The organism is Streptomyces sp. OR43 (genome assembly GCF_008042275.1).
Lineage (GTDB): Bacteria > Actinomycetota > Actinomycetes > Streptomycetales > Streptomycetaceae > Streptomyces.
The window spans coordinates 27,851-79,856 of sequence record NZ_RDBK01000008.1; the positions used below are offsets into that span (position 1 = coordinate 27,851).

Annotated in this window: 46 protein-coding genes, 1 tRNA gene and 1 pseudogene; 28 read left to right on the top strand and 20 right to left on the bottom strand. The window is 71.9% G+C overall.

Annotated elements, in window-relative coordinates; genetic code table 11:
- Positions 1-1,792, bottom strand: a 1,792-nt coding sequence (locus EAO72_RS04080; RefSeq protein ID WP_148016408.1) for an FdhF/YdeP family oxidoreductase, incomplete at its 3' end; no start/stop codon positions are given.
- A gap of 167 nt (positions 1,793-1,959) precedes the next feature.
- On the opposite strand from EAO72_RS04080, the gene polA reads away from it, so the two are divergent.
- A complete protein-coding gene (gene polA, locus EAO72_RS04085) occupies positions 1,960-4,671 on the top strand; it encodes a DNA polymerase I (protein ID WP_148015830.1) in 2,712 nt (903 codons plus the stop codon).
- A 24-nt stretch (positions 4,672-4,695) separates the two neighbouring features.
- Here polA and EAO72_RS04090 read toward each other — a convergent pair whose 3' ends face one another.
- The gene (locus EAO72_RS04090; protein WP_148015831.1) at positions 4,696-5,559 is read right to left on the bottom strand and encodes a DUF4184 family protein; all 864 of its coding nucleotides are present in this window, start codon (positions 5,557-5,559) and stop codon (positions 4,696-4,698) included.
- A gap of 186 nt (positions 5,560-5,745) precedes the next feature.
- Between EAO72_RS04090 and EAO72_RS04095 the strand changes: the two genes are divergently transcribed.
- The 3 genes from EAO72_RS04095 to EAO72_RS04105 all read left to right on the top strand — a co-directional run bounded on the left by EAO72_RS04095 (position 5,746) and on the right by EAO72_RS04105 (position 8,790).
- Positions 5,746-7,461, top strand: coding sequence for a lytic transglycosylase domain-containing protein (locus EAO72_RS04095; protein ID WP_148015832.1), 1,716 nt, complete (start codon positions 5,746-5,748; stop codon positions 7,459-7,461).
- Positions 7,462-7,614: 153 nt separating this feature from the next.
- Positions 7,615-7,752, top strand: a complete 138-nt coding sequence (locus EAO72_RS04100; protein ID WP_148015833.1) for an SPW_0924 family protein — start codon at positions 7,615-7,617, stop codon at positions 7,750-7,752.
- 36 nt (positions 7,753-7,788) lie between these two features.
- Entirely contained in the window at positions 7,789-8,790 is a 1,002-nt protein-coding gene (locus EAO72_RS04105; RefSeq protein ID WP_148015834.1) for a PorA family protein, read from the top strand.
- Here EAO72_RS04105 and hrpB read toward each other — a convergent pair.
- The gene (gene hrpB, locus EAO72_RS04110) at positions 8,777-11,278 is read right to left on the bottom strand and encodes an ATP-dependent helicase HrpB (RefSeq protein WP_148015835.1); all 2,502 of its coding nucleotides are present in this window, start codon (positions 11,276-11,278) and stop codon (positions 8,777-8,779) included. The two genes, EAO72_RS04105 and hrpB, sit on opposite strands and share 14 nt — an antisense overlap.
- Before the next feature lie 163 nt (positions 11,279-11,441).
- On the bottom strand, positions 11,442-12,254 hold the full coding sequence (locus EAO72_RS04115) for a class I SAM-dependent methyltransferase (RefSeq protein WP_148015836.1): 813 nt from the start codon (positions 12,252-12,254) through the stop codon (positions 11,442-11,444).
- Positions 12,255-12,654: 400 nt separating this feature from the next.
- On the opposite strand from EAO72_RS04115, the gene rpsA reads away from it, so the two are divergent.
- Positions 12,655-14,169 carry a 30S ribosomal protein S1 gene (rpsA, locus tag EAO72_RS04120; RefSeq protein WP_136330605.1) on the top strand — a complete coding sequence of 505 codons (1,515 nt, stop codon included), beginning with the start codon at positions 12,655-12,657 and terminating at the stop codon, positions 14,167-14,169.
- Positions 14,170-14,287: 118 nt separating this feature from the next.
- Here the strand turns inward: rpsA and EAO72_RS04125 are convergent, their stop codons facing one another.
- Positions 14,288-15,250, bottom strand: a complete 963-nt coding sequence (locus tag EAO72_RS04125; protein ID WP_148015837.1) for a right-handed parallel beta-helix repeat-containing protein — start codon at positions 15,248-15,250, stop codon at positions 14,288-14,290.
- Positions 15,251-15,584: 334 nt separating this feature from the next.
- Here EAO72_RS04125 and EAO72_RS04130 point away from each other — a divergent pair, with 334 nt between their 5' ends.
- The 4 genes from EAO72_RS04130 to EAO72_RS04145 all read left to right on the top strand — a co-directional run bounded on the left by EAO72_RS04130 (position 15,585) and on the right by EAO72_RS04145 (position 19,333).
- Positions 15,585-17,108, top strand: coding sequence for a flavin monoamine oxidase family protein (locus EAO72_RS04130; RefSeq protein ID WP_187284952.1), 1,524 nt, complete (start codon positions 15,585-15,587; stop codon positions 17,106-17,108).
- A gap of 82 nt (positions 17,109-17,190) precedes the next feature.
- Complete coding sequence (locus EAO72_RS04135; protein ID WP_187284927.1) at positions 17,191-18,129, top strand: PAC2 family protein; 939 nt, start codon at positions 17,191-17,193, stop codon at positions 18,127-18,129.
- 84 nt (positions 18,130-18,213) lie between these two features.
- Positions 18,214-18,816 (top strand): dephospho-CoA kinase, encoded by a 603-nt coding sequence (gene coaE, locus EAO72_RS04140; protein WP_148015839.1) that lies wholly within the window; start codon positions 18,214-18,216, stop codon positions 18,814-18,816.
- 148 nt (positions 18,817-18,964) lie between these two features.
- The gene (locus tag EAO72_RS04145; RefSeq protein ID WP_148015840.1) at positions 18,965-19,333 is read left to right on the top strand and encodes a tetratricopeptide repeat protein; all 369 of its coding nucleotides are present in this window, start codon (positions 18,965-18,967) and stop codon (positions 19,331-19,333) included.
- Between the two features lie 11 nt (positions 19,334-19,344).
- Here EAO72_RS04145 and EAO72_RS04150 read toward each other — a convergent pair whose 3' ends face one another.
- Positions 19,345-19,623, bottom strand: coding sequence for a DUF6343 family protein (locus tag EAO72_RS04150; RefSeq protein WP_148015841.1), 279 nt, complete (start codon positions 19,621-19,623; stop codon positions 19,345-19,347).
- Between the two features lie 78 nt (positions 19,624-19,701).
- On the opposite strand from EAO72_RS04150, the gene EAO72_RS04155 reads away from it, so the two are divergent.
- The gene (locus tag EAO72_RS04155; protein ID WP_148015842.1) at positions 19,702-20,820 is read left to right on the top strand and encodes an ADP-ribosylglycohydrolase family protein; all 1,119 of its coding nucleotides are present in this window, start codon (positions 19,702-19,704) and stop codon (positions 20,818-20,820) included.
- A 13-nt stretch (positions 20,821-20,833) separates the two neighbouring features.
- Here the strand turns inward: EAO72_RS04155 and EAO72_RS04160 are convergent, their stop codons facing one another.
- The 3 genes from EAO72_RS04160 to EAO72_RS04170 are packed head-to-tail and all read right to left on the bottom strand — an operon-like array spanning position 20,834 to position 24,851.
- Positions 20,834-21,910 (bottom strand): tyrosine-protein phosphatase, encoded by a 1,077-nt coding sequence (locus EAO72_RS04160; protein ID WP_148015843.1) that lies wholly within the window; start codon positions 21,908-21,910, stop codon positions 20,834-20,836.
- 46 nt (positions 21,911-21,956) lie between these two features.
- Positions 21,957-23,948: a hypothetical protein gene (locus EAO72_RS04165; protein ID WP_148015844.1), complete on the bottom strand. Its 1,992-nt coding sequence runs from the start codon at positions 23,946-23,948 to the stop codon at positions 21,957-21,959.
- A 3-nt stretch (positions 23,949-23,951) separates the two neighbouring features.
- On the bottom strand, positions 23,952-24,851 hold the full coding sequence (locus EAO72_RS04170; protein ID WP_148015845.1) for an SGNH/GDSL hydrolase family protein: 900 nt from the start codon (positions 24,849-24,851) through the stop codon (positions 23,952-23,954).
- Between the two features lie 182 nt (positions 24,852-25,033).
- Here EAO72_RS04170 and EAO72_RS04175 point away from each other — a divergent pair, with 182 nt between their 5' ends.
- The 3 genes from EAO72_RS04175 (at position 25,034) to EAO72_RS04185 (ending at position 27,606) form a co-directional block, all read left to right on the top strand.
- Complete coding sequence (locus EAO72_RS04175; protein WP_148016410.1) at positions 25,034-26,245, top strand: PucR family transcriptional regulator; 1,212 nt, start codon at positions 25,034-25,036, stop codon at positions 26,243-26,245.
- Positions 26,246-26,320: 75 nt separating this feature from the next.
- Positions 26,321-27,016, top strand: a complete 696-nt coding sequence (locus EAO72_RS04180; protein ID WP_148015846.1) for a class I SAM-dependent methyltransferase — start codon at positions 26,321-26,323, stop codon at positions 27,014-27,016.
- A 107-nt stretch (positions 27,017-27,123) separates the two neighbouring features.
- Positions 27,124-27,606, top strand: a complete 483-nt coding sequence (locus EAO72_RS04185; protein WP_148015847.1) for a DoxX family protein — start codon at positions 27,124-27,126, stop codon at positions 27,604-27,606.
- Between the two features lie 91 nt (positions 27,607-27,697).
- On the opposite strand, the gene EAO72_RS04190 is transcribed toward EAO72_RS04185, so the two are convergent.
- A complete protein-coding gene (locus EAO72_RS04190; protein ID WP_148015848.1) occupies positions 27,698-28,045 on the bottom strand; it encodes a hypothetical protein in 348 nt (115 codons plus the stop codon).
- A 258-nt stretch (positions 28,046-28,303) separates the two neighbouring features.
- Here EAO72_RS04190 and EAO72_RS04195 point away from each other — a divergent pair, with 258 nt between their 5' ends.
- From EAO72_RS04195 to EAO72_RS04205, 4 genes and pseudogenes are all read left to right on the top strand, one after another.
- The gene (locus EAO72_RS04195; protein ID WP_261991312.1) at positions 28,304-29,254 is read left to right on the top strand and encodes a slipin family protein; all 951 of its coding nucleotides are present in this window, start codon (positions 28,304-28,306) and stop codon (positions 29,252-29,254) included.
- A gap of 242 nt (positions 29,255-29,496) precedes the next feature.
- Positions 29,497-30,003, top strand: a pseudogene (locus EAO72_RS43980) (ATP-dependent helicase); the annotation flags it as partial.
- Between the two features lie 267 nt (positions 30,004-30,270).
- Positions 30,271-32,616, top strand: a complete 2,346-nt coding sequence (locus tag EAO72_RS04200) for a DEAD/DEAH box helicase (RefSeq protein ID WP_261991313.1) — start codon at positions 30,271-30,273, stop codon at positions 32,614-32,616.
- Positions 32,613-33,914 (top strand): SWIM zinc finger family protein, encoded by a 1,302-nt coding sequence (locus EAO72_RS04205; protein WP_148015849.1) that lies wholly within the window; start codon positions 32,613-32,615, stop codon positions 33,912-33,914. Before EAO72_RS04200 ends, EAO72_RS04205 begins: the two co-directional genes overlap by 4 nt.
- 45 nt (positions 33,915-33,959) lie before the next feature.
- Here the strand turns inward: EAO72_RS04205 and EAO72_RS04210 are convergent, their stop codons facing one another.
- Together EAO72_RS04210 and EAO72_RS04215 are read right to left on the bottom strand one after the other, a co-directional pair.
- Positions 33,960-34,268, bottom strand: a complete 309-nt coding sequence (locus EAO72_RS04210; RefSeq protein WP_148015850.1) for a hypothetical protein — start codon at positions 34,266-34,268, stop codon at positions 33,960-33,962.
- 202 nt (positions 34,269-34,470) lie between these two features.
- Positions 34,471-35,007, bottom strand: coding sequence for a DUF3574 domain-containing protein (locus EAO72_RS04215; RefSeq protein ID WP_148015851.1), 537 nt, complete (start codon positions 35,005-35,007; stop codon positions 34,471-34,473).
- Positions 35,008-35,205: 198 nt separating this feature from the next.
- On the opposite strand from EAO72_RS04215, the gene EAO72_RS04220 reads away from it, so the two are divergent.
- Both EAO72_RS04220 and EAO72_RS04225 read left to right on the top strand, forming a co-directional pair.
- Positions 35,206-35,937 (top strand): DUF7873 family protein, encoded by a 732-nt coding sequence (locus tag EAO72_RS04220; RefSeq protein ID WP_148015852.1) that lies wholly within the window; start codon positions 35,206-35,208, stop codon positions 35,935-35,937.
- 38 nt (positions 35,938-35,975) lie between these two features.
- Positions 35,976-36,062, top strand: a tRNA-OTHER gene (locus EAO72_RS04225).
- Between the two features lie 323 nt (positions 36,063-36,385).
- On the opposite strand, the gene EAO72_RS04230 is transcribed toward EAO72_RS04225, so the two are convergent.
- Both EAO72_RS04230 and EAO72_RS04235 read right to left on the bottom strand, forming a co-directional pair.
- Positions 36,386-37,003, bottom strand: a complete 618-nt coding sequence (locus tag EAO72_RS04230) for a cysteine peptidase family C39 domain-containing protein (RefSeq protein ID WP_148015853.1) — start codon at positions 37,001-37,003, stop codon at positions 36,386-36,388.
- A gap of 30 nt (positions 37,004-37,033) precedes the next feature.
- Positions 37,034-38,245: a pyridoxal phosphate-dependent aminotransferase gene (locus tag EAO72_RS04235; RefSeq protein ID WP_148015854.1), complete on the bottom strand. Its 1,212-nt coding sequence runs from the start codon at positions 38,243-38,245 to the stop codon at positions 37,034-37,036.
- A gap of 88 nt (positions 38,246-38,333) precedes the next feature.
- Between EAO72_RS04235 and EAO72_RS04240 the strand changes: the two genes are divergently transcribed.
- A complete protein-coding gene (locus tag EAO72_RS04240) occupies positions 38,334-39,011 on the top strand; it encodes a winged helix-turn-helix transcriptional regulator (protein WP_148015855.1) in 678 nt (225 codons plus the stop codon).
- Positions 39,012-39,106: 95 nt separating this feature from the next.
- Positions 39,107-39,595, top strand: coding sequence for a cupin domain-containing protein (locus tag EAO72_RS04245; protein WP_410090114.1), 489 nt, complete (start codon positions 39,107-39,109; stop codon positions 39,593-39,595).
- A gap of 61 nt (positions 39,596-39,656) precedes the next feature.
- Here EAO72_RS04245 and EAO72_RS04250 read toward each other — a convergent pair whose 3' ends face one another.
- Positions 39,657-40,022 (bottom strand): nuclear transport factor 2 family protein, encoded by a 366-nt coding sequence (locus tag EAO72_RS04250; protein WP_148015857.1) that lies wholly within the window; start codon positions 40,020-40,022, stop codon positions 39,657-39,659.
- Between the two features lie 67 nt (positions 40,023-40,089).
- Between EAO72_RS04250 and EAO72_RS04255 the strand changes: the two genes are divergently transcribed.
- Positions 40,090-40,737 (top strand): nucleoside/nucleotide kinase family protein, encoded by a 648-nt coding sequence (locus EAO72_RS04255; protein WP_148015858.1) that lies wholly within the window; start codon positions 40,090-40,092, stop codon positions 40,735-40,737.
- Between the two features lie 9 nt (positions 40,738-40,746).
- Here EAO72_RS04255 and EAO72_RS04260 read toward each other — a convergent pair whose 3' ends face one another.
- Both EAO72_RS04260 and EAO72_RS04265 read right to left on the bottom strand, forming a co-directional pair.
- Positions 40,747-41,649 (bottom strand): carbohydrate kinase family protein, encoded by a 903-nt coding sequence (locus tag EAO72_RS04260; RefSeq protein WP_148015859.1) that lies wholly within the window; start codon positions 41,647-41,649, stop codon positions 40,747-40,749.
- Complete coding sequence (locus tag EAO72_RS04265) at positions 41,646-42,587, bottom strand: pseudouridine-5'-phosphate glycosidase (RefSeq protein ID WP_148015860.1); 942 nt, start codon at positions 42,585-42,587, stop codon at positions 41,646-41,648. The genes EAO72_RS04260 and EAO72_RS04265 overlap by 4 nt, the downstream gene beginning before the upstream one ends.
- Before the next feature lie 88 nt (positions 42,588-42,675).
- On the opposite strand from EAO72_RS04265, the gene EAO72_RS04270 reads away from it, so the two are divergent.
- Together EAO72_RS04270 and EAO72_RS04275 are read left to right on the top strand one after the other, a co-directional pair.
- Positions 42,676-43,545 (top strand): class I SAM-dependent methyltransferase, encoded by an 870-nt coding sequence (locus EAO72_RS04270; RefSeq protein ID WP_148015861.1) that lies wholly within the window; start codon positions 42,676-42,678, stop codon positions 43,543-43,545.
- Positions 43,532-43,894 (top strand): cupin domain-containing protein, encoded by a 363-nt coding sequence (locus tag EAO72_RS04275; RefSeq protein WP_148015862.1) that lies wholly within the window; start codon positions 43,532-43,534, stop codon positions 43,892-43,894. The genes EAO72_RS04270 and EAO72_RS04275 overlap by 14 nt, the downstream gene beginning before the upstream one ends.
- Positions 43,895-43,948: 54 nt before the next feature.
- Here the strand turns inward: EAO72_RS04275 and EAO72_RS04280 are convergent, their stop codons facing one another.
- The 3 genes from EAO72_RS04280 to EAO72_RS04290 all read right to left on the bottom strand — a co-directional run bounded on the left by EAO72_RS04280 (position 43,949) and on the right by EAO72_RS04290 (position 47,100).
- Positions 43,949-45,247, bottom strand: a complete 1,299-nt coding sequence (locus EAO72_RS04280; protein ID WP_148015863.1) for an MFS transporter — start codon at positions 45,245-45,247, stop codon at positions 43,949-43,951.
- Between the two features lie 264 nt (positions 45,248-45,511).
- Positions 45,512-46,054 (bottom strand): methylated-DNA--[protein]-cysteine S-methyltransferase, encoded by a 543-nt coding sequence (locus tag EAO72_RS04285; RefSeq protein ID WP_148015864.1) that lies wholly within the window; start codon positions 46,052-46,054, stop codon positions 45,512-45,514.
- A gap of 59 nt (positions 46,055-46,113) precedes the next feature.
- Complete coding sequence (locus tag EAO72_RS04290; RefSeq protein WP_148015865.1) at positions 46,114-47,100, bottom strand: glycerophosphodiester phosphodiesterase; 987 nt, start codon at positions 47,098-47,100, stop codon at positions 46,114-46,116.
- A 212-nt stretch (positions 47,101-47,312) separates the two neighbouring features.
- On the opposite strand from EAO72_RS04290, the gene EAO72_RS04295 reads away from it, so the two are divergent.
- From EAO72_RS04295 to EAO72_RS42765, 4 genes are all read left to right on the top strand, one after another.
- On the top strand, positions 47,313-48,209 hold the full coding sequence (locus EAO72_RS04295; RefSeq protein WP_148015866.1) for an MHYT domain-containing protein: 897 nt from the start codon (positions 47,313-47,315) through the stop codon (positions 48,207-48,209).
- 63 nt (positions 48,210-48,272) lie between these two features.
- The gene (uvrB, locus tag EAO72_RS04300; RefSeq protein ID WP_148015867.1) at positions 48,273-50,396 is read left to right on the top strand and encodes an excinuclease ABC subunit UvrB; all 2,124 of its coding nucleotides are present in this window, start codon (positions 48,273-48,275) and stop codon (positions 50,394-50,396) included.
- Between the two features lie 131 nt (positions 50,397-50,527).
- Positions 50,528-51,106: a TerD family protein gene (locus tag EAO72_RS04305; RefSeq protein WP_123526718.1), complete on the top strand. Its 579-nt coding sequence runs from the start codon at positions 50,528-50,530 to the stop codon at positions 51,104-51,106.
- Positions 51,107-51,354: 248 nt separating this feature from the next.
- Positions 51,355-52,006: TerD family protein (locus EAO72_RS42765; protein ID WP_261991314.1), on the top strand; the 652-nt coding region annotated here is incomplete at its 3' end.

Consider the following 52,006-nt stretch of genomic DNA (forward strand, 5'->3'; position numbering starts at 1 on the left):
GGTTGAAGTTCTCGAAGCCGGGGACGACGCGGGAGATGCGGTCGCGGATCGTGGCGTAGTCCTTCTCGAACTCTTCCCAGGGGGTGGTGGAGGAGGGGCCGAGTACGGCGCGGGCGAGGCGGGCGACGATGGCGGGCTCGGAGAGCAGGTGGGGGCTTGCGGGGGTGAGGTTGCCGCGGGAGGCGTGCACCATGCTCATCGAGTCCTCGACGGTGACGAACTGCTTGCCGCCGGCCTGGATGTCCTTGTCGGTGCGGCCGAGGGTGGGCAGGATCAGGGCCCGGGTGCCGGTGACGGTGTGGGAGCGGTTGAGTTTGGTGGAGACGTGGACGGTGAGGCGTGCGGTGCGCATCGCGGCCTCGGTGACGTCGGTGTCGGGGGAGGCGGAGACGAAGTTGCCGCCCATGGCGAAGAAGACCTTGGCGTCGCCGTCGCGCAGGGCGCGGATGGAGCGGACGACGTCGTAGCCGTGGTGGCGCGGTGAGGTGATGGAGAATTCCTTGTCGAGGGCGTCGAGGAACGCTGTCGACGGACGCTCGAAGATGCCCATGGTGCGGTCGCCCTGGACGTTGGAGTGGCCGCGTACGGGGCAGACTCCGGCGCCGGGCCGGCCGATGTTGCCGCGCAGCAGAAGGAAGTTGACGACTTCGCGGATGGTCGGCACGGAGTGCTTGTGCTGGGTGAGGCCCATGGCCCAGCACACGATGGTGCGCTGGGACGCGAGGACCATGGCGAGGGCCTCTTCGATGGCGGAGCGCTCCAGGCCGGTGGCGGCGAGGGTCTGTTCCCAGTCGGCTTCCGCGGCCGCGGCGGCGAACTCCTCGTAGCCGTGGGTGTGTGCGGCCACGAAGGTCTCGTCGACGGCGCCCTCGGTCGCGAGGATCATCTTGTTGAGGAGCCGGAAGAGGGCCTGGTCGCCGCCGATGCGGATCTGGAGGAAGAGGTCGTTGAGGGCCGCGCCCTTGATCATGCCGAGCGGGGTCTGCGGGTTCTTGAAGCGTTCGAGTCCGGCCTCGGGGAGCGGGTTCACCGAAATGATCTTCGCTCCGGCGGACTTGGCCTTCTCCAGGGCGGAGAGCATCCGGGGGTGGTTGGTGCCGGGGTTCTGTCCGGCGACGATGATCAGGTCGGCGTGGTGGAGGTCCTCCAGGGAGACGGATCCCTTGCCGACGCCGATCGTCTCGGTGAGGGCCGAGCCGGAGGACTCGTGGCACATGTTGGAGCAGTCCGGCAGGTTGTTGGTGCCGAACTCGCGGGCGAACAGCTGGAGGAGGAACGCGGCCTCGTTGCTGGTGCGTCCGGAGGTGTAGAAGAGCGCTTCGTCGGGGGAGGCGAGTGCGCCGAGCTCCTCGGCGATGACGGCGAAGGCGCGTTCCCAGGTCACGGCCTCGTACCGGTCGGCGCCCTCGGGCAGATACATAGGTTGCGTGATGCGTCCCTGCTGGCCGAGCCAGTAGCCGCTGCGGGTGGCGAGGTCGGCGAGGGGGTGGGCGGCGAAGAAGTCCGGGGTGACGCGGCGCAGGGTCGCTTCCTCGGCGACGGCTTTGGCGCCGTTCTCGCAGAATTCGGCGGTGTGCCGCTTGTCGCCCTCGGGCCAGGCGCATCCCGGGCAGTCGAAGCCGTCCTTCTGGTTGACCTTGAGGAGGGTCTGCGCGGTGCGGCGGACGCCCATCTGCTGCTGGGCGATGCGCAGGCTGTGGGCGACGGCGGGCAGCCCGGCGGCGGCGTGCGGGGCCGGTTCGATCCGGGGTGCGTCCTGGACCGGGTCTCCTGCGGGCGGCTTGGTGGCCATCGTGCTCCCCTTCGAGCCTGCCGCGGACCTCGCGTGGTCCGCGGCGCGTGTTTCCGTCTCCTCCGATCCTGGCACGCGGGGCGGGCGGGCCGCCCGGTGAGCGGCCGCCGGGCACCGGCGGGCGGTGGCCGGTCCGGATTGTCAGTGGTACGTGGCAGGATCGGGGTGTGGCTGAGACGGCATCGAAGAAGACGGCAGACAACCGACCGCGCCTGCTCCTGATGGACGGGCACTCCCTGGCGTACCGGGCGTTCTTTGCGCTGCCTGCGGAGAATTTCACGACGGGGGCGGGGCAGCCGACGAACGCGGTGTACGGCTTCGCGTCGATGCTCGCGAACACGTTGCGTGACGAGGCGCCGACGCATTTCGCGGTGGCGTTCGACGTGTCGCGCAAGACGTGGCGCTCGCAGGAGTTCCCCGAGTACAAGGCGAACCGTTCGAAGACGCCGGACGAGTTCAAGGGTCAGGTCGAGCTGATCGGTGAGCTGCTGGACGCGATGCACGCGGACCGTTTCGCGATCGACGGCTTCGAGGCGGACGATGTCATCGCCACGCTGGCCACGCAGGCGGAGGCGGCCGGGTTCGAGGTGCTGATCGTCACCGGTGACCGTGACTCCTTCCAGCTGATCACGGACAACGTGACGGTGCTGTACCCGACCAAGGGCGTGTCGGAGCTGACGCGGTTCACGCCGGAGAAGGTCGAGGAGAAGTACGGGCTCACCCCGCAGCAGTACCCGGACTTCGCGGCGCTGCGCGGTGACCCGTCGGACAACCTTCCGGGTATCCCTGGGGTGGGTGAGAAGACGGCCGCGAAGTGGATCAACCAGTTCGGTTCGTTCGACGAGCTGGTGGCGCGGGCCGAGGAGGTCAAGGGGAAGGCCGGGCAGAATTTCCGCGACCACCTGGACGCGGTGCGGCTGAACCGTCGGCTGACCGAGATGGTCCGCGATGTGGAGCTGCCGAAGACCCCGTCCGATCTGGAGCGTGCTCCGTACGACCGCACGGCGGTCACCGGGGTGCTCGACGTGCTGGAGATCCGTAACCCGAGCCTGCGTGAGCGGCTGCTGGCGGTGGACCCGGGCAAGGCCGAGGACGAGGCTCCGGCGCCGGCCGCGGGCGTCGAGCTGGACGGTGCGGTGCTGGGCGCGGGCGAGCTCGCTCCGTGGCTGGCGGAGCACGGTGCGCAGCCGCTCGGTGTCGCCACGGTCGACACCTGGGCGCTCGGCAGTGGCACGGTCACCGAGATCGCGCTCGCCGCGGCGGGCGGGGCGGCGGCCTGGTTCGACCCGGCGCTGCTCGACGCGGCCGACGAGCAGGCGTTCGCGGCGTGGATCGCGGACGCGGACCGGCCGAAGGTCATGCACAACGCGAAGAGCGTGATGCGGGTCTTCCCGGAGCACGGCTGGCGGACCGAGGGCGTCTCGATGGACACGGCGCTCGCCGCGTACCTGGTCAAGCCGGGCCGTCGCTCGTTCGCGCTGGACGCGCTGGCCGTGGAGTACCTGGGCCGCGAGCTCGCTCCGGCGGCGGCGTCGGACGGGCAGCTGGCGTTCGGTGCGGACGACCGGGCCGAGGCGGACGCGCTGATGGCCCAGGCCCGTGCGGTCCTGGACCTCGGTGACGCGTTCACGGCACGGCTGAAGGAGGTCGGCGCGGCCGGGCTGCTGCACGACATGGAGCTGCCGACGTCGATCCTGCTGGCCCGTCTGGAGCGGCACGGCATCGCGGCGGACCGGGCTCATCTGGAGGGCATGGAGCAGCAGTTCGCGGGCGCCGTGCAGCAGGCGGTGAAGGAGGCGCACGCGGCGGTGGGCCGTGAGTTCAACCTCGGTTCGCCCAAGCAGCTCCAGGAGGTCCTCTTCGGCGAGCTGGGCCTGCCGAAGACGAAGAAGACGAAGACCGGGTTCACGACGGACGCGGACGCGCTGGCGTGGCTGGCCGCGCAGACCGAGCACGAGCTGCCGGTCATCATGCTGCGCCACCGTGAGCAGGCGAAGCTGCGGGTGACGGTCGAGGGCCTGGTGAAGACGATCGCGGCGGACGGCCGTATCCACACCACGTTCAATCAGACCGTGGCGGCGACCGGCCGGCTGTCGTCCACCGACCCCAATCTGCAGAACATCCCCGTCCGGACGGACGAGGGCCGGGCCATTCGGCGCGGCTTCGTCGTCGGCGAGGGTTTCGAGACGCTGATGACGGCGGACTACAGCCAGATCGAACTGCGCGTGATGGCGCACCTGTCCGAGGACGCGGGCCTGATCGAGGCGTTCACGTCGGGTGAGGACCTGCACACGACGGTCGCCTCGCAGGTCTTCGGCGTCGACAAGTCCGCGGTCGACCCGGAGATGCGGCGCAAGATCAAGGCCATGAGCTACGGACTGGCGTACGGGCTGTCCGCGTTCGGCCTGTCCCAGCAGCTGAACATCGAGGCGGGCGAGGCCCGGGGCCTGATGGACACCTACTTCGAGCGGTTCGGCGGGGTCCGCGACTATCTGCACCGGGTGGTGGAGGAGGCGCGGGCCACCGGCTACACGGAGACGATTTTCGGCCGCCGCCGCTATTTGCCGGACCTCAACAGCGACAACCGCCAGCGCCGCGAGACGGCCGAGCGGATGGCGCTCAACGCACCGATCCAGGGCACGGCCGCGGACATCGTCAAGGTCGCCATGCTCCACGTCGACCGGGCGCTGACCGAGGCGAAGCTGACGTCACGGATGCTGCTCCAGGTCCATGACGAAATCGTGCTGGAGATCGCCACGGGCGAGCGGGAGCAGGTGGAGAAGATCCTGCGCCACGAGATGGCGACGGCGGTCCAACTGCGGGCGCCGCTGGACGTGTCGGTCGGGGTCGGCACCGACTGGGAGTCCGCCGCGCACTGACGCGGGCCCCGGGGCGGGGCGTTCTCAGTCGCCGGTCCGGCTCGTGTCCCGGGCCGGACCGGCGACGAGGCCCGCCGGGGTGCCCCGGGCCCGGAGCCGCATCCACACGCCGTACAGCACGAGCCCGACGGCGAGCCCGGCGCCCGCGCCGAAGCAGGCGGTCGGAATGATGTCGAGCGGTGTGTCGACGTGCCCGAAGTGTGCGTACCAGCGCGCGCAGCGGTGCACGGTGCCCAGCAGTACGCACAGTCCGAGCAACGACGCTGCCCGCATCCGTGCCCGGTGGTCGAGGACCGGTACGGACGCCGGCGCCGGCCGGGCCCCGGCCCGGCGCAGCCCCGACACGGTGAACCACGCCAGCACCGTCAGCGCCAGGGCCGAACTGCCGTACTGCACCAGCTGGAACACCGGGTAGTCGCCCGCGTTCCGGCCGAGCACGGGTACCAGCCGCACGCCCCACCGGTCGTGGTGGGTGAAGGCGTCCCAGGTGACGTGCGTGGCGGCTCCGATGACGGCCGACACGACGAACCAGCCACCGCCCCGAAGGCCCCGCAGCCCTCGTCCGGGCGGGCGCCGGGCCCCGCGGACCCAGGCGTGCACGCGCCCCTGCCAGGGCGTCGGCAGCAGCGCCACGAGGGGTTCGSGCAGCAGCAGCCACAGCGCCACGGTCGCCGCGGTGATCAGGACGTCCACCGTGAGCACACCCCACCACGCGTGGGTGACCTGCCCGAACTCCATGGCGCCGGGGATCGCCGTGTCCGCGTAGTACGTCATGTCGGGGGCGAACGAACCGGCGACGAGTGCCGAGGCCAGGAGCGGTCCGCGCCCTGTTCCGTTGCGGCTGATACCGGGAAGGACAGCTGCGGCGTGGCTGAGCGTGAACGGCATGGGGGAAGTATGCGCGAGCAGCCGGCGCGGGCTTTTCACCGACTGGACAACTTGCGGACCCGAACGTGAGAAACCGGTAAGAAGCGGTCCGGCCGCTGTGTTCGCGCGGCACAAGTTGCCGTAGGGTCGCCTGAGTCCAGGCGCAGGGGAGCGCGGACAGCCGACGAGGGGGAGGGCCCACACGTTATGGCAGCGCAATTCGGTCGCCGACTGCGCAGAGGGGCGACCACGGCTGCCGTGGCCGCGGCCGCTGTGGCAGCGCTTTCCGCCTCGCAGGCCCCCGGCTCGCCCCTGGTGGCGTCCGACGGGGACCAGCCGGCCACCGGTACGGCGGGCTCGACGCCCTCGGGTGACGTTGCCGCGTCCGGCAACTCGCCCTACTTCACGGACCTGCCGCCGCTGAACACGCCCAACAAGCCGGGCACCTCGGTCAATCTGCCCGTGACGGGCAGTGCCGAATCGGGCATTCCGGCCTCGATCCTGGCGGCGTACAAGAAGGCCCAGCAGACCGTCGCGGGTACGGACGCCGCCTGCCGGCTGCCGTGGCAGCTTCTCGCCGCGATCGGCAAGGTCGAGTCGGGCCAGGCCCGCGGCGGCCGGGTCGACGCGCAGGGCACCACGCTCTCCCCGATCCTCGGCCCCGCCCTCAACGGCCAGGGCTTCGCGCTGATCAAGGACACCGACAACGGTGCCTTTGACGGGGACTCGACGCATGACCGGGCGGTCGGCCCGATGCAGTTCATCCCGTCCACCTGGGCGACCTGGGGCCAGGACGGCAACGGCGACGGCCGCAAGGACCCCAACAACATCTACGACGCGGCGCTGGCCGCCGGGCGGTACCTGTGCGCCGGCTCGCGCGATCTGGCACTCGCCGCCGACCTGGACCGGGCGGTCCTGAGCTACAACCACTCCGACGAGTACCTGCGTACCGTCCGGACCTGGTTCGAGTACTACAACCGCGGCACGCACGAGGTGCCGGACGGCACCGGCGTCCTGCCGGTCGAATCCAGTACCGGAACGCACCCGGGCACCGGCCCCGGTACCCATGGCGGCAGCCCGTCCTCCTCTCCGTCCTCCTCCCCGTCGTCCTCGCCCTCCGGTTCGCCGTCGCCCACCCCGACGCCCACGCCGCCGTCGAAGCCGAGCCCGACGCCCTCGGACCCGGGCGGGCCGGGCACGCCCACGACGCCGACCCCGACCCCCGAGCCCACGCCGACCCCGGCCCTGGCCGCCGTGCAGAACGCGGGCACCGGCGAGCTGTCGGCCACGGCGGGCGACGCCTTCGCCGAGCGGATCAAGGTGCTGGCGAAGAGCAACCTCGGCAAGCCGCTCGCCAAGGTCTCCGTGACCTTCACCGTCGTCGGTGACACGGACGCCGCGTTCGACGGCGGCAAGAAGACCGTCACCCTGCCCACCGGGACCGACGGCACGGTCACCGCGCCGGTGCTGAAGGCGGGCGAGAAGACGGGCACGTTCACCGTCCGTGCGACGGCCACCGGCACGTCGCTGCCCGCCGTCACCTACACGGCGGCCGTCACCGCGCGGCAGGCCGACGCCATCGCCAGGACGGGTACCGCGGAGCTGACCGCCGTGGCGGGCCAGACGTTCGCCGACGTCACGGCCCGGGCCACGTTCAAGGGCGCCGCCGCCGCCCGGGTCGCCGTCGCCGCCACCATGATCACGGACGCCGAGAAGCCGGCCGAGAACGACAAGGGCCCGTACTTCACGGATGACGACGGGAACCCGGTCCGCACCTTCGTGTTCACCACGGACGCCGACGGCACGCTCACCCTGCCGAAGATCTACGCCGACGGCGCCGCGGGCACATACAAGCTGCGCCTGACCACCGCGGGCGGCGCCACCGCCGTCATCGAGCTCACGGTCGAGGCCCCCGCAGCCTGACCCACCCGCACCAGGGCCCACCAGAGGCCCGGAACAGCCCCTTGCCCGGCACCCGGCCAAGGGGCTGTTCTACGTGTTCTCATCTCCGGCCCGGGTTGCTACGGTGCCCCAGCCCTGACGACCCATCAGTTCCGAGCTTCCGGGAGGCCGAGCATGCGCGCCCTGATTGCCGCAGCCATCGGACTGGCCGCCGCCCTCGCCCTCGTACTCACCATCAGTGCGATCGGTGCGCCGCCCGGCGAGACCTCGCCCAAACCCCTGCTGACCACGGTCCCGGGCCCGAAGAACTAGCCGTCCGCACCACGGAATGCAGAGGGAGGACACCCCATGCGCCGCCGAGCCAGCCTCGTACTCCTGGCCTTCGCCGTCTTCTTCGCCGCGCTGTCACCGCTGTTGCGCTGGTACGCCTTCCCGCGCCTCGCGAAGATCCCGCCGAACCAGTACCAGGAGACCGTGCTGGAGGCGAAGCCCGCGACTCTCCTCGACTACAGCACCCTGAAGGCCAAGAAGGTCGACAAGATCACCATCGTGCAGACCCTCAAGGGCAACGTGGAGGAGTCCGAGAAGATCGAGCGCAGCGCCGGCCGCGACGTCGTCGTCTGGGACGCCCTGTCCTATGTGCAGGGACCCGACGGCAAGATGGTCTCCAAGATCCCCGAGCGCTACATCTTCGACGCGCACAGCCAGGACCCGGTCCACGCCACGGGCGAAATGGTCGACGGCGACCCGGTGAACCGCGAGGGCATCGAGTTCAAGTGGCCCTTCCTCACCGAGAAGCGCGACTACGAGTACTTCGACGCCCAGACCCGTACGAGCTCGCCCATCCACTACAAGGGCACCCAGGACTTCCGCGGCATGGAGGTCTACTACTTCGAGCAGACCATCCCGTGGACCAAGGTCCCTATGCCGAAGACCATGCCGATCAAGGGCATCACCCCCGCGCAGATCGCCAAGACCGGCATCACCCGCTGGTACACCACCAAGCGGATGTTCTGGGTCGACCCCGTCACCGGGGCGCCGGTCAACGGCGAGGAGGTCCACAAGGAGGAGCTGCGGAACGCGAAGGCGATGGGCATGGCGACGGACACCGTCACCGTGTTCGCCGGGCACGTGAAGATGCGCGAGGACTACATCGTCTCGATCGTCGACCTGGTCAAGTCCCAGCGGGTCCTCGTCCTCCTGCTGACCTCCTACCTGCCCTGGGGCTTCCTCGTCCTGGGCGCCGGGCTGCTGGCCCTGTCGCTGTGGCTGGAGGCGCGCTCGCGGCGGCCGGGCGGGGCGGAGACGGTCGGACGGAAGGAACCGGAACCCGCGCCTACTCCCGCCTGAGCCGCGCCTTCGTGAACCGGGTCGCCTCGACCGTCGTCGGGTCCTCCGGCCACGGATGCCGCGGGTAACGGCCGCGCAGCTCCGCCCGCACCGCCTTGTAGCCCTCCCGCCAGAACGACGCCAGATCCGCCGTCACCGCCGCCGGACGCCCCGCGGGCGAGAGCAGGTGCACCAGCACCGGTACACCCGCCACCCGCGGGGTCTCCTGGAGACCGAACAGCTCCTGGAGCTTCACCGCGAGCACGGGCTGGGCGCCCCCGTACTCCACCCTGATCCGTGAACCGCTCGGCACCTCGATCCGCTCCGGAGCCAGCTCGTCCAGCCGGGCCGCCTCGCCGGTCGCCCAGGGCAGCAGCCTGCGCAGCGCCTGCCCCGCGTCGATCCCGCCCAGGTCCGAACGGCGCCGGGCCCGCGACAGCTCGGGCTCCAGCCACTGCTCGGTACGGCCGAGGAGCGCCTCGTCCGACACCTCGGGCCAGGGCCCGCCCAGCTCTCGGTGGAGGAAGGCCAGCCGCTCCCGCAGCTGCTCCGCGTCCCGGCTCCAGCGCAGCAGCCCGAGGCCCTCCCGCCGCAGCCCCTCCACCAGAGCCTCCCGCACCAGGGCGGGATCCGGCCGCTTCAGCGGGCGCGCCGACAGCTCCACGGCGCCCAGGCGCTCCACCCGGCGGGCCACCACGTCCCGGCCGTCCCAGCGGACCTCCTCGCCCGCGAACCGCAGATGCCCGGCCGCCACCCGGGCCGTGTCCTCGTCGATGACCGCGGCGAGCCGGACCTGCGCCGACGCCGCGTGCGCCGGACGGTCCGCGACCGCGACCGCCAGCCACGGCGCGCTGCGCAGCCGCGAGCCCTCCCGCAGCTCCGCGCCCGTGCCGGACGCCATCAGGAACGTCCCCTCGCCCCGGGCCCGCGCCACCCGCTCGGGAAACGCCAGAGCGGCGACGAGTCCCACGGCGGCGTCGTCCGTGCCCGCACCGCCGGTCCCGGAACCCTTGAGGGAGGACGACAGCCGCCGCACCTCCTGCCGCCAGCGGGCCGCGTAGCCGTCCTTGCCCAGCCGTGCGGTACGCAACGCCGCGGCCAGGTCGTCGCCGTAGTCCCGAGGCGGCTCCTCGCTCAGCAGCGCCACCACCTCCGCGGCCCGCCGCCCGCCGACCTCGGCCGCCCCGTCCAGCAGTGCCCTGGCCAGCCGGGGATGCAGCCCCAGCCGGGACATCCGCACACCCCGGTCCGTCACCCGCCCGTCGGCCTCCACCGCGCCGACCGCCGTCAGCACCTCGCGGGCCGCGCCCATCGCCCCGGCCGGCGGCGGGTCCAGCAGGGCGAGCCCCGCGGCGTCCGGATCGCCCCAGCAGGCCGCCTGGAGGGCGAACGCGGCCAGATCTGCCACCTTGATCTCGGGGGAGGGGAACCGGGCGAGCCGCCCGTCCTCCGCCTGCTCCCAGCAGCGGTAGACCGTCCCGGGAGCCTCCCGCCCGGCCCGGCCCGCCCGCTGGCGGCCCGCCGCCTGCGAGGCCCGTACCGTCGTCAGCGCGCTCAGCCCGCGGGCGTGGTCGGTGCGCGGCTCCCGGGCCAGCCCCGAGTCGACGACGGTACGCACTCCCGGAACGGTCAGCGACGACTCCGCCACCGACGTCGCCAGCACCACCCGCCGCCCGTCGGACGAACCCGCCAGCACCGCGTCCTGCACCGCGGCCGGCGCCCGCCCGTGCACCTGGAGCACCTCCGCGGCCACTCCGGACAGCTGCCCCGCCACCCGGCCGATCTCGCCGACCCCGGGCAGGAAACACAGCACGTCGCCCTCCCGCTCGGCCAGCGCCCGGCGCACCACGGAGGCGACATGCGCCAGCAGCGCCGGATCGACCCGCATCCCGTGCGGCGGCCGCACCGGGCGGACGGGCGGGGCCCACACCACCTCCACCGGGTGCGAGACGCCCTGCGCCTCGATCACCGGGGCGTCGCCGAGCAGCCGGGCCCAGCCCTCGGCGTCGGTGGTCGCGGACGCGGCGACCAGACGCAGGTCGGGGCGGATCGCCTCCCGTACGTCGAGCAGGAACGCGGCCACGGTGTCGGCGTCCAGGTGGCGCTCGTGGCATTCGTCGATGATCACCACGTCGATGCCGGCGAGCTCCTGGTCGCGCTGGAGCCGCTGGAGCAGCACCCCGGTGGTGACGACCTCGACCACGGTGTCCGGGCCCATCACCCGCTCCCCGCGCACGGTGAAGCCGACCCGTTCGCCCGGGCGCTCGCCGAGCAGCCATGCCATCCGCCGGGCCGCGGCCCGGGCGGCGATGCGCCGCGGCTCGGCGACCACGACCCGGCGCACCGGTCCTTCGCCGGTCAGACCGGCCAGGACCAGGGGGACGAGCGTCGTCTTGCCGGTGCCGGGCGGCGCGCACAGCACCGCCAACCCGCGGTCGTCGAGCGCCTGCCGCAGCGCGGGCACGGCGGTGCGGACGGGCAGCTGGTCCAGGGCGTCGGTACGGATCACGCCCCCAGTCTCGTACGGCGGGGCGCCGCGTCCCGCACCGGCGGGTCTGTCCGCCCCCCGTGCGGAGGGAGCCGCCGAGGGCCCCGGCCTCTGTTTTGCACGAAGGCCAGGGCCGAGGCTCCGGCCTCAGTCCCGTACGAAGGCCGGGACCGCGGCCCGGTACTCAGTCCCGTACGCAGACGAAGATCGCGGTCCCCGGGATCAGGTTGCCGCGCAGCGGCGACCAGCCGCCCCACTCCTGGTTGTTCCACGCGGGCCACTCCGGCTCGACCAGGTCGGCCAGCCGGAAGCCGCCCGCCACCACGTCCCGCACCCGGTCGCCGAGCGTGCGGTGATGCTCCACGTACACCGCCTCGCCCCGCTCGTCCTGCTCCACGTACGGGGTGCGGTCGAAGTAGGAGGCGGCGACGGACAGGCCCTCGGGCCCCGGCTCGTCCGGGAACGCCCAGCGGACCGGGTGCGTGACGGAGAAGACCCAGCGGCCGCCGGGGCGCAGCACCCGGTGGACCTCGCGGAACACCTGGACCGGGTCGGCGACGAACGGCACCGCGCCGTAGGCGGAGCAGGCCAGGTCGAAGGAGCCGTCCCGGAAGGGCAGCACCCCGGCGTCCGCCTCGATCAGGGGGATGCCCTCGCCGATCCGCAGGGCGTGCTGGAGCTGGCGGTGGGAGAGGTCGAGGGCGACCGGCCGGGCGCCCTGCGTGGCCAGCCAGCGCGAACACTGTGCGGCGCCCGCGCCGATCTCCAGGACGTCCAGGCCCTTCAGCGACTCGGCGGGGCCCAGCAGACCGGCCTCGGCCTCGTCGAGGCCCTCCGGGCCCCAGACGAAGCGGTCGTCGCCGAGGAAGCCGCCGTGGTCGTTCTGGTACTCGTCCGCGTTCCGGTCCCACCAGCCGCGGCTGGCCCGGCTGCTCTCGGCCTCGCCGGCGTCGCGGCGCGTCGCCTCGGGTTCGGCCGCGTAGATCTCTTGGCTCATCGTGTCCGTCGTTGTAGTTTGCCTTCACCCCGTGGTGCGCGGTACGTACCAGGGGAGACCTGTGAGCACGGAACCCGCGTGTCCGGAACGTCTCCGGGGCCGATGTGGCCTCGGTGAACCTGAGTTGTGCCGGGTATGGGCCGTTCCGCCCCTGGTGTGCGCCTTCGCGCATTGACCGTGCCCTGCTGCCCCCGTATGCTACAAGTTGCGCTGCGAGCCTGCGCGCCTCAGACCTAGCAGGCCGCGCTCGCATCTGTATGTATGTCCCCTCGGTTCACGAGAGGCGCCTCCCGGTTCACGGGTCGGCGCTTCCCAGGCTGTCCGGCTTCTGCAGAGGCGATACGGGCTCACGGCGTAGCAGTAACTTCGACTCACTGTCCGTACCGGAGCCCTTTCCCACATGACGAGCAGCACCGAGACCACCGCCACCACTCCGCAGGTTGCGGTCAACGACATCGGCGACGCGGACGCGTTCCTCGCGGCGATCGACGAGACGATCAAGTACTTCAACGACGGCGACATCGTTGACGGTGTCATCGTCAAGGTTGACCGCGACGAGGTTCTCCTCGACATCGGTTACAAGACCGAAGGTGTCATCCCGAGCCGCGAGCTCTCGATCAAGCACGACGTCGACCCGAACGAGGTCGTCAAGGTCGGCGACGAGATCGAGGCCCTGGTTCTCCAGAAGGAGGACAAGGAAGGCCGCCTGATCCTCTCGAAGAAGCGCGCTCAGTACGAGCGTGCCTGGGGCACCATCGAGAAGATCAAGGAAGAAGACGGCATCGTCACCGGTACCGTCATCGAGGTCGTCAAGGGTGGTCTCATCCTCGACATCGGCCTCCGTGGCTTCCTCCCGGCGTCGCTCGTCGAGATGCGCCGCGTCCGCGACCTCCAGCCGTACGTGGGCAAGGAGCTCGAGGCCAAGATCATCGAGCTGGACAAGAACCGCAACAACGTGGTCCTGTCCCGCCGTGCCTGGCTCGAGCAGACCCAGTCCGAGGTCCGCCAGACGTTCCTCACGACCCTCCAGAAGGGTCAGGTCCGCTCCGGCGTCGTCTCCTCGATCGTCAACTTCGGTGCCTTCGTGGACCTGGGTGGCGTCGACGGTCTCGTGCACGTCTCCGAGCTGTCCTGGAAGCACATCGACCACCCCTCCGAGGTTGTCGAGGTCGGCCAGGAAGTCACCGTCGAGGTTCTCGACGTGGACATGGACCGCGAGCGCGTGTCCCTGTCGCTCAAGGCGACGCAGGAAGACCCGTGGCAGCAGTTCGCCCGCACGCACCAGATCGGGCAGGTTGTTCCCGGTAAGGTCACCAAGCTCGTTCCGTTCGGTGCGTTCGTGCGCGTCGACGAGGGCATCGAGGGCCTGGTCCACATCTCCGAGCTGGCCGAGCGCCACGTGGAGATCCCGGAGCAGGTCGTCCAGGTCAACGACGAGATCTTCGTCAAGGTCATCGACATCGACCTCGAGCGTCGTCGCATCAGCCTCTCGCTGAAGCAGGCCAACGAGTCCTTCGGTGGCGACCCGGCCTCGGTCGAGTTCGACCCGACGCTGTACGGCATGGCTGCGTCGTACGACGACCAGGGCAACTACATCTACCCCGAGGGCTTCGACCCCGAGACCAACGACTGGCTCGAGGGCTTCGAGGCTCAGCGCGAGGTCTGGGAGACCCAGTACGCCGAGGCGCAGCAGCGCTTCGAGCAGCACCAGGCCCAGGTCATCAAGTCCCGCGAGGCCGACGAGGCCGCTGCTGCCGAGGGCGCTGCCGCCCCGGCCGGCAGCGCTCCGGCTGCCTCGGGCGGCAGCGGTGGCGGCGGTTCGTACTCCTCGGAGTCCGCGGACAACTCCGGCGCCCTGGCGTCGGACGAGGCCCTGGCTGCCCTGCGCGAGAAGCTGGCGGGCGGCCAGAGCTGACGCTCTGACCTTCCGGCCGGTCATCGGCTGCAGTAGATGACGGTGAGGCCCGCTCCCTTCGGGGGGCGGGCCTCATGCGTTTCCCCGCTCGTTGCGTGGCTCGTTCCGCGGCGGGCTGTTACGGGGTGACGGTGATGTTCGTCAGGCCGTTGCCGCCGGTCACGGTGTTGCTCGCGTGGACCGTCGTGGCGCAGCTCGCGCTGTGGTTCGTGACGTTGACCGCGAGCCGCTTGTCACCCGTCGAGCCGGACAGGTCCGAGGCGTTGTCCTCGAAGACGGTCCCGCAGCCCCAGCCGCTCTGCTGGGTGTGGGTCTCGTAGCCGTTGTTGGTCGTACGGGAGCCGTGGTTGCCCTGGACCAGGACGTCGTTGCCCTTCACGTCGACCCAGGAGTCGTCGTAGTTGGCGCCGGTCAGCCCGCTGCCGTCGAAGGTGTTCCCGACGATGCGCGTACCCGTGGTGCCTTCCTTGATGTCGACGTTCTCGCCGCCGACGCCCGGCCCGATGGTGTTGTCCAGGATCTGCACCCGGTCGCTCCGGTCGGAGAGGTCGCCCGCCGTGCCGACGTAGACGCCCTCGCCCATGCCGCGGCCGTCGTGCCCGGTGTCGTAGATCCGGGAGTTCCGGATGATGCCGTCGCTGCTGGACCTGCGGAAGTGGACGCCTTCCATGTCGAGGTCGTGCACGGTCACCGAGTCGATCACGACGCCGTTGGCGCCGTCGGCCATGATGCCCTTCTGGCCGCCCGTGACGGTGATGCCCTTCACCGTCCAGTACGAGGCCCCGTTGAGGTGCAGTCCGTAGCCGCCGCCGGCCGTGAGCACCGCCGCCGCGGAGCCCGTCAGGGTGATGCGTGCGGAGGCCGTGCCGGGGACGAGTGCCTTGAAGTTGCCGGTGTACGTGCCGTCCGCGAGGTGGATCGTGTCGCCCGGACCGGCGGCGGTGAGCGCCGACTTGAGCTGAGCGGCGGTGCTCACCTCGATGACCGTCGCCGCGCCTGCCGGACCGGCGGAGGCGAGGGCGAGCGTGCCGGTGGCGAGGGCGGTGACCAGCAGGGCGGGGAGCGGGGTGCGGGTGCGCATGGGGTGCCTTCCCGTGAGAGGTTCAGGACGTTCTCGTACATGAATGTGGGGCGAGTGTCTGAACTTGCTGCCCAGTGACGGTAGGGATGGGGTGAGGGCGTGTCAAGGTCTGGACCATTGCCCGATGGATCCCGGGCGCGGTGAACACAGGGAAACGTGTGAGATACACGAACAGCTGACGGCCCGAAACACACCCTTGCCAGGATCCCGGCAACCTCAAGATCCGAAGGGGAGCCGGGACATGACGCATGCTTCGCACCACTCGCCCGCGACACCGGGCGCGAGCCGCCGTACCTTCCTCCGTAACGTCGGACTCTCCGGCGGGGCGGGCGCGATGTTCGCCACCATGGGGGCACTCGGCCTCGCCCCCACCGCCCAGGCCGCAAGCCGCGAACCGGCCTTCCGTGCCCCCAGCAGCGGCGACTTCCATCTGAAGGGGAAGGCCGCCGCCAAGGTCGTCGTCGTGGGCGGCGGCATCGCCGGCCTCGCCACCGCCTACGAGCTCGGCAAGGCGGGCTACGACTGTACGGTCCTGGAGGCCCGGGGCCGCACGGGCGGCCGCAACTTCACCGTACGCGGCGGTGATTCCACCACCGACATCCACGGCGTCAAGCAGACCGCGCGGTTCTCCGACGGGCAGTACATGAACGCCGGGCCCGGCCGGATACCGCAGTGGATGGTCACCCTCGACTACTGCCGCGAACTCGGCGTTCCCATCGAGGTGTTCACTAACGTGAACGCCAACGCCTACCTCTACAACGAGAAGGCGGGCATGAAGGCCCCGGTGCGCTACCGCACCGCCAAGGCCGATGTGTACGGCTACGTCGCCGAACTCCTCTCCAAGGCCACCGACAAGGGCGCGCTCGACCGGCAGATCACCGCCGACGACCAGGAGCGGCTGCTCGATTTCCTCAAGGACTTCGGTGACATCGGAGACACCCTCGACTACACCGGCAGCCCCCGGCGCGGCTACCGCGTCGACCCCGCCGCCGCCGGAACCCCCGGGGAGGAGCTCGGCTCCGTCCCCTCCGCGTCCGAGGTCTTCGCCAGCGGCGTCGGACGCTACTTCGCCTTCGAGTTCGAGTACGACCAGGCGATGCTGATGTTCCAGCCGGTCGGCGGCATGGACCGGATACCCGCCGCACTGACCCGCGCGATAGGCGAGCGCAGGATCCGCACCGGCGCGGCCGTCACGGAGATCACCGACACCGCCCACGGCGTCACCGTCACGTACACCCAGTCCGGCCGCACCCACCGCATCGAGGCCGACTACTGCGTCGCCGCCCTGCCGCCCAACATCCTCGCCAAGACCGCCCACAACCTGGGCCCGGCCGTCCAGACCGCGCTCGAGGCCTGCAAGCCGTCCTCGGCCGGCAAGATCGGGCTGGAGTACCGGAACCGCTGGTGGGAGAGCGACCACCAGATCTACGGCGGCATCACCGAGACGGACATGGACCTGGCCCACATCTGGTACCCGTCCTACGGCCACCAGGGCCGCCGCGGCACCCTCATCGGGTACTACAACACCGGCTCCAACGCCGACGCGTACGCCGCCCTGACCCCGAGCGAGCGGGAGGCACGGGCCGTCGCGCAGGGCGTGAAGATCCACGGCGAGAAGTACCGTACGGAACTGGCCACCTCGTTCTCCCACCACTGGCGCCAGACCCCGTACCTGGAGGCCTCCTGGCACTCCCTGTCCGGCGGCCCCGACGCCCCGGTCTTCGCACCGCTCAACCAGGCAGCGGGACGGGTCTACTTCGCCGGCGACTACCTGAGCTACGCCGACGCCTGGCAGCACGGAGCGTTCACTTCCGCACGGAAGGCGGTCACGGCACTGCACACGCGGGTACTTGGGTAAACACCATGTGAAGGGGCACGGGCGGGAATGCCCGTGCCCCCCGGGACGTTCTTCTTCAGGAACACAAGGAGGAGCGGTAACCGTGCCTGATCCGCAGAGTTTGTACGAATGGGAGCCGAAGGGCCTGGCTGTCGTCGACATGGCGCTCGCCCAGGAGTCGGCCGGTCTGGTCATGCTCTACCACTTCGAGGGCTACATCGACGCGGGTGAGACCGGTGAACAGATCGTCGACGGGCTGCTCGAATCGCTGCCCCATCAGGTCGTGGCCCGTTTCGACCACGACCGCCTCGTCGACTACCGCGCACGGCGCCCGCTGCTGACGTTCAAGCGTGACCGCTGGTCGTCGTACGAGACCCCGACGCTGGACGTCCGGGTCGTCCAGGACGCCACCGGTGCGCCCTTCCTGCTGCTGTCCGGGCCCGAGCCCGACGTGGAGTGGGAGCGGTTCGCCGCCGCGGTCGAGCAGATCGTGGAGCGGCTCGGTGTCCGTCTCGCCGTCACCTTCCACGGCATTCCGATGGGTGTTCCGCACACCCGTCCGGTCGGCGTCACGCCGCACGGCAACCGCACCGACCTCATGCCCGGCCACCGCAGCCCGTTCGACGAGGCGCAGGTGCCCGGTTCGGCCGCGGCCCTCGTCGAGTACCGGCTGATGGAGGCCGGACACGACGTCCTCGGTGTCGCCGCACATGTGCCGCACTACGTCGCCCGTTCCGCCTACCCCGACGCCGCGCTCACCGCACTGGAGTCGATCACGGCCGCGACCGGACTCGTCCTGCCGTCCGTCGCCCACACCCTGCGCACCGAGGCGCACCGCACGCAGACGGAGATCGACCGCCAGATCGGCCAGGGCGACGAGGAGCTCGTCTCGCTGGTCGAGGGTCTTGAGCACCAGTACGACGCCGTCGCGGGTGCCGAGACCCGCGGCAACCTGGTCGCCGAGCCGGTCGACCTGCCGTCCGCCGACGAGATCGGTCTCGAATTCGAGAAGTTCCTGGCGGAGCGCGAGGGCGACAGCTGAGTCGGGCCGCGCCTCCTGCCAGGCCCTTTCGGCCTGTCGGGCCTGCTTCAGCAGTGCCGGGCTGCCGGCACTAGGCTGCCGCCCATGCTGAAAGTGGGCCTGACCGGCGGTATCGGCGCCGGCAAGAGCGAAGTGTCCCGGATGCTCGCCGGATACGGCGCCGTCCTCATCGACGCCGACCGGATCGCCCGCGAGGTCGTCGAGCCCGGCACCCCCGGGCTCGACGCCGTCGTCGGGGAGTTCGGCACCGGCGTCCTCACCCCCGAGGGGACACTGGACCGGCCGAAGCTCGGCTCGATCGTCTTCTCCGACGGCGAGCGCCTCGCCGCCCTCAACGCGATCGTCCACCCGCTGGTCGGCGCCCGCTCCGCCGAGCTGGAACGTGCCGCGGAACCCGGTTCCGTCGTCGTCCACGATGTGCCGCTGCTCACCGAGAACGGCCTCGCCCCGCTCTACGACCTGGTGATCGTGGTCGACGCGGCGCCAGAGACCCAGCTCGACCGCCTCGTACGCCTGCGCGGGATGGCGGAGCAGGAGGCGCGCGCCAGGATGGCCGCGCAGGCCACCCGGGAGCAGCGGCGCGCGGTGGCCGATCTGGTCATCGACAACGACGGACCGATCGAAGCTTTGGAACCGCAGGTCCGCGAGGTCTGGGCGGAGCTGCAACGCCGGGCGGCGGCCGGCTGAGTCCTCACCGACTTTCCGCACCACCCCGCTCCGCACCACCCCGCTCCGCWCCAYCCCGCCCCGCAGCGAGCGGGCCAGGGCCCCCGGGCCGGAACACCGGCAGCCGGGCAGACGTTCATCTGACGGTGGACGAGGGAAGGATGTGACCGTGCCCGAGAGGAACCCGGAAACCGACGTCATCGACTTCCGCGCGGCCGAGCAACTGCTCGCGGCGCGTGACCCGCGTGGCGCGGTCCAGCTGCTCGACTCGGTGATCGCCTCGCACCCGGAGAACACCGCGGCCCGGCTCCTGCGCGCCCGCGCCTTCTTCGCGGCGGCCCAGCTGCGCCCCGCCGAGCTCGAGTTCGAGCTGGTCCTCGAACGGGAGCCGGACAACGCGTTCGCGCACTTCGCCCTCGCCCGCACCTTCGAACGCTCCGGGCACCCGGAGCGGGCCACCCGCCACTTCCGGCTGGCGGCGGCGCTCGACCCGAACCCGGAGTACCTGAAGGCGGCCCGTTTCGACCCGGAGGGCTAAGGGGTCCACGCTCAGGGCCCGTACCGCCCCCGGCCCCCGTGATCGGGTTCGTACGGCGGGATGGAGCGGCCCGGCTGGTAGTGCGGGCCCTGGTGCAGGCGGTGGACGATCACCGCCAGATCCACCAGCACCAGCACCAGCAGCACCCCGCAGGCCGCCGCCCACCCCGGCCTGCCGGTCCAGGTGAACGCCGCCAGGCCGAAGACGGCCCAGGCCAGGCCCCATAGACTCAGCCAGAGCCGCATCCGCAGGGAACTGCGGGCAGTCGTCGGTTCACTACCGGTACGCATGGCGATCGCCTCTCCTACCAGCATGGACCCGCGACGGCGCGTGTGCGGTGTTCCGACGGAAGAAAGTGGGGGACGGCCGTGAACGGCACAGCATGGGGAGACGCCGCAGCCCGCAGGTCCCGCGTCCGTGGGTGTCTGCTGGGCGGGGCGATCGGGGACGCGCTGGGCAACCCGGTGGAGTTCCTGTCGCTCACCGGCATCCGCCGGGCACACGGGGAGCAGGGCGTACGCGACCTCACCGCGGACGAGGACGGCGTCACCGGACGCGTCACGGACGACACCCAGATGACCCTCTTCACCGCCGAGGGGCTGATCAGGGCGCACTCCCGGGCCATGTCCAAGGGCATCGGCGGCGCCGAGACGGCGATCATCAAGCACGCCTACCTGCGCTGGCTCGACACCCAGAACCATCCCGCGCCGCCCGTCAGCGGCGGGGACGACCCGGTCAGGACCGGATGGCTCAGGCAGCAGCCCTGGCTGTACGCACGCCGGGCCCCCGGAAACGCCTGCCTGACCGGACTCGCCTCCGGGCACACCCCCGACCCCAGGGGCCCCGTCGGGAAGCCGGGCCCCGTCAACAGAGACTCCAAGGGCTGCGGCACGGTCATGCGCTCCGCCCCCTTCGGCCTCACCGGGCAGCACCCCGCCCGCTGCTTCGAGCTCGCCGCCCGGTGCGCGCAGATCACCCACGGCCACCCCACCGGCGCCTACGCGGCCGGGGCGCTCGCGGCGATCGTCGCCCATCTGCTGGAGGGCGACTCCCTGCCGGGCTCCGTCCTGCGCGCCATGGACCTGCTGGCCCGCCACCCCGGGCACGAGGAGACGACCGCGGCCCTGCGCGGCGCCGTCGAGCTGGCCGCGCAGGGGGCGCCGAGCGCCGAGAAGGTGGAGTCGCTCGGCGCCGGCTGGGTGGCCGAGGAGGCCCTGGCCATCGCCGTGTACTGCGCCCTGGCCCTGCCGGGGCCCGGCCAGGCCGACGAGTCGCTGCTGCTCTCGGTCAACCACTCGGGCGACAGCGACTCCACCGGCGCGGTCTGCGGCAACCTGCTCGGCGCCCACCACGGCGACACCTGTCTTCCGCCGTCGTGGCTGGTGCGTACCGAGGGACGGGCCGTGATCACCGAGGTGGCCGACGACCTGTCCCTGGAGTTCGTCCACGCCCCCGCGTGGCCGGAGGGCCGCTACCCGGGATGCTGACCGGGCAGTGCGGTCAGCCGGCCAGCATCTTGGCGCGCAGGGTCTCCACGGTCGCCGCGTCGAGCTTCAGCCCTTCGCGTACGTAGGTGTCGAAGTCGCCGTAGATCTGGTCGGCCTCGGCGAACGCCGCGCGCAGCCAGCTCAGTTCGACGGCCTCCGGATCGCCGGTGTACTGGTTGCTGGCGAGGAAGTCCGCCTCGACGGTGGCCCGGGGTACGCCGAGCAGGGTGAGCAGGACGGCGGTGCCCCAGCCGGTGCGGTCCTTGCCGGCGCTGCAGTGGAAGACGGTGGCCCCGGAGTTGTTCGTGGCGACGGCGGTGACCAGGTCGTGGAACGCGTAGTCGGCGCCCACGAAGTTGACCATGAACGGGTAGCCGATGGACTGGCCCAGGTCGGAGGAGCCGGAGAAGAGACCGGCGGCGATGGCTTCGGCCAGCGTCATCAGCGCCGAGTCGTGGAACCGGATGCCATGGCTGAGCGAGACGACATCGGAGACCTGGTACGTGACCCCCGCGGGCAGCCGGTCGGGGGCGTCATGGCGCTCCTGGGCGTTGCGCAGGTCCACGTCGAGGGTCAGGCGCTGGGAGAGCAGGCGCTGCTGCTCGGCGTCGGTGAGGCTGTTCAGCTTGTTGGACCGGTAGACCAGGCCGGAGCGCACCCAGTGGCCGTCCGTCGTGCGGTAGCCACCGATGTCACGGAAGTTGCGGGCGGAGGCGAGCCCCAGGGAACGGTCGGCGACGACCAGGGGGCTGCCGCCGTCCGGGGCCAGGCGGAAGTACCAGCGCCCGGCCTCCGGGAGCGTTCCGGCGGGCACCGTCAGCGAACCGGTGCCCGGAGCCGTGCCGAGCGCGACACCGGACGTGGCGTCGGGGGAGGTGACGGCGGTGACCGTCACCGAGGCGGCCGGTGAGGCCCAGGAGAGGGTGTGTCCGCCGTCGGCCGCGCGCACGGCGCCGGCCGAGGTGAACGGGACCGCGGCCTGCGCGGTGGCCGTGGCCGCGGGCGGCGCGGCGAGGGCGGAGGGGGCCAGTGCCGTTCCGGCGAGGAGGGCGGCCGCGACGGCGGCTCCGGCGATGCGGTGCGTACGCATGGTGCTCCTTGTCTGTTCCCGTCTGCTTCCGGCGGGGAGGGGGGCGTCAGGAGATGGGCGTGGCGGTGCACGGAGTGGTGCCGCAGACATTGATGACACGGCCGGTGGTCAGGAAGGTGGCCTTCTGCTGACGTGCGGCGGGCGAGTTGCGGGGATCCTCGTGCGGGTCGTGCCCGTACCCGGGCCCGGCGGGCGGGGTGTTGGTGAGCGGAGGCGTGGGGGTGCCGCTGTCCCAGACGGTCATGGCCGAGCCCCGGTAGGGCAGTTGGCCGGCGTCGATGCGGCGGATGCCCCAGTACGGGACGGTGTCCGGGCTCCGGCCGGCGGTGAGCGCGGGGGACAGCAGGCGGGCACCGATGGTGCGCGCCTCGACGTCGGCGGCCGCGTTCGCGACCTGGTGGTCCCCGTAGGCGATGTGCATCAGCACCTGGTGATGGTCGGTGAGGTGGTTCGCGTACGCGTTCGTCTCACCGCGGTCCCACACCATCTGGAACAGCTGGAGGACGAGCTGCTGGCGCAGTTTGTCCGGGTAGGCGACGTCCAGGACCTGCTGGAACGGTGCGAAGTCGGCGCTCCGGTTCAGCAGCAGCCCGTAGTTCATGGCGGTGACGCCCAGCACCCCGCGCCGGATGTCGTGCGAGGCGGCGACCAGGGCGCCGCCGAGGATGCCGCCCTGGCTGTTCCCGTCGTACGCGAGACCGTGCCGGGTGTCGACGAGCGGGCGGCCCGCTGCCGTACGGAACGCCGGGTCGGTGCCCAGGCCCTCGGCGTGGATCAGGGCGCGGCCGAGGAACAGGGCGTTCAGCATGCCCTGTTCGCTGCGTTCGGGGACGGCCGGGAAGAGGTTCGGGTCGGCGAGCGCGGCGAGGACGACGGGGATGTCCTCCTTGGCCATGCCGATCCAGTCCGTCGCGCAGAAGGTGAAGTTGTGTTCGGCCGCCATGTCCTTGACGTTGCCCGCGCCGACCTCGGAGCGGGAGCCGAGCAGCCCGTGCCCGTAGAGCGAGGGATGGGAGGGCCGGCGGAAGGCGGAGCGGGGGATCTCGCAGCGGAACGTGGCGAGCTGGGTGTTGAGGGGAATTCTGCGGGGGACGCCGTCGCGGTCCCGGTTCAGTACGGAACCGGGCGGACCGCCGGGCAGATCCAGATAGCTGGGTACGGTGATCTGCCCGGTGACCTCGCGGGCGATCCGGGCGTCCTGGGCGGCGGTGAAGTCCGTGACGCCGGTGACGGCGAAGCCGGGTGAGCGGTCGCCGAGGCGGCGGAACGCGTCGTCGCGCAGGGTGAAGAGGTCGCCGGTGAGGCTGCGGGTGGAGGCGACGGTGAAGTCCCAGGCCAGGTGGAGCCCCGCGGTGGTGACCCCGGCCCTGCGCAGGGCCGCGAGGGCGGGGCGGAGGCGGTCCTGGCGGGCGCGCAGCGGGTCGTGCGCGGGAAGCCGCTTCCCGGCGACGGCGGCGAACGGGGCGCCCGCCGGGATCGTGCGGCCAGCATTGTCCTTGAGGTGGCGCAGGGCCACGGCGTAGTGGTGGCCGTCGTGGAGGCTGCGGGCCGGGTGGATCAGCAGGGCCCGGCGTGCCGGATCGGTGGCGTTGGCGTCGAGTTCGGCCCAGTACGGCCACCGCTCACCGGTGGTGGTGTCCAGGAGGACGACCGGGGCGTCCCGGTCGAGGGAGCGGCCGAGGTCGGTGAGCGGGGCCGCGCCGGTCGCCGCCAGGTCCAGGCCCGGCACCTGGGCGATCAGGGCGGAGCCGGGGGAGAAGCCGTCGGACCGGTTCCAGGCGGCCGGGTCGATGGCCGGCCCGGTCGTGGCGCGGGGCAGTACCGCGGGGGCGAAGTCCACCCGGCGGCCCGTGTCGGTGTCCGGGTCCGGCCGGGTGTACCAGTCGTTGGGGAACGGCAGCAGGCACTCCACAGGTGCCAGCGGATCGCAGCCCGTGGCTGACGGGTGGCCCGCCCGGGCCGCGTGGGCGGGCGGGGCGAACAGGGCGGCCGCGCCGAGCGCCGCCGCGAGCAGGCCGTGGAGCAGCCGCTGCCGCATGGGTCAGCTCCCCTGGAGGTGTGCGCCGATGATGCGGGCGTAGGCCGCCTCGCCCTGCCGGTTGGGGTGCAGCGGGGCGGCCGCCGCGGTCGGCACGTACCCCTCCAGCCACCGGTCCGACGGTGCCTGGCAGGCGTCGTGGCCCTTGCTCGGGGTGACGAGGTCGATGTACTCGGCGCCGTGTGCGGCGCTCTGCTCGGCGATCACCGTGTTCATCCGGTTGACGCTGCCCTGGAGGAAGTCGGCGTCCACCGGGAGCACGGGCTGCAGCGGCCAGCAGCCGCCCGGCTTGATGTAGAGCCCGTAGCCGGTGACGATCACCCGGGCCTGCGGCGACCGCTGGTGGATGCCGTCCAGTACGGCGGCCAGCCGGGGCGCGAACTCCGCGATGCGCTGCGCCACCTGGTCGACGCCGCCCTCGGTCAGCTTGTCCCTGCACGGGGTGGCGGTCGGGTCGAGCTGCATGCAGTCCTGCGCGATGCCGACCAGACCGGCGTCGTTCCCGCCGATCGTCAGGGTCACCAGGTCGGTGTCCGGGCGCAGCGCGTCGAACTGGGGGGCCGCCGACCCCATCGGGATGTCCAGCAGGGAGAGCGACTGCTTCTCCGTCATGTGCTTGGACTTGGCTCCGCTGCAGGTGACGTCGCGCAGCGAGGCGCCGATGCTCGCCGCCAGCTCGTGCGCGTAGTTGTGCGTGGAGCGGCCGCAGGCCACGGGTCCCGTGATGTCCGGGATGAGGGGCCCGGAGGCCATCGAGTCACCGAGCGCGACGTACGAGGTGGAGTCGCCGGCTGCGGCCGAGGCGCCGGACGCGCCGGTGGCGAGGCCCAGACCGGCCAGGGCGAGCGCGACCGCCGAGATTCTGACACTGCGACAGAAAGCTTGGGTACGGGCTGAGTTCACGGCAACCTCCGGTGGGGGCGGGCGAGGCATGGCGGGTGTCGCCGGTCATCATGCAGACTCGGACGCCGTCGTTTAACTGGTGGGTAACGCAGACTTCCGCGGGGGCTTTTGTGACGCATGACAAGGAGCGGGCCGCCGTGCGGGGCCCGGCGGCGTGGAGCGGAGCCGATGCGCGGCATCCGCTGTGCATCGGAGACCGCCCGGTGGCCGCCCAGTTGAGGGCCCGCGCCCCTGCCCTGACCATCCGCGTCGTCGCCCGGCTCCTCAGCGATCTGCCGGTCTACGCGGAGCTGCCGCACGAGGAGATCGCGGGCGACATCGCGGACATCGTCCAGCACAATCTCCGGCTCTTCGCCGACGTCGTCGAACACCGCAGACCCGCCACCGACACAGAACTGGCCCAGCAGCGCGACTCCGCGGCCCAGCGCGCGGAGGAGGGTGTGCCGCTCGACGCCATCCTCACCGCGTACCAGGTGGGGATCGCGATGTGCTGGGAGGAGACCGCCCAGGACGCCGGCCCCGGTGACCTGCCCGCCGTCCTGGAGATCATGGGCCGCATCATGGTCCTCCAGCAGCAGCTGATCTCCGCGGTGAGCGGCGCCTATCTGGAGGCCCGCCAGATACTGGACAGCCAGGAACACGGCGGCCGGCACGCCCTGATGGCCGCCCTGCTGACGGGCGAGGACCTGGAGCGCTTCACCCGGCGCACCGGACTGCGCCCGGCCGCCCGGTATCTGACGATGACGCTCGCGCTCGGCACGCACGACGACGAGGTGGTCCAGGCCCCGGGTCCCGGTGCGGCAGTGGCGGCCCGCCGGAAGATCCGCCGGATCCGCACGGCCCTGGACCGGTTCGCCGGTACGCCCGCGCTGACCGCTCTCGACGAGACGGGCGGCACGGTCCTGCTGCCCGTCGCCGAGCCGCCGCCGTGGAGCGGGCCGGGCGGGCTGGCCGGCCTGATCGCCGAAGCGGCCCGGGCCGCGGGCGTACCGGTCACCGCGGCGGCCGAGACCACGGAACCGGCGGCGGTGCCGGCCGCCGTGGCCCGTAACGCCGAGATCGTCGGACTCGTCGCGCGCAGCGGACGGCCTGCGGGTCTGTACCGGCTGGCCGACGTCCTGCTGGAGTACCAGCTGAGCAGGCCGAGCGAGGCCCTGGACGGCCTCGCTCGGCTTCTGCACCCGCTGGAGGCCAAACCGGAGTTGCTGCACACGCTGGAGACGTACCTCGCGCACGGCCTGGACCGCAGGGCGGCGGCGGCCGCGCTGCACGTCCACCCGAACACCGTCGACTACCGCATCCGGCGTATCGGCCGGCTGACGGGCCTCTCCCCGGCCCGGCCGGCGGACCTCCAGCACCTCAGCGCGGCGCTGGTCGCCCGCCGTTCGGTATGAGGCGCGGGGGCGGCGGCCGCAAGCGGTTCCCGCGGATCGGGGAACGGCGGCCACCGACCGTTCGTTCGGCCGGGTATGAGCGAACGAGTGGTGCGTGAGGGTTATTCGGGGACGGGGCCCGGTGAGATCACCCCGGACGGCTGCGCGGTCGAGCTGTACCGACGACTGGCCGTCGCCGACGAGCCGGACATCATCGCCGCGGCCGTCCCCGCCGGATCGAGCATGCTCGAACTGGGCAGCGGGGCGGGCCGGGTGACGCGTCCTCTGGTCGAGCGCGGGTTCGACGTCACTGCGGTGGACGAGTCGGCGCAGATGCTGGAGCAGGTGCGCGGCGCGCGCACGGTCTGCAGCCCCATCGAGTCACTGGACCTCGGTGACGAGACGTTCGACGTGGTCATGCTGGCGTCGTTCCTGGTCCATTCGGGCGACCACCGGGTGAGGGACGGACTGCTGCGGACCTGCCGCCGGTACGTGCGCGACGGCGGAGTGGTCCTCATCCAGCGCGAGGGCGAGGACTCCCGCGTCGGTCTGCCGCGCGAGCGCGTCCACCCGGCGGGGTACACGGTCCGGATCGTCTCCGCGGACCCCGTCGGCGACGGGGTGGACTCGGTGCTCTGTGTGTACGAGTTCCCGGATGCGCGCTGGACGCAGACCTTCCTCTCCCGGCCGCTGTCGAAGGAACAGTTCGAGGGCTACCTGGACGCGGCCGGGCTGCGGGTGGACCGCTATCTCACCGAGGACGGCACCTGGGTGAGGGCCGTGCCCAAGTAGCGGGGAGCCAGGGCGAATCCATGGGCGGCGCGGCGATGAGTTTTCGGCGGGGAACCGGTCTGACCTGGTGTGAGCGACACCGCACACCCATTCCCGAGGAGACCGCCATGTCCGAGAACCCGATGCCCGTATCCCCGTCCGCCGTTCCTGTCGCGCCCTCTGCCGCGGCCGGTCCCGCTCTTGCTCCGCCCTCTGCCGCGGCCGGCCACCGTGGCCGGGGTGCCGTCGCGCTGAGCGTGTCGCGCTACGTCCTCGCCCTGTTCCTGGGCTTCAGCGGAATCGCCAAGCTGATCGCCCATGAGTCCGCCATCGAGTCCTTCGACCGGATGGGCTGGAGCCACGGTGCGATGTACGTCATCGGAGGCCTGGAGACGGCCGGCGCGGTCGCGCTGCTGATCCCCGTCCTGGCCGGGGTGGCGGCCATCGCCTTCTGCGGGCTGCTCGCGGGGGCGTCGGTCGTCCAGCTGACGTTGCTGGACCCGCCGAACGCGGTGATGCCCGCGGTGCTCATCGTGGTGATGGTCCTCATCGCCCGGGACCGCCGGGACGGAACGGCGGCACTGGCCGCACGGGTCCGCCGCGGTGCGTGAGGCCGGCCGGGTGCGGACGTGCACCGGGTCGCGACCCGTCGGGGCCGCGACCCGGTGCACGTCCGCACCCGGCGTCCGCTGGATCGGCGGCTCAGTGCACGGTGGTGAAGCTGCGCCACGGCAGCGCGCTGGGCGCGTTGACGTCGGAGAGCGTGGTCGCCAGATACGTCGTGCCCGGACCGGTGCAGTCCCGCGTGCGGTACAGGATGATGTCGATCAGGGTCTCGTTGACCACTTCCTTGGCTCCCGCGGGGGCGAGCCGGTGGCATCCCTTCACCGAAGGGCTGTTCACCATGATCACGGCGTCCCGCTCGGTCGTGTAGATGACCGGGCCGACAGCGGTCCGGCCGAGGCCCGAGCAGCCTGCGACGGTGAGGGTCAGGAGCGCGGTCCCGGCGGCGATGCCGAGACGGCGGCGTCGGTGGTCGATCACGGGCATGGGCGGGTCCTCGTCTGTCTCGTCCGGCTCATCCGTACGCACTCCGTCACGCCACCCCGTACGCGGCGGAGCGACGTGCTGACGCTGGTCACCCTGCCCGCTCCCGGCGGGCCCGGCATCCGGGAGGAGGCCGGGCGGGGGACGGGAGCGCGGGCGGAGGTTCGCCCGCTGCCCAAAGGGGGCATAACGTGGTAATAGCGCTTTGTCTGGTGTGAGGCGCACGTTCGTTCCGGTATCTCCGGATGGCAGGGGGCCGTCATGGTCCAGGAGCTCTTGATCGCAGCGGTCGCGGCGGTGTCGGCGGGTGCTGTCTACACGGCGGCGGCCGCCCGGGTCGTCAAGCAGTACGAGCGGGGCGTGGTGCTCAGGCTCGGCCGCCTCCGCAACGATGTGCGCGGGCCCGGATTCACCATGGTGCTGCCCGGCGTCGAGCGGCTGCGCAAGGTCAACATGCAGATCGTGACCATGCCTGTGCCGGCGCAGGACGGGATCACCCGGGACAACGTCACGGTGCGGGTGGACGCGGTCATCTACTTCAAGGTGGTGGACGCCGCGAGCGCGGTCGTGGAGGTCGAGGACTACCGGTTCGCCGTCTCGCAGATGGCGCAGACGTCGCTGCGTTCGATCATCGGCAAGAGCGATCTGGACGATCTGCTCTCCAACCGGGAGAAGCTCAACCAGGGGCTGGAGCTGATGATCGACAGCCCCGCGGTGGGATGGGGTGTGCAGATCGACCGGGTCGAGATCAAGGACGTCTCGCTGCCGGAGACGATGAAGCGTTCCATGGCCCGCCAGGCGGAGGCCGACCGTGAGCGGCGCGCCCGGGTCATCAACGCGGACGCGGAGCTCCAGGCGTCCAAGAAGCTGGCCGAGGCGGCATCGGAGATGTCGGCCCAGCCCGCAGCGTTGCAGCTGAGGCTGCTCCAGACGGTGGTGGCGGTGGCGGCGGAGAAGAACTCCACCCTGGTGCTGCCGTTCCCGGTGGAGCTCCTCCGCTTCCTGGAACGGGCCCAGCAGCCTGCGCCGCCAGAGGCCGTGGACCGCGCGCCGGAGGCGCCCGCCCCGCCTGCACAGGCCGAGCCCTCCACACAGGCCGAGCCCTCCGCCCCGTCGGCCCCCGGGCATCTGCGTCCCGCCCCGCGGGCGGCCTCGGCCCCGGCTTCGGGGCAGCCCCGTTCCACCGGCTCGAAGCCCCTCGCCAGGCACTGACCCGCCGGCCCGTCGGCGTCGGGCCCGCCGTACGCACGGTCACGCCCGGTCATGCCGGGTCACGCTCCGGCCGCCGCCGGACCCCGTACGAGTCGCGGGCCCGGCGGCGGCCGGTCCGCTGTCAGACCCCCCGCCTAGACTCGCGAGTCGAAGGGTTCCCGTGACCGCCGCGCTGACCAGGCACGGAGGACCGAGGACACCACGGCCCACGACCGGGCCCGGACGGGAAGAGGGAGGGGCCGATGGGCACTGCACCGCCGCCGCACGACGCGGCCGCCGGCCGCCTGCTGCGCTGCGCCGCGGTCTTCCTCCCGGCCGCGCTCCCGCGCGACGGCCGCATCGCGTTCTGGGACCCGGAAGGACACCCCCTGCCCGACCGGGGTGACCTCTGGGCCCCGGCCACCGGGAGCGGAGCTGGCCCATCCGCACCCGCCGAGGCGGACGGCTCGGGCGTGCGCACCTCGGAGATCACCGTCGTCCGGCGCCACGGCGCGCAGGGGGACATCCGGCCGAGCACCGTGCCCGCCCTGCTGCTCCCCCTGGCCGAGGCGGTACCCCTGCTGGCCCGGGCCCGCCACCTACGGTCCGCGCACCCCGCCACCCGCTGCTGGGGCGCCGCCGCGCTGCACGCGCTCCACCTCGTCTCCCGCGGCCGGATGCTGCCCGGCCTGACGGCCGACGATCACGACGCCTGGCGGGCCGGACCGCGTGACGCCGAGGACGTCGCCCATCTGCGCGCGGTCGCCGCGGGAGCCAAGGAAGTGGTCAACGAGACCCTGATCGACATCATCCTGTACCGCACGCGGGACTGCACCGGTCCGGGCACGACGTATCTGGCGACCACGCTCTCCGACGTCAACGCGCCCAGCGCGCTGCCGTGGCGCAGCTTCACCACCGTGCACTGAGCCGCCGATCCAGCGGACGCCGGGTGCGGACGTGCACCGGGTCGCGGCCCCGACGGGTCCCGAGCCGTCCGCCTCGGCGGGTGCGGATGGGCCAGCTCCTTCCTCGACGCGGTGGCCGACACCCTGCCCCGCACCCCCGCGGCCGCCTTCGCCATGGGCGCGCCCTTCGCCGCCCGGGAGGGCCGCCATCTGCCCGGCGTCCGCGAGTGGGCCGTGGAGGTCGCGGCCGGGCTGGACGCGGGCGTACGGGTGTCGCTGCGCCTGGACCTCTCCGCGTACGAGCTCTTCGACACCGAGGACCCGGCCGGCCCGGCGGAGGACCGGGACGAAGGCGCGCCGGCCCCCGCGCGGCACGCCGGCGCCGCCATCACACAGGTGCACAGCCTCGCCGATCCCACCTACGTCGTCGACGCGGCCGCCCTGTGGAACGGCTCGGCGGGCGAGCCCTTCGGCCCGCGGGCCCGGATCGACGCCGTGCTCGCCCTGCGCCGCGCCGCCCGCGTCTGGGCCCCGCTGGAACGACTGCTGGACCAGCCGGTCCCGGACGTACTGGCCCTCACCGAGGACGAGTTGCACGAACTGCTGGGCGTCGGCGGTGCGCGGCTGGCCGCCGCCGGGGTGAGCGTGCACTGGCCCAGGGAGCTCGCCCGTTCGCTCACCGCGGAGGCGGTCGTGCGGCCCGCTCCGGGCTCGGCCACCGACGGCACCTCGTTCTTCGACGCCGAACAGCTCTTCGCGTTCAACTGGCAGCTCTCGCTGGGCGACCAGAAGCTGACCGAGGCCGAGATGGACGTGCTCGCCGAGGCACACCGGCCCGTGGTGCGGCTTCGGGACCAGTGGGTCGTCGTCGACCCCGCGCTCGTCCGCAAGGCACGCAAGCGCGAGCTCGGCCTGCTCGACCCGGTGGACGCCCTCGCCGTCGCACTGACCGGCAGCGCCGAAGTGGACGGCGAGCAGGTCGAGGCGGTGCCGGTCGGCGCGCTGGCCGAACTGCGCGCCCGGATCATCGAGGACGACGCCGTCGTCCCGCCGCCGCCCGGCCTCGACGCCACCCTGCGCGACTACCAGCTGCGCGGTCTGGCCTGGCTGGACCGGATGACGTCGCTCGGCCTCGGGGGCTGCCTCGCCGACGACATGGGCCTCGGCAAGACGATCACCCTCATCGCCCTCCACCTGCACCGCGCCCACCCCGCACCCACGCTCGTGATCTGCCCCGCCTCGCTGCTGGGCAACTGGCACCGGGAGATCAACCGCTTCGCACCCGGCGTCCCCGTGCGGCGCTTCCACGGCACCGACCGCACCCTCGCCGAGCCCGACAACGGCTTCGTCCTCACCACGTACGGCACGATGCGTTCCAGCGCCGCCGAACTGGCCGCCCACAACTGGGGACTGGTCGTCGCCGACGAGGCACAGCACGTGAAGAACCCGCACTCCTCCACCGCGAAGGCCCTGCGCACCATTCCGTCCCCGGCCCGGGTCGCCCTGACCGGCACCCCCGTCGAGAACAACCTCTCCGAGCTCTGGGCCCTGCTCGACTGGACCACTCCCGGCCTGCTCGGACCCCTCAAGGCCTTCCGGGCACGCCACGCCCGCATCGTGGAGAACACCGGAACGGCCGCCGGCATCGCCAACGACGAAGCGGTCGAGCGGCTCTCCCGGCTGGTCCGGCCCTTCCTGCTGCGCCGCAAGAAGTCGGACCCGGGCATCGCCCCCGAGCTGCCGCCCAAGACGGAGACCGACCACCCCGTCTTCCTCACCCGCGAACAGGCCACGCTCTACGAGGCCACGGTGCGCGAGACCATGGCGTACATCGAGGCGTCGGAAGGCATCGCCCGGCGCGGCCTGGTCATGAAGCTGCTGGCCTCGCTCAAACAGATCTGCAACCACCCCGCGCAGTATCTGAAGGAGGAGCCCACCCGCCTCACCGGCCGCTCCGGGAAGCTCGCGCTGCTCGACGAACTCCTCGACACGATCCTCGCCGAGGACGGCTCCGTGCTCATCTTCACCCAGTACGTGACGATGGCCCGGCTGCTCTCCGCCCACCTCACCTCGCGCGCGATCCCCTCCCAGCTCCTGCACGGCGGTACGCCGGTGCCGGAGCGGGAACGGATGGTGGACCGCTTCCAGTCCGGCGAGGTGCCGGTCTTCCTGCTCTCCCTCAAGGCAGCGGGCACCGGGCTCAACCTCACCCGGGCCGCCCACGTCATCCACTACGACCGCTGGTGGAACCCGGCGGTCGAGGAGCAGGCCACGGACCGCGCCTACCGCATCGGGCAGACCCAGCCGGTCCAGGTGCACCGGCTGATCGCCGAAGGCACCGTCGAGGACCGGATCGGCGAGATGCTGCTGGCCAAGCGGGCACTGGCCGACGCCGTGCTCGGCACCGGCGAGACCGCGCTGACCGAGCTCAGCGACCGTGACCTGGCCGACCTCGTCTCGCTCCGGAGGCCCTCATGAGCCCCCGCCCCCACTCCTCCGGCGCACGGCCCGTCGCCCGGTCCCGCCCCGGTCCCGACGACCTGCGGCGGACCTTCGAGGCCGTGCCGGCGCGCACCTCCGGCGACGAGCAGCCGTTCGCGGACAGCTGGTGGGGCCGGGCATGGGTGACGGCGCTGGAGGACCTCTCGATGGACGCGCCCCGGCTGGCCCGCGGCCGCGCGTACGCGGACAGCGGCAACGTCGCCGCGATCACCGTCACGCCCGGCCGTGTCGTCGCCTACGTGCACGGCAGCCGCCCCCGGCCCTACCGCGCCGAGCTCCGGCTGCGTACGCTCACCGACCCCGACTGGGACACCTTCCTCGACGCGGTCGCCGCCCGCCCCGGCCACCTCGCCGCACTGCTCGCCAAGGAGATGCCGCACTCCCTCGCCGACACGGCGGCCGCCGCCGGCATCACCCTGCTCCCCGCGGCGGACGACCTCGACCCCGGCTGCTCCTGCCCCGACCGCGGCTGGCCGTGCAAGCACGTGGCGGCGCTCTGCTACCAGATGGCCCGGCTCCTGGACGCCGACCCGTTCGTCCTCCTGCTGCTGCGCGGCCGGGGCGAACGCGAACTCGTGGAGGACCTCGGCCGTCGTAACGCCGCCCACTCCGCGCGGGAGCGGCCCGTGGCACCCGCCACCCCGTCGGTACCCGCCCAGGAGGCGCTCTCCGACCGTTTCCTGCCTCCTCTGCCCGCCCCGTTCCCGGTGGAGCCGCATCCGGGGCAGCCGCCCTCGTACCCCGAGTTCCCCGGCGCCCGGGACCCCCTGGCCCTCGACCAGCTCGCCACCGACGCGGCGGCCCGCGCCCACGCGCTGCTCAGTACCGGAACCGACCCGCTCGCCGGGTTCACCGCCTGGCAGGACGCGGTCCGGCTGGCAGCCGCCCGCCCCACGGCAGGACTCACCGCCACCACCCGCGCCCTCTACCGCGAACTGGCCTCGGCCACCGGCCGCAACACCACCGACCTGGCCCGTGCCGTCGCCGCCTGGCGTCAGGGCGGAGCCGAGGGACTCGCCGTCCTGGAGACACCGTGGGACCCCCCGGCCGGCCCGTTCGACCGCGCCCGCCCGGCCCTCGCGGCGGCCGGCTTCCCGCGCTTCCAGCCCTGGCGCAACCACCTCACCCACCCCGGCGGCACACTCCAGCTCCGCTTCGGCCACGACGGCCGGTGGTACGGCTACGAATCGGACCCCGGCGAGGACGAATGGTGGCCCAGGGCCGCGCCGGACTCCGACCCGGTGGGCGCGCTGCTGGAACTCAGCGGCGGCTGACCCCGCCCGCGGATCGGCTGTCCAGGAAGACAAGCAGACGGTCGATCAGCTGTTCAGGAAGACCAGCAGGCCGATCAGCAGCACCGCGACGACGGGCAGCACGATCATCCGGGCCTTGCGGAACGACTCGTCGTCCTGCTGCGCGAGCCCACGGCCGGCACCGTGTGCGGACGCCAGGTGCTCCCCGGCCATGTCGAGAAGCCGCCGGGTCGTCAGGAGGGACGGCGACCAGTCGCAGTGCGTACAGACGAGGAAGTCGCGGTACGGGTCGTATCTGAAGTCCCGCTCGATGTTGACCGTGAAGACCTGCCCCTCCTCGGTCGTCGCGGTGAAACGACGTACAGGCGTGCCCATCCGGTGTGCTCCCTGGAGGTCGACGTACGGTGTCAGGCGTCCGGCCGCGGAACAGTACCCGACAGCGCGGGCACCGTTCCGAGCGGGTCGTCCGAGGGCGCCATCGGGGACGGCGGCAGGGAGCGGGCCGGGCCGCGGCGACGAGGAGAGGGAAGGGGAGAGGGAAGGGGGCGAGGGCGAGGGAAGGGGAAACGGTCAGGGATCAGAAGTCGGCCGTTGTGCGCTCCTCCAGCCGCGCCACCGAGTCCTGGGCGTACGCCTTCTCGTACGCGTTGCGGATCCGTTCGATCTGCGGATCGCGCAGCCGGGCCTCGGACGCCGGGTAGAGCAGGGTCAGTTCGTAGCTGCGCTCCCGCTCGATGACTCCGTTGGAGTCCCGCCACTGGCCCCGGCCGTCCTGGATGGTCAGCCCGTTGGGGAAGCGCGGGGTGACCTCGGCGTCGATGAAGGCCAGGAACTGCCGGTCGGTCACATCCGGCCCGCCGTCGGGACGTTCGGTGCCGAAGAACAGCCGGGTCTCGATGTACGCCTTGCCGCGCGCGGCAGCCGCCGGCCGGGCGCCCGCGGGGGAGTCGGCGCCCAGGGCGGCGTAGGCGACGGGCGTGCCCACGGCCAGGACGGCGAGACCCGCCGCGGCCGCGGGGAACGCGGCACGACGACGCGGGCGACGGCGGCCAGCCGGGGAGCGGTCGGACGAGCCCGGGTCGTTCGCGGCGGTGGGATGGGGCAGGCGGGACATGGGAGAGGCCCTTCGTTCCGGAATCGGGGCAGGCGCGGACGCGCGGGGCTCACTGTGGCAAGCCGCCCACGTCCGGCAGCGGCGGCGCAGGGGCGTCGCGCGGAAACCACCCGAACGGGCGGGCGCCGGTCCCCGGGCCATTCCGGGGCGTCAAAAACCGCTGGTGCGGGCTGTGTTGCTCTTGCTAGCTTCCTGGACGTGGCGAAACTCAATCAGATCATCGCAGTGGAGAAGGGCGTCAAGTCCAAGGCTCACCAGGACCTGACGGCGGCGCATCACGGCCTCCAGAAGGCGGGACTGCTGGCCGGGATCTCCCGGACATACCAGCCGAAGGACGAGGAGGGCGAGCAGTTGCCGCCCGAGTCGACCCTGGTGCAGATCAAGGCCGAGGACGTGCTGCGGGAGACCGCGGCGACGCTGACCCGCCTCTTCGACGTGACCGCCACGAAGGACTGGGCCAACTGCGCGGCCCGCGCCGATGTCTCGGTCGACGGACGCGTACTGGTGAGCGACGTGCCGGTGTCGTATCTGCTCTTCCTGGAGAAGCAGCTCACCGACATCAACACCTTCGTCCGCAAGCTCCCGGTGCTCGACGCCTCCGAGGCGTGGTCCCAGGACCCCTCCACCGACTCGTGGAAGACCGAGCCGGTGCGGACCCTGCGGACGAAGAAGGTGCCCCGCAACCACGTGAAGGCGGAGGCCACCGAGAAGCACCCGGCGCAGGTCGAGGTGTACTACGAGGACATCCCCATCGGCTACTGGACCACGGTCAAGTTCTCCGGGGCGCTGCCCGCGCGGCGGATCAACGAACTGCTCGACCGCGTGGAGAAGCTCCAGCAGGCCGTGAAGTTCGCCCGCGAGGAGGCCAACGGTGTGGACGTCACGGACCAGCGGGTGGGTGATGCGGTCTTCGGTTACCTCTTCGGATGAGGTGACCGACCATGGAATCCCCGGCGGCGGTCGACGCGGCCGGGGTGCGCGAGGAGCGCAAAGCTGAAACTGAAGTTTGTCGTGACGACGCGGTCCAAGTGGAGGTTCGAGTCCTCCCCCCGGCACTTGCTCCCATCCGTACGTCCCGTACGGATTCGGGCCGGGGTGGCCCACATGGCAGAGGCAGACCGCGATCAATCTCAGACTCTTGCTCCAGACTCAGCATGCGCCGCCTATCGCCGGATCAACCGGGCCCGTGCCCGTGCGCGTCGAGATGCCGGTTCGACTCCGGCCCGCGGAGCTTCGGTCTGCGGTCGTCTAAAGGCAGGACGCGGCGACATCAAACTGACACGGGACCTTTAAAAGTGCCGGCGTGCCGTACAGGCGGCAATCACAGGGCTCGGGGGCCGGCTACGCCCCCGGGCCCGCTCCCGTTCCCGGGTCCGCGTCACCCCGTCGCGCGCAGCGACACCCCGCGCCCGGCGAAGAAGCGCTCGAAGTCGGCCAGCGGCAGCTCCGCCGCCCGGGTCGATGCCGATGTGCCGGACGGGTTGTGGAAGTGCACACCCGCCCCATCGGCCGTGCGCGACGTCAGGAGCACCAGATGGCCGCCTCGTCCCGGTGCGGGCCGCCGCGGGTGCCGGATCGCGTAGTGCACGGACGCGATGACGGACCGGCCCGCATCCAGCAGGTCCAGGATCTCCGCCGGTGCCAGATGCCGGTGGACGGTGGCTTCCAGGTCGTGCTTCTCGCGTACGTACGTGGCGAACGGGGCGTAGACCAGTCCCCGGATCCCGCCGTCGCCGTCCTCGGTGTACGCGCCGTACTCCAGCGCTCCGTCCCGCAGTGCGAACAGCGACGGGGCGTCGGCGCCGAGCGCCATGCGCAGACAGGTCATCCCGCACAGATGGCCTGCCCAGCGGGCGTACTCCGCGGGCGACTTCGCGCCGGACTCCGCCCAGGCGGGATCGGTCGCCGGGTCCAGCCCGTCCTCGACGATCGGCCCGACCAGGTCGAACGAGGCGAACTGGGTGTGCACGGGGACCCGGCAGGCCGGACAGCTCACGATCGGTCTCCGTTCATCGCCGACGAGGGTTCACTGCCGGTATCCGGCCAGGAAGCGGCCGATGCGGCTGATCGCCGCGTCAAGATCGTCAGCGTACGGGAGGGTCAGGATCCGGAAGTGGTCGGGCCGCGGCCAGTTGAAGCCGGTGCCCTGGACGACCTGGATCTTCTCGCGGAGCAGCAGGTCCAGGACGAACTTCTCGTCGTCGACGATCGGATGCACCTTCGGGTCGATGCGCGGGAAGGCGTACAGCGCACCCTTCGGCTTCACGCACGAGACGCCGGGGATCTCGTTCAGCTTCTCCCAGGCGCGGTTGCGCTGCTCGTACAGCCTGCCGCCGGGCACCACCAGTTCCCGGATGGACTGGCGGCCGCCGAGGGCCGCCTGGATCGCGTACTGCGCGGGCGCGTTGGGGCACAGGCGCATGGAGGCGAGCATGGTCAGCCCTTCCAGATAGCTGCGGGCGTGCTGCTTGGGGCCCGACACCACCATCCAGCCCGAGCGGAACCCGGCCACGCGGTAGGTCTTCGACAGCCCGCTGAAGGTGAGGCAGACCAGGTCGGGGGCGAGGACCGCCACGCTGTGGTGCTCGGCGTCGTCGTACAGGATCTGGTCGTAGATCTCGTCGGCGAACACCATCAGGCCGTGCCGGCGGGCCAGGTCGAGGATGCCTTCCAGAACCTCGCGGGGGTAGACGGCGCCCGTGGGGTTGTTCGGGTTGATGATCACGACGGCCCTGGTGCGGTCGGTGATCTTCGAGGCCATGTCGGCGAGGTCGGGGTTCCAGTCCGACGCCTCGTCGCACACGTAGTGCACGGCCTTCCCGCCGGCCAGCGTCGTCACCGCGGTCCACAGCGGGTAGTCGGGGGAGGGGATGAGGACCTCGTCGCCGTCCTCCAGCAGCCCCTGCACCGCCATGGAGATCAGCTCGGAGACACCGTTGCCGAGGAAGATGTCGTCGACGCCGATCCCGGTGAGCCCCATCGCCTGATAGCGCTGCGCCACGGCCCGGCGGGCGGACAGGATGCCGCGCGAATCCGTGTAGCCGTGGGCCTGCGGGAGCATCCGGATCATGTCCTGGACGATCTCCTCCGGCGCCTCGAAGCCGAACAGCGCCGGATTGCCCGTGTTGAGCCGCAGCACGCTGTGGCCCGCCTCCTCCAAGGCGTTGGCGTGCTCGATGACCGGGCCCCGGATCTCGTAACAGACCTCGTTGAGCTTGCTGGACTGGCGGAATTCCATGCGGTGCTGCCTCCCCGACCCGATTGCGATACTTGGTTTTACCAAGCTCGGGCTTGGAAAGTCCAACAACATGTCTAGACTGCGTCGCATGCCACGTCAGCAACAGCCCGCAACCCGCCCGGTCCGCCGCCGGAGTTACGACCAGTTCTGTGCCGGCGCCCGGGCGCTGGACGCGGTCGGTGACCGGTGGACCCTGCTGATCGTCCGTGAACTGCTGGCCGGTCCCCGGCGCTACACCGATCTCCATGCCGACCTGCCCGGAGTCAGCACGGATGTTCTCGCCTCGCGACTCAAGGACATGGAGCAGGGCGGGCTGGTCACCCGTCGCAGACTGCCGCCGCCCGCCGCCGCCTCGGTGTACGAACTGACCGGGCGGGGGCACGGGCTGCTGCCCGTCCTCGCGGCGCTCGCCGAGTGGGGCGCGCCGGCACTCGTGGAACGGCGGCCCACGGACGCGGTCCGGGCCCACTGGTTCGCCCTTCCGCTGCTGCGTGCGCTGGAGGGGTTCGGCGGAGCCGGCGACGGCGGGGTGGTCGATGTGCGCCTGGACGAGGGCGAGTTCCACGTCCGTACGGGGAGGCAGGCGCCGGGCGAACCGGTCTACGGGGACGGGCCCGCCGTCCGTGCCGACGCGCGCATCGCCCTCGACGCCGAGCTCTGTCTGGCGCTGGGCCGGGGAGAGCTGACGTTCGCCGAGGCCGTCAAGGACGGACGGATCGAGGTGTCGGGCGAGGGGCCGCTGGCCGTGGCGCTGCGCGGCGCGTGAGGAGTGCGATGGCGTGATTCGAGCGGTCAACTCCTGGGTAGTGTCGGGGCATTTGGGATGTCCGGGACACCGATGAGAAGGAGTTGCCCGTGAGAATTGGCAGACAGCAGGGACAGCAGGGACAGCAGCGGCGGCTGGGCAAGGCGCTGGTGATCGGGGGCTGCGTGGCCGCGCTCGGCTTCGTCCCCGCAGCGGCCGTCGCCACCCCCGGCAGCGGGGTGAGCGGCACCGTGGTCGCGGAAGGCACCTCGGTGGGCAAACTGAAGGTGAAGGCACCGAAGGGGCGCACCGACGTCACCTTCCGGACGATCACGGTCGAGCCGGGCGGCTCCACCGGATGGCACACCCACCGCGGCCAGCTGATCGCCGTCGTCAAGTCCGGGACGCTGACCCGCACCCTGGACGACTGCACGGTCGAAGTGACCCCCGCGGGCACGTCCTTCATCGAGCCGTCCGGTGCGGCCCACCGCCACGTCGGACGCAATCTGGGGAGCGAACCCGTCGTCCTCTGGGTGACCTATCTGCTGCCCGAGGGCAGCCCGCTCTCCGACGACGCCGACGCGGTGGACTGCGGAAAGAAGTAGCAGCGCGAGGCACCGCCCTCTGGCGCCCCGGCACGGTCGCGGGACCGCCGGGCGCCGACCGTCAGCGGGCGAGTGTCTCCCCGTACGCGCCGAGGCCGGCGCTCACGAGGCCGTCGCGGAAGGTCAGGACCTCGTACACCCGGCCCCCGATCTGGTTGCGGTAGTCGATCACCAGCGTGTCGACGCCCGCCCGCACGTCCATCACCTCGAACGCGAGGTCGGGGATGAGCTCCAGGCCGCGGGCCCAGTACGCGCGCAGCTCGCTCTTGCCGCGGACCGTGCCGGAGACGTCGCCGGTGAACCTTGCGATCATGGGCGAGCTGAAGGTCACGTCCTCGTGGTAGTGCGCCAGGATGCGTTCCAGGTCGTGGGAGTTCCAGTCGTCCTGCCACCGCGTGGCGAACGTGCGGGCGAATTCAAGATCCATGAGCAGGACCGTAGCGGGCAGGACCGGGAGGCGCCGCGCATTCTCCGCAAGAGGGCACGATGGACCCGTGCGATTCGAAGCGATCACCTGGGAACGGCTGGCGGACGAGCTGGCCGCGTACGCCGACGCGCTGAAGCCCGCCGACGGCGGGCCCTGGCTCAGGATCGCGGTCGACGGCGCTCCGGCGGCCCGTACCGCCGAGCTGGCCGATTCCGTCGCCCAGGGGCTGCGGCTGCGCGGCCGGGCGGTGCTCCCGGTGTCCACGGCGGGGTTCCTGCGGCCGGCGAGTCTGCGGTACGAGTACGGCAGGCGGGACCCCGACTCGTACTACGGCAGCTGGTTCGACACCGGGGCCCTGTGGCGTGAGGTGTTCGGTCCGCTGGAGCCGGGCGGAAGCGGGCGGGTGCTGCCCGACCTGTGGGATCCGGTCACGGACCGGGCCACGCGGAGCCCGTACCGGCACCTGCCGGAAGGCGGGGTGCTGGTCCTGCACGGGCCGTTGCTGCTGGGGCACTGGTTTCCGTTCGACCTGAGTGTCCATCTGCGGCTGTCGGCCGGAGCGCTGCGGCGGCGCACGCCGGAGGATGAGCAGTGGACCCTGCCCGCATTCGCCCGGTACGAGGACGAGGCGGCGCCCTCCGACAACGCTGACGCGGTCGTCCGGGCCGACGATCCGCACCATCCCGCCTGGACGGGGCTGCGGCGGGACGGGTAGCGGGAGACGTCACCCGGCGGGCAGCGGGGGCCGGCCGCCCACGGTCGCGACGGCCTCCGCCCCCGCCCGGCACCCCGCCGCCATGGCCGACGCGTCGTCGGCCCCCGCCAGCCGGGCCGCCAGGAAGCCCCCCGTGAACGCGTCACCGGCCCCGGTGGAGTCCACGGCCACGGGCACGGGTTCGGCCGGAACGCGGGCGGTGACCGTCCCCGCGGTGGCGAGCAGCGCGCCGCCCTCGCCCAGGGTCACGGCCACCTGACGGACCAGCAGGCTCAACTTGGCCGCGGCGTCCGCGGGTTCGGGGAGCCCGGTGAGCAGCCGGGCCTCGTCCGCGTTGGGCAGCAGGAGATCCGCGCCCCCGGTCAGGGCCAGGAACCGGTCGACGCCCAGCTCGGCGAGGAACCCGGCCGACGCCGGGTCGATGCTCACCGGCACGTTCCGCCGCCCGGCCTCCCGCAGGGCGAGCAGGGCCGTCGCACGGCTGGTCGCGGCGAAGAGGAGGTAGCCGGAGAGATGGAGGTGGGCGATGCCGTCGAGCATCGCGGGCGACCAGTCCGCAGGGGAGAGCCGCAGCACGGCCCCGCTGTCGGTGAGAAAGGTGCGCTCGGCGGACGGGTCGACCAGGGCGACGACCGTGCCCGTCGGCGCTTCGTCGTCCACGGCCAGCAGGTCGCGTACGCCCGCCCGCCGGAGCCGCTCCCGGTGCCAGTCCGCGGAGTCCCTGCCGACGCGCGCCACCAGCCGCACGTCACGGCAGCCCGAACGAACCGCCCAGCAGGCCACGTTGGCCCCGGCGCCACCGGCCCGCGTCCGGATCCGGGCCGTCGTGTCCGTGCCGTGGAGCAGCGCCGGACCGTGCCGCGCCACCACGTCCGTGACCACGTCCCCGACGACGAGGAGGCCGCCGGTCACCGGGCCGCCCAGGCCGTGGCGATCCGTGCCGCGAGCGCCACATTGCCGCGGACGGCCGCCAGATTGGCCTCCAGCGACGCCCCTTCGGTGCCCCGCATCAGATGATCGAGCAGAAAGGGCGTGACGGCCTGGCCGGCGATCCCGCGCTCCCGGCACGCGTCCAGCGCCTCGGCCAGCACCCGGTCGTGCAGACCGGGATCCAGCTGTTCGTGCTGCGGTACGGGGTTGGCCACGATCAGCGCGGCCTCGGGGCCGCCGAGCGCGTCCTGTGCCGCCATCACCCCGGCCACCTCCTCGGGCGACCGGACGGTCCAGTCGACCGGCTCGCCCGAACTGCTCAGATAGAAGCCGGGGAACCGGTCGGTGCCGTACCCGAGTACCCCCACCCCGAGTGTCTCCAGACGCTGCAGCGTGGCCGGCACGTCCAGGATCGACTTCACTCCCGCGCAGACCACGGTGATGCCCGTCCGGGCCAGCAGCCGCAGATCCGCGGACTCGTCCTGGGTCTCCGTCCAGCCCCGGTGCACACCCCCGAGCCCGCCGGTCGCGAAGACACGCAGGCCCGCCCGCGCGGCGAGGAACGCGGTCGCCGAGACCGTCGTGGCACCGCTCGCGCCGGTCGCCAGTGCCGGGGCGAGGTCCCGGTGTCCCAGCTTGCGCATCGCCGGGTCCTCGGCGACCCGCTCCAACTGGGCCTTGTCCAGGCCGACCCGGGCGCTGCCGTCCAGCACGGCGACGGTGGCGGGCACGGCGCCGGCCGACCGCACGATGTCCTCCAGCTCCTCGGCGACCCGCAGATTGCGCGGACGGGGCAGACCATGCGCGATGATCGTCGACTCCAGGGCGACGACGGGCCGGCGCCCGGCGAGGGCGTCCCGTACCTCCGCGGAGAGTACGGGAGGGCGGGGGGTGGTGGCGGACGGCTCAGTCAGTGACATGTTCACATCCCTGTCGCGGACGGAGCGGGCTCAAACGTGTGCCGGCGCGGGCGGCCTGAAGACGCCGACGCCCCGTTACCGTCGGGCCATGAACCGTCCGACCGACCGCCTGCCGCCCATGGTTCGGCTCTTCTACGACGACCTGGCCGCGGACTACGACCTCATCTACAAGGACTGGGAGGCGAGCATCGCGCGGCAGGCGGACGCGCTCTCGGCGCTCATCGGCGGATCGGCCGATTCCGGCAACGGGTCCGCCGGGTACGACGTGCTGGACTGCGCCTGCGGTATCGGGACCCAGGCGCTGGGACTGGCCGAGCTGGGGTACCGGGTCACCGGCAGCGATCTGAGCCCCGTCGCGGTGACCCGTGCCGCGAGGGAGGCGGCCTCGCGCGGGCTGACCCTGCCGGTGACCGCTGCCGACATGACGAAGCTTCCGTTTCGCGACAGCTCGTTCGACGTCGTCGTGTGCGCCGACAACTCCCTGCCGCATCTGCTCACTCCGCAGGCGGTGCTGGCCGCGCTCGGCGAGATGCGCAGGGTGCTGCGGCCCGGCGGAATGCTGCTGCTGTCCACCCGGCCGTACGACCGGCTGCGCCGCGAACGGCCGACGTCCACGCCTCCGCAGGTCAGGGAGGGCGAAGGGGGACGGGTGGTCACCTTCCAGCTGTGGCACTGGCACCCGGACGGCGAGCGGTACGACCTGGAGCATTTCCGGCTGCTGCCCGACGCACCGGCGGACTCCCAGGGGGAGAGGGGCCCGGGGGACGGCTGGAACGTGCGCACGCGGCGCGTCTCGTACTGGGCGCTGTCGCAGGAGCAGCTCGTCGAGTTCGCGACGCGGGCCGGGCTGCGGGAGCCGATGTGGCACGAGCCCGACGAGTCGGGCTTCTTTCAGCCCGTCCTGGTGGCGAGACGACCAGGGGCGCTGGCTAAGGTGACCGGCCATGACCACATTTGATCAAGTCCCCGCTTCCTTCGCCGTGCACATCCCGGACGCCGACCTCGAACCGGAACCGCTCGAACCCGGGCAGATCGTGTCGGGCGAACCCGAGGTCACCGGCAAGGTGCTGTGGGAGTCGGCCGACGGCAAGCAGCTGCGCGGGATCTGGCAGATCACGCCCGGCGTGGTCACGGACACCGAGGCCAACGAACTGTTCGTGGTGGTCAGCGGGCGTGCGAGCGTGGCGGTCGAGGGCGGCGCCACGCTGGAGATCGGACCCGGCGACGCCTGTGTGCTGCGCGAGGGCGACCGGACGACATGGACCGTGCACGAGACGCTGCGCAAGGCGTACCACATCAGCCTCTGAGCAGTCCTGGGCCAGGTCGCGGGCGGGGCGGGCCGCCTCGGGCCGCTCCCGCTCTCAGGCCGTGGCGCGACGGGTGAGGCTTCGGCGCAGCGCCAGTGCCGCCATCGGCAGCAGCAGGCACGCTCCGGTCAGGTTGAGCCAGCCGTAGCCGGCCTGGGAGACGATCACGCCGGCGACCGCGCCGCCGATGCCCGCCGACGCGTTCATGGTGAGGTCCGACAGCCCCTGTACGGCGGCGCGTGCCGCCTGCGGGACGGAGTCGGTGAGCAGCGCCGAACCCGCCACCAGCCCCGCGGACCAGCCGAGACCGAGTACGAACAGGCCGGCCGCGGTCCTGCCGTGCGCGGCGCCCGCGGTGCCTGCCAGCAGTGCGGCGAGGGCGAGCAGCCCGGCGACCAGGCCGATGACGGTGAGGCGGCCGAAGCGGTCCGCCAGCCAGCCCATCGCCGGCGAGAACGCGTACATCCCGGCGATGTGGCCGCTGATCACCAGCCCGATCAGCTGGAGGTCCGCGCCGTGGTGGCCGAGGTCGACCGGCGTCATCACCATGATCGAGACCATCGCGGTGTGGGAGACGGTGACGGTCACCAGGGCGAGCCGGGCCATGGGCGAGGCCCGCACGGCCGCAAGACCCGCGCGCAGCGAACGGCCCCCGGCCGACCGGTTCTCCTGCGGTGCCAGGGCGCGCGCGGTGAGGAGCGGATCGGGCCGCAGCAGCACCGCGACCACGAGGGCGGCGAGCAGGAAGATGCCGGCCGCCCAGACGAACGGGCCGGCCGTCTCCGATACGGCCGTGTCCCGGAAGACCCGGCCCGCCGGGGCCGCGATGTTGGGCCCGAGCACCGAGCCGATGGTGGTGGCCCAGATGACGGTGGAGATTGCCCGGCCGCGGCGTTCGGGTTCGGCGAGATCGGCGGCGGCGAACCTGGCCTGGAGGTTGGCCGAGGAACCCGCACCGAACCCGGCCATGCCGAGCAGCAGCAGCGGGAAGCTCTCCACGACGGTCGCCAGCACCACCAGGCCCGCGCCGAGCGCCCCGATCAGATACGCGAGCACGAGTCCGGGGCGGCGGCCCCGCGAGGTCATCAGCGCGGCCAGGGGCAGTGAGAGCAGCGCCGTGCCGGTCACCGACGCGGTGGGCGCGAGGCCCGACAGCGCCTCGGATCCGCTGACGCGCGTCGCCAGCACGGGGGCCAGGGCGATACCGATGGGCACGCCGAGGCCGCCGAGTATCTGACTGGCGATGAGCACACCGGACGTCCTGCGCCGGAGTGCGGGCAGGTCCGCCGCGGTGACCGGCACGGCGGAGACCGGCTCGTCGGGGGTGTCGGGAGCGTTGATGGTGTGGGGCACCGACGCAGTGTGCCAGGCGCCACACGGCGCCCGAACCCCCGCGTTCGATCCCCGCAGGTCATGGCACTCGTGCTGGCCCCGGACGCGACGCGGCAGGTCGTGGCAGTCACGCCGGCTCCGGAGACGACGCCGCAGGTCGTGGCAGTCGTGCTGGACCCGGATACGACGCTGCGGGTCAATGGCAGTCATGCCGGATCCGGAGACGACGCCGCGGGTCAATGGCAGTCATGCCGGATCCGGAGACGACGCCGCGGGGCCCGTCGGTCAGAACAACGGCTGCGGCAGCACACCCTCCAGGGCCAGCAACTGCCGCTTGGTCTCCAGCCCGCCGCCGAAGCCGCCGAGCCCGCCGTCGCTCTCCACCACCCGGTGGCAGGGCACCACCACGGGCAGCGGGTTGGACCCCATCGCGGCGCCGACCGCCTGGGCCGCTCCGGGCTGGCCCACCCGGTCGGCGAGGTCCCCGTACCCGGCGACCGCGCCGTACGGCACGCCCGTCGCCAGTGCGCGGAGCACCTGGCGGTTGAAGCCGCTCGTCAGCGACCAGTCGAGGTCGAGCGAGAACTCCCGCAGCGTGCCCGCGAAGTACGCCGCGAGCTGGCGTATCGGCTCGGCCAGGCGAGCGGAGCCGGGCGACTCCACGGGTTCGGCGCCGAGCCGGGTGCGCAACCGGTCCAGCGCCCGGTGCCGGACCGCCGGCCCGGCGTGGAAGACCACGGTCACCAACCCGGCCTCGGTCGCGGCCAGCAGAAGTGGGCCGATGTCACTGTCGACCACGGCCCACTCGACAACCCCGTCGTTGTTCATGGTCACCACGGTACGACCGCCCACTGACAACGGACGCCGGTTCCCGGTGTCCCGGCCGGTCAGCCGGTGGCCTCACGCACCACGTCGGGGGTGTTGGTGATGATGCCGTCCACCCCGTAGCCGGCCACCTGGAGCGCGTGCTCGGCGTCGTTGACCGTCCAGGCGCTGACCTGGAGCCGCTTGTCGTGCGGGCCCTTCAGCGCGTGTACCGCCGCCACGTACTCGCCCGAGACCGAGGTGTACGCCGGGTTGATCTGGTCGGTGAACTCCGCGTACGACGGCAGATCCGCGACGGCCGGAGTGCCGAGGAAGCCCGTGACGACGTCCGGGCGCAGCTCGTGCACCTTGCGCACACTGCCGGCGCCGAAGCTCTGGATCACCAGACGGCCGCGGACGTGCTCGCGGTCGAGCCACCCCTCCTGGCGCAGGACACGCAGCGTCGCCCGCTCGATTCCGGGATAGGTCTCGGGGCTCTTGATCTCCAGGAGCAGGTTCTGGTCGTTGCGCCCGATCCGGTGCAGGTACTGCCGCAGTGTCGGCACCCGGGCACCGGCGTACAGCGGACCGAACCAGCTGCCCGCGTCCAGCCGGGCGATCTCGGCGGCCGTGAAGTCCTTGACCGCCCACGGAGCACGGTCGGGGAAGACCTCCTCGGCATCCGTGGTCCGCTTCAGATCGGTGTCGTGGATGACGACCAGCACGCCGTCCCGGGTCAGCTGGACGTCGTTCTCCACCCAGTCGAAGCCCAGGACGTCGGCCTTGTCCACGGCCGCCAGGGTGTTCTCCGGAGCGTATGCCGAGGCACCTCGGTGGGCGATGACGCGCGGGTCGTCCGTCCGGCCCCGGGCCATGCCGGCCGGCGTCCGGACGCCGGTGCCGACGGCCGTCGCGGAGGGTGCGGCGACGGTGTGGGCCACTGTCGCGGTGCGGCCGGCCGGGGTGGTGTCCGTGCCCGGCGTCCCGGCGGCCGTGCTCGACAACAGCAACGCGCCGGCGCCCAGCAGGGCGGCGGCAGCGGCGGAGGCGGTTGCGGTGCCTGCGTACACGTGGACTCCTTGCGTCAGAGTGACGGACGGCCCGAGGGTCCCAGCCGTCCCCGAACAGGGAAGGGGCGACGGATGGCCACGACGTGAACGCACCTCGGGGACCAGGTCACGGGCCGCCGTCCCTGTCGATAAAATGCAGCTCTTCTGTTTGTTTGCCGGGCCTTGCGCCTTAGGGTCATCCGAACCCGGGCTTCTGCGAAGGGCGTACGAGCATGCAGGGCACAATCGACGGTTTCGGCTATGGGGCGGTCACTCCCGTGGCCGCTTTCCTCATGGCCTGTCTCGGCGCGGCCCTGGGCCTGCGCTGCACCACCCGGTCCTTGCGTACCGAGCGTTCCTTCAAGGCCGGGTGGCTGGCTCTGGGCGCGACCTCCATAGGCTCCGGGATCTGGACGATGCACTTCATCGCGATGGTGGGGTTCACCGTCGAAGAGGTGCCGATCGGCTACGACAAACCCATCACCTTCGCCAGCCTCGCCGTCGCGATCGTCATGGTCGGTATCGGGATCTTCCTGGTCGGGTACCGCGGCGCCACCCGCATGGCTCTGGTGACGGGAGGAACGATCACCGGACTCGGTGTGGCCTCCATGCATTACCTCGGCATGGCCGGTATGCGACTTGATGGGCAGTTCGAGTACGACACGATCACCGTGTCACTCTCGGTCGTCATCGCCGTGGTGGCCTCGACCGCCGCGCTCTGGGCCGCGGTCTCCATCCACGGCTTCCTGCCCAGCCTCGGCGCCAGCGTCGTGATGGGTGTCGCGGTGAGCGGGATGCACTACACGGGCATGGCGGCCCTCAGGGTCCACCTCCACCCCGCCGCCGCCCTCAGCGGCTCCTCCGCGGGCTCCGGCGACAGCGCCACCGCGCTGCTCGTCCCCATGCTGATCGGCCCGGCGTGTTTCCTGCTGCTGGCCGCCGTCGTCGTGATGTTCGACCCCCTGGTGGTCATGGGCACCCCCGACTGGAACGACCCCGAGGCCGGCCGGGGAGACCGGATGCCCGGCATCCCGGCCCAGCGCCAGGTTCCGCGGTTCGGAACGCACGCCGACCCGGCCTCGTTCCACTCGCAGCATCGCCAGGACTCCACGCAGCCGCAGGACTGGTGACCGGAGGGCCGCCGCGAGCGCTGAGCCGGCCCCGTTGTCAGTGGGGGGTCGTACGGTGGTTGTATGCGGCCCGTTTCGAAGATCGAACGTTCGGTGGCGCCTTTCGAGGTCGTCAGTCCCTACCAGCCCAGTGGCGACCAGCCGGCGGCCATCGCCGAGCTGGAGCGGCGCGTCCGGGCGGGTGAGAAGGACGTCGTGCTGCTCGGCGCGACCGGCACCGGTAAATCGGCGACCACCGCCTGGATGATCGAGAAGCTCCAGCGCCCCACCCTGGTGATGGCGCCGAACAAGACCCTCGCCGCCCAGCTGGCCAACGAGTTCCGCGAGCTCCTGCCGAACAACGCCGTCGAGTACTTCGTCTCGTACTACGACTACTACCAGCCCGAGGCGTACGTCCCGCAGTCGGACACCTACATCGAGAAGGACTCCTCGATCAACGAGGAGGTCGAGCGGCTGCGCCACTCCGCCACGAACTCGCTGCTCACCCGGCGGGACGTCGTCGTGGTCGCCTCCGTGTCCTGCATCTACGGCCTCGGCACCCCGCAGGAGTACGTGGACCGGATGGTCCAGCTCAAGGTGGGTGACGAGATCGACCGCGACCAGCTGCTGCGCCGCTTCGTCGAGATGCAGTACACCCGCAACGACCTGGCATTCACCCGCGGCACCTTCCGGGTGCGCGGCGACACCATCGAGATCTTCCCGGTCTACGAGGAGCTCGCCGTCCGCATCGAGATGTTCGGTGACGAGATCGAGGCCCTCTCCACGCTCCACCCGCTCACCGGCGAGATCATCAGCGAGGACCGGTCGCTCCACGTCTTCCCCGCCAGCCACTACGTCGCGGGCCCCGAGCGCATGGAGAAGGCGGTCGGCCGCATCGAGAAGGAGCTGGAGCAGCGCCTCGCCGAGCTGGAGAAGCAGGGCAAGATGCTGGAGGCCCAGCGACTGCGCATGCGTACGACGTACGACATCGAGATGCTCCGCCAGATCGGCACCTGCTCCGGCGTCGAGAACTACTCGATGCACTTCGACGACCGTGACCCCGGCACCGCTCCCCACACCCTCCTCGACTACTTCCCCGAGGACTTCCTCCTCGTCCTCGACGAGTCGCACGTGACCGTCCCGCAGATCGGCGCGATGTACGAAGGCGACGCCTCCCGGAAGCGGACCCTCGTCGACCACGGCTTCCGGCTGCCCTCGGCCCTGGACAACCGCCCGCTGAAGTGGGAGGAGTTCCTCAAACGGATCAACCAGACGGTCTACCTCTCCGCCACCCCCGGCAAGTACGAGCTCTCCCGGGGCGACGGCTTCGTGGAGCAGATCATCCGGCCCACCGGCCTCGTCGACCCGGAGATCGTCGTCAAGCCCACCGAGGGCCAGATCGACGACCTGGTGCACGAGATCCGCAAGCGCACCGAGAAGGACGAGCGGGTCCTGGTCACCACCCTCACCAAGAAGATGTCGGAGGACCTCACCGACTACTTCCTGGAGCTGGGCATCCAGGTCCGGTACCTCCACAGCGACGTCGACACCCTGCGCCGCATCGAACTGCTGCGGGAGCTGCGCTCGGGCGAGTACGACGTCCTGGTCGGGATCAACCTCCTGCGCGAGGGCCTCGACCTGCCCGAGGTGTCGCTCGTGGCCATCCTCGACGCCGACAAGCAGGGCTTCCTGCGCTCGGCGACCTCGCTGATCCAGACCGTCGGGCGCGCGGCTCGTAACGTGTCGGGGCAGGTCCATATGTACGCGGACAAGATCACCCCGGCGATGGCGCAGGCCATCGACGAGACCAACCGCCGCCGCGAGAAGCAGATCGCGTACAACACCGAGCGCGGACTCGACCCGCAGCCGCTGCGCAAGAAGATCAACGACATCGTCGCGACGATCGCCCGCGAGGAGATCGACACCGAGCAACTCCTCGGCACCGGCTACCGCCAGGGCAGGGGGACCAAGGCGCCGGTGCCCACGCTGGGTATCAAGACCGGTGCCGCGAAGGGCAAGGCGGACGGGGGCAAGGCGACGGTCACCGACCGCCCGGCCGCCGAGCTCGCCGGGATCATCGAGGAGATGACCGACCGGATGCGGGCCGCCGCCGCCGACCTGCAGTTCGAGGTGGCCGCCCGGCTGCGTGACGAGGTGGGGGAGCTGAAGAAGGAGTTGCGCCAGATGCGGGAGGCGGGTCTGGCCTGACCCCGCGGCAGCCGGTGTGTTGCAGGACCGACACAAAACGGCCCGCGGTGGCTGTGTCAGCGGTGTGCGTGCGTAGGGTGCTGGAAAACCGCGCAAGGACGGTTGCGGGGACAGCGGAGAGGGGACAGCGCGTGACGGTCAATATGACCAAGGGTCAGGCCATCAGCCTGCAGAAGAGCGACGGGGGGACCCTGACCGCGGTACGGATGGGGCTCGGCTGGCAGGCGGCTCCGCGCCGCGGTCTGTTCGGCTCGCGCACCCGGGAGATCGACCTGGACGCCTCGGCGGTCCTGTTCGCCGACAAGCAGCCGGTCGACGTCGTGTTCTTCCGGCACCTCGTCAGCGATGACGGCTCGGTCAAGCACACCGGGGACAACCTGGTCGGCGGCGCCGGCTCGGGCGGCGACGACGAGGCGATCCTGGTCGACCTCCAGCGGGTGCCGGTCCACATCGACCAGATCGTCTTCACGGTGAACTCCTTCACCGGCCAGACGTTCCAGGAGGTGCAGAACGCCTTCTGCCGCATCGTGGACGAGACCAACGGCCAGGAGCTCGCCCGCTACACGCTGGACGGCGGCGGGCAGTACACCGCCCAGATCATGGCGAAGGTCCACCGTTCGGGAAGCGGGTGGCAGATGACCGCCATCGGCAACCCGGCCAACGGCCGTACCTTCCAGGACCTCATGCCGGCGATCCTGCCGCACCTGTAGGCAGTGCCGGACCCACGGGTCCGCATCACGACGCGCAGCTCCCGGCAGCATCGGCCGCCGGGAGCTGCACCACATCGCGGGACCGGTACCGCCGGCGCCGCACCACGTACGACAACGCACCACGTATGACGACGCCGCACCACGCACCGCATACGACAACGCATCACGCACCGCATACGACAACGCACGACACCGCATCACGCACGACACCGCATCGCGCAGCAGTAACTCGTCGAGGGGACAGGGCAATGACGGCCGAGCTGGTCCGGGGGCAGAACCACACGTTGCCCCAGACCCGTCTGGAGATCCGGGTTTCGGCCGGCGCGTCCGTCGTGGCCGGTGCCACGCTCGGGGACGAGCACGGCACCGTGCACGGCGTCGAGTGGATAGCCCATCCCGGCTCCCCGCAGCTGCCCGGCCTGGAGGTGTCCAGGCAGGCCGCGGCCGAGCACCGGCTCGCGGTCGACCTCGACGCCCTGCCCGAGGCGGTGCACCGGGTCACCGTGCTGCTGGCGCTGCCGCTGGAGGCGGGTGGCCCGACCCGGTTCGGGGCCGTCGCCTCGCCCTTCGTCGCCGTCACCGGACTCGACGGCACGGAGATCGCCACCTTCACCCTGACCGGTCTGGACAGTGAGTCCGCCGTCGCCGCCCTGGAGCTCTACCGCAGGCAGGGTGCCTGGAAGGTCCGCGCGGTCGGGCAGGGCTACGCCGGCGGTCTCGCCGCGATGCTCGCCGACCAGGGTGTCGCCGGGGCGGCCGAACTGGCGGGCTCGATCCAGGAAGCGGTCGCCCGCGGACTGGCCCGCTCGGTGACCCCGCCCCCGCCCCGCACCGCGGAGGGCGGCCGGGTCCGACACGGGGTGGTGGGTGCGGAGGACGGCGAGGAGGGCTCGTTCAGGG

What these genes read in the sequence shown, in the direction of transcription:
- EAO72_RS04095 (WP_148015832.1), top strand. Translation starts at nt 5,746, where the DNA reads ATGGCAGCGCAATTCGGTCGCCGACTGCGCAGAGGGGCGACCACGGCT.
- EAO72_RS04100 (WP_148015833.1), top strand. Translation starts at nt 7,615, where the DNA reads ATGCGCGCCCTGATTGCCGCAGCCATCGGACTGGCCGCCGCCCTCGCC.
- EAO72_RS04105 (WP_148015834.1), top strand. Translation starts at nt 7,789, where the DNA reads ATGCGCCGCCGAGCCAGCCTCGTACTCCTGGCCTTCGCCGTCTTCTTC.
- EAO72_RS04115 (WP_148015836.1), bottom strand. Translation starts at nt 12,254, where the DNA reads ATGAGCCAAGAGATCTACGCGGCCGAACCCGAGGCGACGCGCCGCGAC.
- rpsA (WP_136330605.1), top strand. Translation starts at nt 12,655, where the DNA reads ATGACGAGCAGCACCGAGACCACCGCCACCACTCCGCAGGTTGCGGTC.
- EAO72_RS04125 (WP_148015837.1), bottom strand. Translation starts at nt 15,250, where the DNA reads ATGCGCACCCGCACCCCGCTCCCCGCCCTGCTGGTCACCGCCCTCGCC.
- EAO72_RS04130 (WP_187284952.1), top strand. Translation starts at nt 15,585, where the DNA reads ATGTTCGCCACCATGGGGGCACTCGGCCTCGCCCCCACCGCCCAGGCC.
- coaE (WP_148015839.1), top strand. Translation starts at nt 18,214, where the DNA reads ATGCTGAAAGTGGGCCTGACCGGCGGTATCGGCGCCGGCAAGAGCGAA.
- EAO72_RS04150 (WP_148015841.1), bottom strand. Translation starts at nt 19,623, where the DNA reads ATGCGTACCGGTAGTGAACCGACGACTGCCCGCAGTTCCCTGCGGATG.
- EAO72_RS04160 (WP_148015843.1), bottom strand. Translation starts at nt 21,910, where the DNA reads ATGCGTACGCACCGCATCGCCGGAGCCGCCGTCGCGGCCGCCCTCCTC.
- EAO72_RS04165 (WP_148015844.1), bottom strand. Translation starts at nt 23,948, where the DNA reads ATGCGGCAGCGGCTGCTCCACGGCCTGCTCGCGGCGGCGCTCGGCGCG.
- EAO72_RS04180 (WP_148015846.1), top strand. Translation starts at nt 26,321, where the DNA reads ATGAGCGAACGAGTGGTGCGTGAGGGTTATTCGGGGACGGGGCCCGGT.
- EAO72_RS04185 (WP_148015847.1), top strand. Translation starts at nt 27,124, where the DNA reads ATGTCCGAGAACCCGATGCCCGTATCCCCGTCCGCCGTTCCTGTCGCG.
- EAO72_RS04190 (WP_148015848.1), bottom strand. Translation starts at nt 28,045, where the DNA reads ATGCCCGTGATCGACCACCGACGCCGCCGTCTCGGCATCGCCGCCGGG.
- EAO72_RS04195 (WP_261991312.1), top strand. Translation starts at nt 28,304, where the DNA reads ATGGTCCAGGAGCTCTTGATCGCAGCGGTCGCGGCGGTGTCGGCGGGT.
- EAO72_RS04205 (WP_148015849.1), top strand. Translation starts at nt 32,613, where the DNA reads ATGAGCCCCCGCCCCCACTCCTCCGGCGCACGGCCCGTCGCCCGGTCC.
- EAO72_RS04210 (WP_148015850.1), bottom strand. Translation starts at nt 34,268, where the DNA reads ATGGGCACGCCTGTACGTCGTTTCACCGCGACGACCGAGGAGGGGCAG.
- EAO72_RS04215 (WP_148015851.1), bottom strand. Translation starts at nt 35,007, where the DNA reads ATGTCCCGCCTGCCCCATCCCACCGCCGCGAACGACCCGGGCTCGTCC.
- EAO72_RS04235 (WP_148015854.1), bottom strand. Translation starts at nt 38,245, where the DNA reads ATGGAATTCCGCCAGTCCAGCAAGCTCAACGAGGTCTGTTACGAGATC.
- EAO72_RS04240 (WP_148015855.1), top strand. Translation starts at nt 38,334, where the DNA reads ATGCCACGTCAGCAACAGCCCGCAACCCGCCCGGTCCGCCGCCGGAGT.
- EAO72_RS04250 (WP_148015857.1), bottom strand. Translation starts at nt 40,022, where the DNA reads ATGGATCTTGAATTCGCCCGCACGTTCGCCACGCGGTGGCAGGACGAC.
- EAO72_RS04265 (WP_148015860.1), bottom strand. Translation starts at nt 42,587, where the DNA reads ATGTCACTGACTGAGCCGTCCGCCACCACCCCCCGCCCTCCCGTACTC.
- EAO72_RS04270 (WP_148015861.1), top strand. Translation starts at nt 42,676, where the DNA reads ATGAACCGTCCGACCGACCGCCTGCCGCCCATGGTTCGGCTCTTCTAC.
- EAO72_RS04275 (WP_148015862.1), top strand. Translation starts at nt 43,532, where the DNA reads ATGACCACATTTGATCAAGTCCCCGCTTCCTTCGCCGTGCACATCCCG.
- EAO72_RS04285 (WP_148015864.1), bottom strand. Translation starts at nt 46,054, where the DNA reads ATGAACAACGACGGGGTTGTCGAGTGGGCCGTGGTCGACAGTGACATC.
- EAO72_RS04295 (WP_148015866.1), top strand. Translation starts at nt 47,313, where the DNA reads ATGCAGGGCACAATCGACGGTTTCGGCTATGGGGCGGTCACTCCCGTG.
- uvrB (WP_148015867.1), top strand. Translation starts at nt 48,273, where the DNA reads ATGCGGCCCGTTTCGAAGATCGAACGTTCGGTGGCGCCTTTCGAGGTC.